Here is a 57,671-nt window from a genome sequence, read left to right on the forward strand (position 1 = left end):
CGGTGGCGCCTTCGAAATTCCTTTGCACGCCAAGCTGCTGGCCCGCAGCGGCCGCTACGCCGGCATCGTTGCCGCAGGCCTGGTGGTTGATGGCGGCCTGTACCGTCATGAGTTCGTGGCCCAATCGGTGATCAGTGGCCTGATGCAGGTGCAACTGGAAACCGAAGTGCCGGTCTTCTCGGCGGTGCTGACCCCGCACCACTTCCATGCTGGCGATGAACACCAGAACTTCTACTTCGAACACTTTCTGGTCAAAGGCGCTGAAGCGGCAAAAACCTGTGCGGACACCCTGCAGAAACTGCGCGCCCTGCGCCGCAATGAGCTGCCACAGAAACGCGTAGGCTAAAACCAGGTGGGAACGGGCTTGCCCCGCGATTGCGCTCTGCCAGGCACAGCGCGATCGCGGGGCAAGCCCGCTCCTACAGGTTCAGGCCAGGTGGTCTGGGGTGGTTGGTACCACCAGAATGCCGGCACGCAAGCCGTTCTTGACTTTGGGGTTGGGGAAAATGATGCGCGCACCCTCCTCCTCGACAATCCAGCGCGTACTGCTCAGGTCTTCTGCTAGCAGATAACCCTTGGACAACTCGGAAAAGTTCTCGATGTCCGCCGGCAGGTGCAGGTGGAAGCTGTCGCTGTGCTTGATGATTTCGCGGGCAACACTGAACAGCTGCAAGCCATCCAATGCGTCAGGCTCGGAAGGCTCATTGCCTTCGATAATCTGCTTGAGCCGGGTTTCCAGGCGATCAAGGTTGACCTGCTCGTTCTGCCCGAACGGCCGTGCCTTGCCCAGCTCCAGGGTAAAGGCTTCAGCTTCCAGCTGCTCATAGGTGAACGCGGTGAAGGTCACCGACACCTTGCTTTGCAACAGCACCGCCTCCATACCAGCGGCGCGCAGGCGTGCCAGCTCGCGACGCGAATGCTGACGCCCCTCCTTGAATGGATACAGGGCGAACTGCTCGATCTTCGAACCACGAATGGCGGTATGCAGGTCGTAGTGCAACCGGTTACGCCCGGGAACACTGAAAAAAGTGGTGGCCAAACGCTCAAGCTCACAGGCGCGCAACGCCTCCGAACCACTGGACAGTTCATGCCGACCATTGAACAGGCGATTGACGTCCTGCTCGATATAGCGCTCCCCCTTGCGAATCGCTTCGGGGTTGCCAAACAGAAACAGAATCCGCGCCCGCGGCTTGATCTCGCCCCGGGCAATGCCATGCAGCAACTCGTCGAGCAACTCGATGGGCGCGGTTTCATTGCCATGGATACCCGCCGACAACAGCAGGTCCATGCCATTGTCACGAGCTTCAGGAGGACGCACTTCAAGTGCGCCCTCACCCAGCCAGCGCATGCGCACGCCGTCGACAGTCAACTGGGTCTTCTCTGCCGGTTCACGACCGGCCAGGGTCAGTTCGAGCAGTTTGCCGAGGGCGAGCATGGGCTATTCCTTAGTGATGGTGGCCGCAGTCAGGACCATGAACGTGATCATCATCGTCGCCGGCGTCGGCCGGTTCCATTTCCAGTTGCAGGCTGACCAGATTGGTGGCCAGCGGACGCAGCAAGAGGTTGGCGTACTCGGTGTCGTCTTCTTCAACGTCGACGCCGATCAACAGCTGACCACGGCCATCCTGCTGAATCCAAACCTCCTTGCCTTGCCAGACCACCGCAAAGCGCGTGCAGGATGTTTCCAGCTGGGTACCATCGTCATCTTCAAGGATCAGCTGCAGGGCGTCGGACATAGTCGAATTCTCTCTCAAGGTTGGAGTTGGAACGGATAGACCGAACCCAGTTTGAGGATCTGGGTCAGTTCATCCAGTGCCGTACGACATTCGAGCAACAGCTGCGGGTCCGCTAGGTCGGATTCGCTCAGGCGGTCGCGGTAGTGCTTGTCGACCCACTGGGTCAGGGTGTCGTACAGCGGCGCCGTCATGATAACCCCTGGATTGACCGCTGCCAGTTCAGTTTCGTTGAGTGCGACGCGCAACCGCAGGCACGCCGGGCCACCGCCGTTCTGCATGCTCTGCTTGAGGTCGAAAACCTTGACCTCGGTAACCGGACCGCCAGAAGCAGTCAGGCTCGACAGGTAAGCCCAGACCCGCTCGTTGTTGCGGCACTCTTCCGGCACGATCAGCAGCATCGAACCATCGGCACGGGACAACAGCTGGCTGTTGAACAGGTAGGAACGCACTGCGTCCTCCACCGTGACAGCCGAGCGCGGTACACAGATCGCCTTGAAGTTACCGCCCCGTTTAGCCAGTTTAGCTTGCAGTTGGCCAAGCATTGCCTCGGTCTCGAGGAAGGCATCTTCGTGATAGAACAGCACCTCGCCGTTGCCCACGGCGATCACATCATTGTGAAACACCCCCTGGTCGATCACGGCAGGGTTCTGCTGAGCATAGACAACGCCCTCTTCGCTCAGCCCATGCAGGCGCGCGACGGCCTGGGAAGCCTCAAGGGTCTGGCGGGCCGGGTACTTCTGCGGGGCCGGGTAACGGGTGTCGAATGCACTGCGGCCATACACGAAAAACTCAACCCCGGCCTCGCCGTAGCTACGGCAAAAACGCGTGTGGTTGGCCGCGCCTTCATCACCGAACTGTGCCACCGCGGGCAACGCGGCGTGATGCGCAAAATGCTTGCTGTCGGCGAACATCGCGCCCAGCACGCGGCTGGTGGTCGGGTGTTCGATGCTGCGGTGGTACTTGCAGTTCAGGTTGGCCGCGGTGAAATGCACACGGCCGTCGGCGGTATCAGCACTCGGGCTGACCGTCGCAGCGTTGGCGACCCACATGCTCGATGCCGAGCAACTGGCGACCAGCAACGGCATCGCCTCTTTGGCGGCACGCTGAATCACCTCGGCGTCGCTACCCGAGAAACCCAGACGGCGCAGTGCAGCCACATCCGGGCGCTCCTGCGGAGCAAGGACGCCTTGCTGGAAGCCCATTTCCATCAGCGCTTTCATCTTCGCCAGGCCCTGACGCGCTGCTTCGCGCGGGTTAGAGCCCTGCTGGCTGTTGCTTTGCGAAGCAACGTTGCCGTAAGACAGCCCGCCGTAGTTATGCGTCGGTCCCACCAGACCATCAAAGTTCACTTCAAACGATTTCATCGGCAAGGCTCCGTGGACCTTTTGTTATAGGGAGACGCCTGGCGTCAGCGTGGCAGGCAGGGTCAGGCTGGCGGTCTCCAGCGAGGCTACCGGGTAAGCGCAATAGTCGGCTGCGTAATAGGCACTGGCACGGTGGTTACCGCTGGCACCCACACCGCCAAAGGGTGCACTGCTGGCCGCACCGGTCAGCTGCTTGTTCCAGTTGACGATGCCGGCACGGCTTTGCAGCCAGAAGTACTGGTAGCGTGCATGAGAGTCGGACAACAAGCCGGCCGCAAGGCCGTACTGGGTGTTGTTGGCCTCGGCGATGGCCGCATCGAAATCGCTGTAGCGGATAACCTGCAGCAGCGGACCAAAGAATTCTTCGTCTGGGCGGTCGGCTACCGCCGTCACATCGACAATACCTGGCGTCAGCAACGCCGCAGAGGCTTGCGGCTGGGTCATTGTCAGCAACGACACCGCACCATTAGCCAGCAACTGCGCCTGAGCATCGAGCAAGGCCTTGGCTGCGGCCAGGGAAACCACCGAGCCCATGAACGGCGCAGGCTGTTGATCGAAGGCACCAACCGAGATGGTTTTGCACACTTCAACCAGACGCGTGAGCAACGAATCGCCCCATGCGCCTTGTGGCACCAACAGGCGACGCGCGCAGGTGCAACGCTGACCGGCGGAAATGAAGGCCGACTGGATGATGGTGTAGACCGCCGCATCGAGGTCTTTGACCTCATCGACGACCAGCGGGTTGTTGCCGCCCATTTCCAGCGCCAGGATCTTGTCCGGGCGACCGGCGAACTGCTGGTGCAACAGGTTGCCGGTACGGCTGGAGCCGGTGAAGAACAGCCCATCGATGCCTGGGTTGGCGGCCAGCGCCACACCGGTTTCACGGGCGCCCTGAACCAGGTTCAGCACGCCCGCCGGCAGGCCGGCCTCAATCCAGCATTTGACGGTCAGCTCGGCGACCTTGGGGGTCAGCTCGCTCGGCTTGAACACCACCGTGTTACCGGCCAGCAACGCCGGAACGATGTGCCCATTGGGCAGGTGGCCGGGGAAGTTGTAAGGGCCGAACACCGCCACCACACCATGCGGTTTGTGGCGCAGCACTGCGGTGGCATCGGCCAGCGGGCCGCTTTTCTCACCGGTACGTTCGCGGTAGCTCTGCACGGAAATGGCAACCTTGTTGACCATGCTGGTCACTTCGGTAGCGGCTTCCCACAGTGGTTTACCGGTTTCTTCACCGATGCAGTGGGCAAGTGCGTCAGCGTTAGCCTTGAGCGCTGCGGCGAAGGCTTCCAGCACGCTGATGCGCGCCTCCAGCGACTGCAACGCCCAGCCTGCAAAGGCCTGGCGCGCGGCCCGAACAGCGCTGTCGACCTGGGCGGCGTTGGCGCCCTGGCCTTGCCAGATAACCTGTTGGCTGACCGGGTTCAGCGACTGCAGCGCCTCGCCCTGCCCTGCCTGCCAATGGCCGGCGATATAGTGAGTCGTCATTACTTGGCCTCCCGGGCGGCAGACAGCGGCACGGCACGCACCTGATCACCGGCGCTCAGGCGCAGGCGTTTTGCAGTCAACGGATCGACCACCAGGGTACCGGCCGCCAGGCGCGCCGGTGCCGCGGTGATGCGGCACTCTTCGCGCTTACGGTTATGAATGATGAACGGCGTGGCGTCGTCGCCTGGCGTGCCGACTGCCAGCACCAGGGCCTGGCTGTCGTGCACCGCACGAATCTTGCTGGTTTCGCATTCCACCGCCGGGCCTGCGTCGAAGATGTCGACATAGCCCTGGTAGCTGAAACCTTCACCCTTGAGCATCGCCAGCGCAGGCTCGGTGTCGGTATGAACACGCCCGATCACGCTGCGCGCATCCTCGGAAAGGAAGCAGGTGTACAGCGGAAACTTGGGCATCAGCTCGGCGATGAACGCCTTGTTGCCAACACCGGTCAGGTAGTCAGCCTGGCTGAACTCCATTTTGAAGAAGTGCCGCCCCAGGCTTTCCCAGAACGGTGAACGCCCCTGCTCATCCGACATGCCACGCATTTCGGCAATGATCTTGTTGCCGAACAGTTCGGCAAACTCGGCAATGAACAGCAAACGCGCCTTGGCCAGCAGGCGGCCATTGAGGCCGGTGCGATAGTCGCTGCGCAGGAACAACGAGCACAGCTCGGAATTGCCGGTCAGGTCGTTGGCCAGAAACAGCGTGGGGATCTCCCGGTAGATGTTCAGTTCCTGGGAGGCACTGACCGTCAGACCGACCCGGTAGTTGTACCAAGGCTCACGCAAGCCGACGGCACCGGCAATGGCGGAAATACCGACCACCACGCCTTCGTCGTTTTCCAGCACGAACAAGTAGTCTGCGTCACCGCGCTCAGCTTCGCCACGGAAGGTCTTCTCAGCCCAGCCGACCCGGTGCGACAGGCGCTCCTCGTTGGCCGGCAAGGTGGTCAGGCCGGTGCCGGTGCTGCGCGCCAACTCGATCAGCGCAGGTAAATCGCTGCTGCGTACGGGACGAACGATCATGCTATCTCCTCGGGCGGCGGCCTTTGGCCTGCCGCAAAACTCGACCTGGGGTGCTCGGTTATCGAACCGCAGGGATCAAACCGCTACCAGACGCACACTGGCGCCCTCACCGACGCCCAGGGCTTCGGCCGCTTCAAGACTCAGGGTCACCGGCTTACCCGGCACCCAATCCAGCTCCAGCAGTACCGCGCGGTAATCCTGCAACTGGCCATTGCAAACCAGGTAAGGCCGCCCGCCTTTGACCACGGTGCTGTCGAGCTTGACCGGCACCACACGGCTCTGGGCGATGGAACGGATGCTCGACACCCGCGCATGCAAGGTCGGGCCGCCGTCGAAAATGTCGATGTAGTGATCGGTCTCGAAGCCTTCGCGCATCAGGATGTCGAAGGTAATCTGCGCGCGCGGATGCACCTGGCCCATGGCCTCTTGCGCGGCGTCCGGCAGCAGCGGTACGTAGATCGGGTAATGCGGCATCAGTTCAGCCAGGAAGGTCCGGCTCTTGAGGCCACACAAGCGCTCGGCCTCGGCATAGTTGAGGTCGAAGAAGTTACGCCCGATGGCGTCCCAGAACGGCGAGTCGCCGCTTTCATCGCTGTAACCGACGATTTCGGTCACCACCGAATCAGCGAAACGCTCCGGGTGCGCCGCCATGAACAGCAGGCGGCCGCGGGAATTGAGCTCCGACCAACCGGTGCCGACCAGCTCTGGCAACACGTAGAAGCTGGTCAACAGGCTGTTGCCGGTGAGGTCATGGCACTGCGAAAGCACGTGGATCTTGTTGTGGATCTTCAACTCGCGCGAAGCATGCACAAAGGTCTCGTTACGAAAGCTGTAGAACGGCTCGGAATAACCGGCCGAAGCGACAATCGCCGAGCAGCCAACCAGCTTGCCGGTATCACTGTCTTCGAGCACGAAGAAGTAACTTTCTTCGCCATTGAAACTGACCTCGGCTGCGAACGACGTCTCCGAGGCGGCGATCTTGTCGCTCAGACGACCGGCATCATCCGGCAAGGACGTGACACCGATGGGGCTGTCCGCTGCCAGACGCTGTACTTCGCCCAGATCAGCCATTTGCGCGGGGCGCATCACCAGCATGGTGTCACTCCTTTCGGGAAAACAGGCCAGCCACTGCCGGCACAGAAAAAAAACAGCAAGCGCCCACCAGGCACGTGCTCTGAAATTCGGATTCACCGGCCCCCCAGGGCCGGCGAAAGGACCGCAGGCGCCTATCAGGCCTGGGTCAGGGTTGCCGCAGCGCGCTCGAAACGATCCAGACCTTCATCGATATCGGCATCTTCAACCACCAGGCTCGGGGCCAAACGCACCACGTCCGGGCCAGCCTGCAGCACCATCAGGCCTTCTTTTTCGGCAGCGTTGAACACGTCTTTGGCCTTGCCTTTCCAGGCATCGGACAACACGCAGCCAATCAGCAGGCCAACACCACGCACTTGGGTGAACAGGCCGTACTTCTCGCCGATCTGCTCCAGGCGAGCCTTGAACTTCTGATGCTTGGCCTTGACGCCCGCCAGCACCTCAGGGGTGTTGACCACGTCCAGCACGGCATTGGCGACAGCACACGCCAGCGGGTTACCGCCGTAGGTAGTGCCGTGGGTGCCAACGGTCAGGTGCTTGGCCAGGGCTTCGGTGGTCAGCATGGCGCCGATCGGGAAGCCGCCGCCCAGGCTCTTGGCGCTGGACAGGATGTCTGGGGTTACGCCGTAGTGCATATAGGCGAACAGCTCACCGGTACGGCCAACACCCGTTTGCACTTCGTCGAAAATCAGCAGCGCGTTGTGCTTGTCGCACAGCTCACGGGCACCTTGCAGGTAGGCGATATCGGCCGGAACTACACCGCTCTCACCCTGGATCGGCTCGATCACCACCGCGCAGGTCTTGTCGGAGATCTGCGCCTTCAGCGCTTCCAGATCGTTGTACGGCACATGGCTGATACCGGTGATCTTCGGGCCGAAACCGTCGGAGTACTTCGGCTGACCGCCGACGCTCACGGTGAACAGGGTACGACCGTGGAAGCTGTTAACGGTGGCGATGATTTCGTGCTTTTCCGGGCCGAAACGGTCGTGGGCGACACGACGGGCCAGCTTGAAGGCAGCCTCGTTGGCTTCAGCGCCGGAGTTGCAGAAGAACGCGCGCTCGGCAAAGGTGGCATCGACCAGCTTGTGCGCCAGGCGCAGGGCCGGTTCGTTGGTGAACACGTTCGACACGTGCCACAGCTTATTGGCCTGTTCGGTCAGTGCGCCGACCAGCGCCGGGTGTGCGTGCCCCAAAACGTTCACGGCGATCCCGCCCGCGAAGTCGATCAGCTCGCGGCCCGACTGATCCCAGACTCGGGAGCCCGCACCACGAACGGGGATAAAAGCCGCCGGTGCGTAATTGGGGACCATTACCTGGTCGAAATCGGCGCGTTGCACCGGAGCTTGCTCAACGGACATCGGAGTCTCCTGAAGAGGAACGCCTGCCTGGAACTGGCGAGCGATGGGGGGATTGTAAGGACAGATTGGCGCCCGACATTGCCGCCAAGCGACAACTTCTTATAGCGCCAAACCCTGTTTTACCAAGGCTTTCGGCAATGCGACAAATAGGGTCGCAAAGGCGCAGTTTAAACGGTGCGGGGAATGAGTGGGAAACTCTGTAGGAGCGGGCTTGCCCCGCGATTGGGATCAATCGGACACACCGCTATCGCGGGGCAAGCCCGCTCCCACAGAGGATGAGCAGGACCGTTGGATCAGCCGCGCTCGGCGGGTACCGAGGACAATTCGAAGGGGCTGCTGCTACGTCGCTGGTTGCGATCTTCCCGTGGCGTTGCACCAAAGAAGTTGCGGTACGCGCTGGAGAAGTGCGGCCCCGACGAAAAGCCGCACGACAAGCCAATCTGAATGATCGACTTGCTGGTTTGCATCAGCATCTGCCGCGCCTTGTTCAGGCGCAGCTCAAGGTAATACTGACTCGGCACGCGATTGAGGTACTGCTTGAAGATCCGCTCCAACTGACGCCGCGACACACAGACATGCTGGGCAATTTCGTCGGTGGTCAACGGTTCTTCAATATTGGCTTCCATCAGCAGCACGGCCTGGGTCAGCTTCGGATGGCTCGAGCCCAGACGATTCTGCAGCGGAATACGTTGACGCTCGCCACCCTCACGAATGCGCTCGACCACCAACTCTTCCGACACCGCTCCGGCCAGCTCTGCGCCATGATCCCGAGCCAATACTGCCAGCAACAAATCGATCACCGACATGCCGCCACACGCCGTCAGACGATCACGATCCCAGTCAAACAGATGGCTGGTGGCGATGACCTTGGGGAAGCGCTCGGCAAAGTCATCCTGCCAACGCCAGTGCACTGCTGCGCGGTAACCATCCAACAAGCCCAACTGAGCCAGCGGATAAACACCCGCCGACAGACCACCGACCACACAACCGGCACGCGCCAGCTGCTTGAGCGAACTGGCCAACCCCGACGCCACCGCCTGTGGCGGCTCATCGGCAAGCAAAAACAGCTTATGGCACCCTTCGAGACGCCCCGCCCACGGCTCACCCGGCAAGCGCCAGGCACCTTCGGCCGCGGGTTCGGCCTGCAGGAACGACAATTCGTAGACCACCTCTGGATGCACGCGCTGAGCTACCCGCAAAACCTCTTCGGCCAGCGCCAGGGTCAGTGCTTTGGTGCTGGGCCAGATGAGAAAACCGATGCGTTGGGTGGTCATGGGGTGCGGTCCGAAACCTGAGAGAGGTCAACAAGATAAAGCCTGGTCAGGCTGCGAATGATTCGCAGCATGACCCATTTTGGTGCAATACGGCAATCTTACTTCAGGCTGCCCGACAGGAACTGCTGCAGACGCTCGGATTGCGGGTTGACCAGGACCTCACGCGGGTTACCGCTCTCCTCCACCAGCCCCTTGTGCAGGAACACCAATTGGTTCGACACCTCGCGGGCAAAGCCCATTTCGTGGGTCACTACCACCATGGTGCGGCCTTCCTGAGCCAGCGACTGCATGACCTTGAGCACGTCACCCACCAGCTCCGGGTCGAGCGCCGAAGTCGGCTCATCAAACAGCATGACTTCCGGCTCCATGGCCAGCGCACGGGCAATCGCCACACGCTGCTGCTCACCACCGGACATGTGCCCAGGGTAGGCGTCCTTGCGATGCGCTACACCAACCTTGGCCAGGTAGTGCTCGGCTTTTTCCAGCGCATCTTTCTTCGACATGCCCAGCACATGCACCGGTGCTTCGATGATGTTTTCCAGTGCAGTCATGTGCGACCACAGGTTGAAGTGCTGGAACACCATCGACAGGCGCGAACGCATGCGCTGCAACTGCTTGGGATCGGCCGCCTTGAGCGCGCCATCCTTGTTCGCCACCAGCTTGAGCTCTTCGTTGTTGAGCAGAATCTTGCCGGCATGCGGCTGCTCAAGCAGGTTGATGCAGCGCAGGAAAGTACTCTTGCCCGAACCGCTGGAGCCGATAATGCTGATCACGTCGCCCGCTTTTGCCGCCAGGGACACGCCCTTGAGCACTTCGTGGCTGCCATAGCGTTTATGCAGGTCTTGGACTTGAAGTTTGTACATGCTGTCGGTTCTCACAAAGCTGTCAGTCTTGAGCTAACGCCCAGGGCAAAAAAGTTACCGCAGGCCTCAGGCCTTGCGCGGCGCCATGTAGCCGAGCCAACGCCGCTCGGCCAGCTTGAACAGGCGCACCAGAATGAACGTCAGGCACAGGTAGAACAGGCCGGCGGTGATGTAGGCTTCGAACGGCAGGTAGTACTGGGCATTGACGGTGCGCGCCGCGCCGGTGATGTCGATCAGGGTAACGATCGACGCCAGGCTGGTGGTCTGCAACATCATGATCACTTCATTGCTGTACTGCGGCAGCGCACGGCGCAGCGCCGAGGGCAGCAGAATGCGGCGGTACATCTTGATCCGCGACATCCCCACCGCCTTGGCCGCTTCAATCTCGCCATGCGGTGTAGCGCGCAGGCTACCGGCGATGATTTCTGCGGTGTAGGCGCTGGTGTTGATGGCAAACGCCAGGCACGCACAGAAGGTGGCGCTCGACAGCCACGGCCACAGGAAGCTCTCGCGTACCGCCTCGAATTGCGCCAAGCCGTAGTAGATCAGGAACAGCTGCACCAGCATCGGCGTGCCACGAATCACATAGGTGTAGAGCCAAGCGATCAGGTTGACCAATGGTTGCTTCGACACCCGCATCAGCCCCAGCGGAATAGCCGTCAACAATCCAAAGAACAGCGATAGCGCCAGCAACTTGAGGGTGGTCAGCAGTCCGCTCAGGTACAGCGGCATTGCTTCCCAGATGACGTTGTAGTCAAAAATCATAGTTCAGCCGCCCTTACGCCAACCGAGTAGCGCTTCTCAAGGTAACGCAGGGCCAGCAGCGAGACGCTGGTAATCACCAGGTACAGGGCTGCGACCGCCAGGTAGAAGGTAAAAGGCTCACGCGTGGCATCCGCCGCCTGCTTAGCCTTGAACATCATGTCCTGCAGGCCGACCACCGAAATCAGTGCCGTGGCCTTGGTCAGGACCAGCCAGTTGTTGGTAAAGCCTGGAATCGCCAGGCGGATCATCTGCGGCACCATGACCCGGAAGAACACTTGAAAGCTGCTCATGCCATACGCCACACCGGCTTCGGCCTGACCCTTGGGAATGGCCATGAACGCGCCACGGAAGGTTTCCGAAAGGTAGGCACCGAAAATAAAGCCCAGGGTACCGACACCCGCCGCCAGCGGATTGAGATCGATGTAATCGTCATAACCGAGCAGCGGCGCCACACGGTTGAGCAGGTCCTGACCGCCGTAGAAAATCAGCAAAATCAGCACCAGATCGGGAATTCCGCGGATCACCGTGGAGTACAGATCGCCCAGCCAGGCCAGCCAGCGCACTGGCGACAGGCGCAGGGCCACACCGATAAGACCGAGTACAATGGCCAGGGCCATGGACGACAAGGCAAGCTGCAGCGTTAGCCACACGCCGTCGAGGATAACTGCCCCGTAGCCTTTCAACATGATGAGGTCCTCGACCTTAGGGATGAAAAAATGGTGCAAACCTCAGAGTCTCTGCTGCTTGCACCATTACACAGGTGAAACGTCGATATTTACTTGGCTTCAGGGCCGTAAATGTCGAAGTTGAAGTACTTGTCCTGAATCTGCTTGTACTTGCCGTTGGCGCGGATGGCCGCGATGGCAGCGTTCAGACGATCCAGGTTGGCTTTGTCGCCCTTGCGTACGGCAATGCCGACGCCGTCACCGAAGTACTTCACGTCAGTGAAGGATGGGCCAACGAAGGCAAAGCCTTTGCCCGCGTCAGTTTTGAGGAAGCCATCTTCAAGCAGCGTAGCATCGGCAACGGTGCCATCCAGGCGACCGGCAGCTACGTCCAGGTAGATTTCGTTCTGAGTGCCGTAAGGAACGATGGTCGCGCCTTGCGGAGCCAGGACTTCCTTGGCGAAACGGTCGTGGATCGAACCGCGCTGCACACCGATTTTCTTGCCCTTGAGCTCAGCCAGGTTGTCGCTGACGGTGGTGCCTTCCTTCATCACCAGACGCGCTGGAGTCAGGTAGTACTTACCGGTGAAGTCCACGGACTTCTTGCGATCTTCAGTGATCGACATGGACGACAGGATGGCGTCGATCTTGCGCACTTTCAGCGCCGGGATCAGGCCATCGAATTCTTGCTCGACCCAGGTGCACTTGACCTTCATCTCTTCGCACAGGGCGTTGCCGATGTCGTAGTCGAAGCCGACGATGCTGCCATCGGGGGCTTTCGAGGCGAACGGTGGGTAGGCGGCCTCGATACCGATTTTCAGCGGTTTCTCATCAGCCAGCGATGCCAGGGAAAACACGGACAGCGCCAGTGCGCCAAGCAGTGCGAGTTTCTTCATCTGGAACTCCATCGGTAAAGGGCAATACCAGGCAACGGATAACAGCCACCTGATTCGCGAATGGGTACAACGCGAGCTGCGAAGCGTAGTCAAAAGGGCTGACAACACCACGAGCGAGTGATCGGCATTTTAGCGACAGCACCGAAGCCGATATTTCTTCAATGCGACAACTAGTTACAGAAGCGCAGGAACGCGGGGGCGGGGATATTGACAGATTTCACGGAATATGCAAAAGCAAAAAGACAAATAACCAATCAACGAAGCAATAAGCGGGCCTATTATTGGCAAAGCCTTCTAATCCGGCAAGCGTAGCGTTTCAGCTTGTTTAAATCGGTGGCGAGGTTGCACTGATTGCGGGCGAAACGTTTCCCTACGCCCCGTTACTGAGCTTAGGCGGTGACAGTTAAGGTTACCGATGATTGTCGAAGTAACAGAATGCACAAAGCCCCGCATTGCGGGGCTCTTTTCGCGGGGCAAGCCCGCTCCTACAGGATCTACTCTGTGGGAGCGGGCTTGCCCCGCGATGCTTGATCAGGCCGAAGCCAGATTCATCGACTTGTGCGTATCGATCAAATGCTGCACCACACTCGGATCAGCCAGGGTCGAGATATCTCCCAGCGCATCGTACTCAGCAGTAGCAATCTTGCGCAGGATACGCCGCATGATTTTGCCTGAACGGGTCTTCGGCAAACCTGGCGCCCACTGGATGACATCCGGCGAGGCAATCGGGCCAATCTCTTTGCGCACCCAGTTCTTCAACTCAAGACGCAGCGCTTCGCTTGGCTCTTCACCACCATTGAGGGTGACGTATACGTAGATGCCCTGCCCTTTGATGTCGTGCGGCACACCCACCACCGCAGCCTCGGCCACTTTCGGGTGGGCAACCATGGCGCTTTCGATTTCGGCGGTACCCATGCGGTGCCCGGAAACGTTAAGCACGTCATCCACACGCCCCGTGATCCAGTAGTAGCCGTCTTCGTCGCGACGCGCGCCGTCACCGGTGAAGTACATGCCACGGAAGGTCTTGAAGTAGGTATCAACGAAACGATCGTGGTCGCCGTACAGCGAACGCGACTGGCCCGGCCAGGAATCGAGAATCACCAGGTTGCCTTCAGCGGGGCCGTCAATCAGGTTACCCAGGTTGTCGACCAGCGCCGGCACCACACCGAAGAATGGACGCGTTGCCGAACCCGGCTTGAGCGCGGTAGCCCCTGGCAGCGGGCTGATCAGCACGCCTCCGGTTTCGGTTTGCCACCAGGTATCCACGATCGGGCAGCGCTGCTTGCCGACGGTCTGGTAGTACCAGTTCCAGGCTTCCGGGTTGATCGGCTCGCCCACCGAGCCCAGCAAGCGCAGGCTGGAGCCATCAGCACCGGCAACTGCCGCCTGACCTTCAGCCATCATTGCGCGAATGGCAGTCGGCGCGGTGTAGAGAATATTGACCTTGTGCTTGTCGATGATCTTCGACACCCGGGTGATGTCCGGGTAGTTCGGCACACCTTCAAACAGCAAGGTGGTCGCACCGTTGGCCAGCGGGCCATAGACAATGTAACTGTGACCGGTAACCCAGCCCACATCCGCGGTGCACCAGTACACCTCGCCCGGACGGTAGTCGAACACCCGCTCGTGGGTCAGCGCGGCGTACACCAGATAGCCACCGGTGGTGTGCAGCACACCCTTGGGCTTGCCGGTAGAGCCGGAGGTATAAAGGATGAACAGCGCTTCTTCGGCACCCATTTCTTTCGGCGCGCAATGGCTGGAAGCAACCTTCATCAGGTCTTCGTACCAGATGTCGCGGTGCTGGTGCCAGGCAATGTCGCCACCGGTGCGCTTGCACACGATGATCTTCTGCACGCTGGCCGTTTCCGGGTTGGTCAGGGCCAGGTCGACGTTGGCCTTGAGTGGCGTACGACGGCCACCGCGCAGGCCTTCATCAGCAGTGATCACCACCTTCGACTTACAGTCAATGATGCGCCCGGCCAATGCCTCAGGAGAGAAACCACCGAACACTACCGAGTGGATCGCACCGATACGGGCACAGGCCAGCATGGCCACAACCGCCTCGGGAATCATCGGCATGTAGATGGTGACCACATCCCCCCGGTGCACATCCTGACCGCGCAGGGCGTTGGCAAACTTGCACACCTGTTCGTGCAGTTCGCGGTAGGTAATGTTGCGGTGTTCGGAAGGGTCATCACCTTCCCAGATGATTGCCAGTTGATCACCACGCTCGGCAAGGTGGCGGTCCAGGCAGTTGTAGGAGACGTTCAGAGTGCCGTCGGCAAACCATTTGATATCGACGTGGTGGTCGTCGAAGGAGGTCTGCTTGACCTTGGTAAAGGGCTTGATCCAGTCCAGGCGCTGCGCCTGCTCACGCCAGAAGCCGTCCGGGTTGATCACCGACTGCTGGTACATGGCCTTGTAGGTCGCCTCATCAGTCAGCGTGGTGGCCGCAACCTCGGGACGAACGGGATACAGGGGAGCCGCACTCATCTTTATCTACCTCGGTGTAATAGTTGTTTTTGTATGACCTCGTTGTAACTGTACCAGACCGCGCCGGCCATTCGACGTTGGTAGTAACACCACGCTCATTTGCGCCCGTGCAATTGACCGCAGGCTCAAGACCGGGCACCCGCAGGAAAAAATATATTTCTGCCGCGCCAAGTAAGCGATTGTTACAGTTTTCGCTAAAAGTGTTTATCAAAACGTCATCTGTTTCAGCTAGACGCCGCCCCCTAAAATTCACTCCGCCAGCAACGGCATCGAGATTAACTTCTTGTAACAGCCCCCACGAAGGCCGTTAATCCCGAGATAACTGTGATAGTTGAACTTTAGTAGTACACGCGGCGCCACAAGTGCCGCGCACCCTCTTACGACCTTAGACAGGTAAAATGAAAATGAAAGCTTTACTGGTATTGGCACTTGGCGGTGTTTGCAGCGTGGCGTTGGCCGACGAAGTTGCAAACGGTGGCGCCGAGCAGATTCCGGTTGAACAGTACAGTTATTCGCAACATCTGGACATCGCCAAAGTCATTTCCATGAGCGAAGTCCCGAACGTCTGCGAAGTGGTGCCTGCGCGCATGACCTATGAAGACTCGCAGGGCCAACGGCATATTCTTGAGTACCGTGTAATGGGCAACGGTTGCTCCAACGGATAATCAAACGATTACCGCTCGCCGCGCCTCGATCACCCTGACCGGGGCGCGCGGTTCAAACACTCAGGACACCTTTGTTATACCCACCCTCAATAATCCTGAAACTTTAATCCCGTTATTCTGCCGACTTGCCGACTCCATGTTCGCGCAACTTGTTGGCTATCGTTGTATGTGAAACACCAAGGCGCTTACCCAACGCCCGGCTGCTTGGAAACTCACTCATCAATTGTTCCAGCACCGCTTTTTCGAAACGTCCGACAATCTCGCCCAAATCACCTTCCAGGGAAAACTCGCCCAGCGGTTGCCGCGCGCCATAGTCGGGCAAACGAATGTGTTCGACTTTGACCACCCCGCCATCACACAGCGATACCGCCTGAAACAGCACGTTCTCCAACTGGCGCACGTTACCCGGCCAGTGATACTGACTCAGACGCTCCATTGCCGCTGGCGCCAGGCGTGGCAACGGGCAACCGATCTGGCGGCTGGCCTGATCGAGAAAGTGCTCGACCAGCGGTGGCAAGCCATCCAGGCATTCGCGCAACGGTGGAATATGCAGGGACAGCACGTTAAGGCGGTGGTAAAGGTCCTGACGGAACTCGCCGCGCGCGCACAGCTCGGACAAGTCGACCTGGGTCGCACAGATCACCCGTACATCCAGGTACACCTCTTCATCGCTGCCTACCCGCCGAAAGCAGCCGTCCTGCAGAAAGCGCAACAACTTGACCTGCAAGCGCGGGCTCATCTCGCCCACGCCGTCGAGAAACAGGGTGCCGCCAGCCGTCAACTCCAGCAGCCCCAGCTTGCCTTCAGCCCGAGCGCCCTCGAAAGCCCCCGGACCGTAGCCGAACAGCTCGGTCTCAGCCATGGACTCAGGCAAACCGGCACAATTGAGCGCCATCAACGGCGCCTGCCCACGCGGGCTGGCCAGGTGACAGGCACGCGCCAGCAACTCTTTGCCGGTGCCGGTCTCCCCCTCAATCAGCAGTGGCGCGTCCAATGGCGCCATACGCCGCGCCTCGCGCACCACCGCCGCCATCACCCGCGAACTTTGGAAGATGCTGTCAAAGCCGCGCAGCTCCTGTTTGCGCACGTTGTAGATGCGCTCACCAATGCGGTCCGCGCGGTGCAGGGTCAACACTGCCCCGGCCAGCGCTTCGCTGTCGTCGTGCTCGGATTGCAGTGGCGCAATATCGGCCAGGAACACATCACCTTTGACCTTGACCCGCAGGCCATTGATACGCGACTTGTTGGCGCGCACCAGCTCAGGCAAATCAAAGTCTTCGGCATAGCGTGACAGCGGGATGCCCGGCACTTCGTCCACCCTCACCCCGAGCAACTGCGCCGCCGCCCGGTTCGCCGCAACGATGGAGCCACCCATGTCGATCGACAGCACCGGAAAATCCAGGGCCCCGAGCAAAGCATTGAGTTCCATGTGCCGCCGCTCGCTCGGCATCAGCCCCACGCGTTTGACCCCGAACACCCCGGCAATCGACTCAAATTTCGGGCGCAAGGCCTGAAACTGCAGATTGATCAGGTTGGGGCAATGCAGGTAGATGGCATTGCCGTGCTCGCCACCCACCTCACCGCGGGCCACGTTGATGCCGTACTCCACCAACAGGTTGAGGATGTCACGCAGGATGCCGATGCGGTTTTGGCAATGCACTTTGATACGCATGAAATGTCCTACAAATAGGTCTGGAACGCGGCGTAACAGCTGCCGGGGAGACAGCTTTTTGCTTATCCGGCAGAATTTCCGTAAAGATTACGTGACAAAACGCGGCGTAGCGACGGTGATTACCCCTCGATATTTCAGCCTTTTGCCCAATTCGTAAAATAATCGTTACAGAAAACACCCCGTTTAGCCAGCCCTACTCCCTGTCGCAGCGATGCAAAACAGCGCGTTGCGGGTTATCTCTTAAGCAACGGCTTGAACACATAACAAGAATGGCCCTCAGCAGGAGAGCAGTATGAAACAGACGCAATACGTGGCTCGCGAGCCCGATGCGCAAGGGTTTATCGACTACCCGCAAGAAGAACATGCGGTGTGGAACACCCTGATTACCCGCCAACTGAAAGTGATCGAGGGCCGTGCATGCCAGGAATACCTGGACGGCATCGAACAACTGGGCTTGCCACACGACCGCATCCCACAGCTGGGCGAAATCAATAAAGTGCTGGGCGCCACCACTGGCTGGCAAGTTGCCCGCGTGCCTGCGCTGATCCCCTTCCAAACCTTTTTCGAACTGCTGGCGAGCAAGCGCTTCCCGGTTGCGACCTTCATTCGTACCGTAGAAGAGCTCGACTACCTGCAGGAACCGGACATTTTTCACGAGATCTTCGGCCACTGCCCGCTGCTGACCAACCCATGGTTCGCCGAGTTCACCCACACCTACGGCAAGCTCGGCCTGCAGGCGACCAAAGAAGAACGTATATACCTGGCCCGTCTTTACTGGATGACCATCGAGTTCGGCCTGGTCGACACGCCACAAGGTCGCAAGATCTACGGTGGCGGCATCTTGTCCTCACCTAAAGAGACTGTGTACAGCTTGTCTGAAGAGCCAGAGCACCAGGCCTTCGACCCGCTGGAAGCCATGCGCACGCCATATCGCATCGACATCCTGCAACCACTGTACTTTGCCCTGCCGAACCTCAAGCGCCTGTTCGACCTGGCCCACGAAGACATCATGGGCATGGTCCACGCGGCGATGAAGATAGGCCTGCACGCACCGAAATTTCCACCTAAGGTTGCTGCCTGAGCCACCTTGCAAACCAATAACAAACCACTTGCGGAAAACCTTATGAACGCCTTGAACCAAGCCCACTGCGAAGCCTGCCGTGCCGATGCTCCACAGGTCAGCGATGAAGAACTGCCGGTACTGATCAAGCAGATCCCGGATTGGAACATCGAAGTCCGCGACGGCATCATGCAGCTGGAAAAAGTCTTCCTGTTCAAGAATTTCAAACACGCCCTGGCCTTCACCAATGCTGTTGGCGAGATCTCTGAAGCCGAAGGCCATCACCCAGGCCTGCTGACCGAGTGGGGCAAAGTCACCGTGACCTGGTGGAGCCACTCGATCAAAGGCCTGCACCGCAACGACTTCATCATGGCCGCGCGCACCGACGAGGTCGCCAAAACCGCCGAAGGTCGCAAGTAATGCACTTCGGCGCGATTGAGCGCGTACCTGGCGATCCGATTCTGGGGCTGATGGAGGCTTACGCCAACGACAGTAACCCGCACAAGTTCGATCTCGGTGTGGGCGTATTCAAGGACGCCCAGGGCCTGACGCCGGTCCCTGCTGCAGTCAAACTCGCCGAACAGCGCCTGCTCGACCAACAGTCCAGCAAAAGCTACGTCGGCGGTCATGGCGATGCCGATTTCGGCCGCCTGATCAGCGAGCTGGTGCTCGGCAGCCAGTCACCAGTACTGGCCGCCAAGCGTGCCGGCGCCACCCAAACCCCGGGTGGCACCGGCGCCCTGCGCCTGGCGGCGGAGTTCATTGCACACTGCCTGCCCGGCCGTGGCATCTGGTTGAGCAATCCGACCTGGCCGATCCATGAAACCATCTTCGCCGGTGCCGGCCTCAAGGTCAGCCACTACCCTTACGTCGGTGCCGATAACCGCCTCGACGTCGGCGGTATGTTGGCCAGCCTGGAAGCTGCACCCAAGGGCGACGTGGTGCTGCTGCATGCCTGCTGCCACAACCCGACTGGTTTCGACCTGTCTCAGGATGACTGGCGTGCAGTGCTGGAAGTGGTTCGCCGTCGCGAGTTGCTGCCACTGATCGACTTCGCCTATCAAGGCTTTGGTGACGGCCTGGAACAGGATGCCTGGGCGGTGCGGTTGTTTGCCGCCGAACTGCCCGAATTGCTGATCACCAGCTCCTGCTCGAAGAACTTCGGTCTGTACCGCGACCGCACCGGCGCGCTGCTGGTGTGCAGCCACGATGCCGAAAAGCTGCTGGATGTACGCAGCCAACTGGCATGGCTGGCACGCAACCTGTGGTCGACGCCGCCGGATCACGGGGCCGCAGTGGTCGCCCTGATTCTTGGCGATGCCGCACTCAAGCAGTTGTGGGTCGAAGAAGTCGAGGCCATGCGCCAGCGCATTGCCGAGCTGCGTATCGGCCTGGTCGAAGCACTGGCGCCGCACGGCTTGAGCGAACGCTTTGCTCACATTGCTGCGCAACGCGGCATGTTCTCCTACACCGGCCTGTCGCCGGAGCAGGTCAAGCAACTGCGTGAACGGCACAGCGTGTACATGGTCGGTACCGGCCGGGCGAACATCGCTGGCGCCGATGCCACCCGCCTGGGTGCACTGGCTGCAGCCATCGCTGACGTCTGCCGCTGAACCACATCCTGTGAGGGCGGGCTTGCCCCGCGATGCGATCTGACTGACAAATCGCTATCGCGGGGCAAGCCCGCTCCTACAGGGTGAGTCCGCCCTCTCACCTGCCACTAAGCAGGAAAATTCATACTGTCATCCAGACTCCTGTATCCTGCACAGGCTTTTTACAAGCCACGCGCGCCTTGCGCAGCCTTTCCACACAACTTGCGAGGAACGACGAGATGCATGAAATCCCGAATCTTCCCTTCCCAAGCCTGAACCCAGAAGAGCAGACACCTGCCACTCACAGCGCCGAAGCAGCCCAGGCTGACCACGACGGCGACGAAAACCCCAGCGCCGACCAGGAATAACCGCGCAACAGTCAGACTGTGTGAAAACGGCTGATGCAGGGACTACCCCGTCTATTCGTTTTCACACCGTCAAGAATCCTCACCGACGAATCCCCGCCCATGCCCCATTCACCGCGCCCCCTTGCGGTCACCCTGCAAGTCGTCTCCATCGTCCTCTTCACCTTTATTGGCTACCTGAACATCGGCATTCCCCTGGCCGTGCTGCCCGGCTATGTGCATAACGACCTGGGCTTCGGCGCGGTGGTCGCCGGCCTGGTCATCAGCGTGCAGTACCTGGCCACCCTGCTCAGCCGCCCCTACGCCAGCCGCATCATCGACAACCTGGGCAGCAAGCGCGCGGTGCTGTATGGCCTGGCCGGATGCGGCCTCAGTGGTGTGTTCATGCTGCTTTCAGCCTGGCTGCAGCATGCGCCGTGGTTGAGCCTGGGCAGCCTGTTGATCGGCCGCCTGGTGCTGGGCAGCGCTGAAAGCCTGGTGGGTTCTGGCTCGATTGGCTGGGGGATCGGTCGGGTGGGCGCCGAGCACACCGCCAAAGTGATTTCCTGGAACGGCATTGCCAGTTATGGCGCATTGGCGATTGGCGCACCGCTGGGCGTGGTACTGGTGCAGCAACTAGGGCTGTGGAGCATGGGCGCCAGTATTATCCTGCTGTGCCTGCTGGGGTTAGCGCTGGCCTGGCCGAAAACCGCCGCACCGATTGTTGCTGGCGTGCGCTTGCCCTTTTTGCATGTGCTCGGGCGGGTTTTCGGCCACGGCGCCGGGCTGGCCCTGGGTTCGATCGGCTTTGGCACCATCGCCACCTTCATCACCCTGTACTACGCCAGCCACACCTGGAACAACGCAGCGCTGTGCCTGAGCCTGTTCGGCGCCTGCTTCATTGGCGCACGCCTGCTGTTCGGCAACCTGATCAACCGCATCGGTGGCTACCGGGTAGCGATCGCCTGCCTGTCGGTCGAGACCGTGGGCCTGCTCCTGCTCTGGCAGGCGCCCACCGCCGAGCTTGCGCTGGCCGGTGCAGCGCTCAGCGGTTTCGGCTTTTCCCTGGTGTTTCCAGCCTTGGGTGTAGAGGCGGTGAACCTGGTCCCAGCCGCCAACCGTGGCGCGGCGGTGGGCGCTTACTCGCTGTTTATCGACCTGTCGCTGGGCATCACCGGGCCGCTGGCTGGCGCCATTGCTGCCGGCTTCGGTTTTGCCTCGATCTTCCTGTTCGCCGCTATCGCTGCCCTGGGCGGCTTGCTGCTGAGCCTTTACCTGTACCGTAAAGCCCGCTTACAACCCGCACACACCTCACAACCGCTTCAGTAATCGACCTTGCCACGCCCGGCCTTGATCGCCCCACGCTTGCCCTTGGAGTCAAGGCGTCGGGTTTTCGAGCCCAGCGTCGGCCGGGTTGGGCGGCGTGCTTTCTCCACCTTGACCGCCGACACAATCAGCTCACGCAGACGCTCCAGCGCATCCGCTCGGTTCTGTTCCTGCGTGCGGTACTGCTGCGCTTTGATCACGATTACCCCATCACGGGTGATGCGACTGTCGCGCAAGGCCAGCAAGCGCTCCTTGTAGAAAGGCGGCAACGACGAGGCCTGGCTATCGAAGCGCAGGTGTACCGCGCTGGAAACCTTGTTGACGTTCTGCCCGCCAGCACCCTGGGCGCGGATGGCATTGAGCTCGATTTCCTGATCGGGAATCTGCACGGTATTGGAAATGATCAACATCGATTCACAGGCCTGACAAGGCCATGAGGATACCGCAAAAGCAAAAGCCCGGCGCTAGGCCGTAATACTGTTCATTTACGTCATTGGCTTTGAGGATGTGAACTTATCCATTCAGTGTGGCGGCTCCACTGGTCCTTTCCGCCTTTACGGCGAAAACGACAAGCGACAAGCCTACAGGTCACACCAACCGAGACAAGCGAAACTAACGCCAGCCCAGGCGCCACCCGTAACTTAGCGACTTCCGGATCGCGGTGGGAGCGGGCTTGCCCCGCGATCTGGTGCGATATTGCAAATCGCGGGGCAAGCCCGCTCCCACCCTGTGTCCGCTCCATACACCAAGAGCAAAGGAGGCCGCCGTAAGGGCGGAAGGGGCCAGCACAGCCGCCACACTGAATGGATAAGCCCACATTCGCAAACACAAAGCCAAAGCCAATCTCCCCGGCAATCCGTGCCCCCTAAAAAAAACGCCACGACCTCATCAGGATCGCGGCGTTTTTCTTAAGTGCGCTTCATTAAGGCGCTAGGCCGGGCTTTTGCTGTTCACTGCAGCTTACTTGGTTGCAGCGTTCGCCTCAGGCAGGCGACGGGCACTGCGATTGTTCTTCAGTGCATAGCAGGCATACATCACCACCAGCCACACCGGAATCGCATACACCGACACCTGGATACCCGGGATCAGCAGCATGATGCCCAGGATCAGCACCACGAAGGCCAGGCAGATGTAGTTGCCATAGGGGTACCACAGCGCCTTGAACAGCGGCTTCTGGCCAGTCTTGTTCATGTGCTGGCGGAACTTGAGGTGCGAGTAGCTGATCATCGCCCAGTTGATCACCAGGGCAGCTACCACCAGCGACATCAGCAGCTCCAGCGCATGCTGCGGGATGAAGTAGTTCAGCAGTACTGCCACCAGCGTCACCGCCGCCGAAGCCAGGATCGAACGCACCGGCACACCACGCTTGTCGATCTTCGCCAGGCCTGCCGGAGCGTCACCCTGCTCGGCCATGCCGTAGAGCATACGGGCGTTGCAATAGGTACCGCTGTTGTACACCGACAGCGCGGCGGTCAGCACCACGAAGTTGAGGATGTGCGCAGCGACATCGCTTCCGAGCAACGAGAACACCTGAACGAACGGGCTGGCGCCATAGGTGCCACCGGAGGCATCGAGGCTGCTCACCAGGCTATCCCACGGGGTCAGCGACAGCAGTACCACCAGGGCACCGATGTAGAAAATCAGGATACGGTAGATCACCTGGTTGATCGCTTTCGGGATCACGGTTTTCGGTTTGTCGGCCTCTGCAGCGGTGAAACCGAGCATTTCCAGGCCACCGAACGAGAACATGATGATCGCCAGCGCCATGACCAGGCCGCTTACGCCATTGGGGAAGAAGCCACCGTGCTCCCACAGGTTGCTCACCGAAGCCTGCGGACCACCGCTACCACTGACCAGCAAGTAGCTACCCAGGGCAATCATGCCAACAATAGCCAGCACCTTGATGATCGCGAACCAGAACTCCGCCTCGCCAAACACTTTGACGTTGGCCAGGTTGATGGCGTTGATCAGGATGAAGAAGGCTGCAGCCGAGGCCCAGGTCGGGATCTCCGGCCACCAGTAGTGCACATACTTACCGACGGCAGTCAGCTCCGACATACCGACCAGAATGTACAGGACCCAGCAGTTCCAGCCGGACAGGAAGCCGGCAAAACCACCCCAGTATTTGTGCGCGAAGTGGCTGAACGAACCGGCCACTGGCTCTTCGACGATCATTTCGCCGAGCTGGCGCATGATCATGAAAGCGATGAAACCACAGATCGCATAGCCGAGAATCATCGACGGGCCCGCCGACTTCATCACGCCAGCCGATCCCAGAAACAGCCCGGTACCAATTGCACCGCCCAGGGCAATCAACTGGATATGGCGATTTTTCAGGCCGCGCTTCAGCTCGCCTGAATGCGTGTTTTGTCCACTCATGAACGGAGTCACCTACATTGTTTTTATCTGTGACGGAATCGGACCCACCGCGCTCGTGGCGCAGCGGAATTATCAAGGGGGTTACCTTGAGGATCTTGGACAACTGCTGCCCTTCCAGGGCAAAAGCCGTGGGCGAATCAGCCGGGTGTCAGCAAGAGTGCGCGGTACGCATTGGGGTCACAGGTAAAACGCGGCGCATTGTATACCCCTGCTGACGCGCAGGGGTCAACACGTTGCGTGATTGTCTGATGACAAAACGCACCGTTCCTGAGGAAAGAATGAAGCCTGGGGAGGTAATCGGCGTGCATGGCGCCTCCATTTGTTCTTATTGAATGCCCGGCTCTCCGGCCTGGCTTTGCACTCGGCAATGCGCACATCTCACCGCCCCGGCGCGTTGCGGGCAAGCACCTGAGGTGTGCGTAAATGCCGCTGGGCGGATTTTTCCGGCAAGTTCTGTTTACAGCTGCGCCGGGCTGCGGAAACACCAATGCACAGCGGGGCAAGTTGTAACGATTTATTTACAAGATGGTGCAAAAAGTTGCCAGGGCGGACGAGCGTGTTCGTAAGGTGATGAAATTACAGGCAAAAAAAAGCCAACCTAACGGTTGGCTTGATCGACGTGGGGGCGGGTTTGCCCCGCGATGCGATGAGACTGACAGATCGCTATCGCGGGGCAAGCCCGCTCCTACACCCGTCAGGGCCGTGGCTTGTTACGGGTGCTGCCTGGGCGCTTTGGCGCTGGCTTGCCACGTTTGTTCATTTCACTTGGGCGTTCAGCCACGGTGCTACGACCACGGCCACCCTCCTTGCGCGGCGCTTCTTCACGCGGCTGGCGAGCCGGACGTTCAGCAGCGGCACCGTCGTGCGCCGGGCGCAGGGTCCGTACGCGCTCACCACGGCCCAATGGACGGGTGGACTTGCGCTGCAGGCGCTCCAGCTTGTCTTTGGTCTTGTGGTTGAGCGCTGGCATCGCTACCGGCGTCAGGCCCACTTCGGCAGCAAGGATGTCGACTTCCTGCTGGCTCATTTCGCGCCAGCGGCCCATCGGCAGGTCGGAGTTGAGGAACACCGGACCAAAACGTACGCGCTTCAGGCGGCTGACCACCACGCCCTGGGATTCCCACAGGCGACGTACTTCACGGTTGCGGCCTTCCATCACCACGCAGTGGTACCAGTGGTTGAATCCTTCACCGCCAGGCGCTACCTGGATGTCGGTAAAGCGCGCCGGGCCGTCTTCAAGCACCACACCGGCCTTGAGGCGTTCGATCATGTCTTCGTCGACTTCACCCCGTACACGCACTGCGTATTCGCGGTCCATCTCGTAGGACGGGTGCATCAGGCGGTTGGCCAGCTCACCATCGGTGGTGAACATCAGCAAACCGGTGGTGTTGATGTCCAGGCGGCCGATGTTGATCCAGCGGCCTTCTTTAGGCCGTGGCAGGCGGTCGAACACGGTCGGACGGCCTTCCGGGTCGTCACGGGTGCAGATTTCGCCATCGGGTTTGTTGTACATGATTACCCGACGCACGGTCTCGGCAGACTCTTCGCGCTTGATCAGGCGGCCATCGACAGAAATGGCATCATGCAGGTCGACGCGCTGGCCCAAGGTGGCGTCTACGCCATTGACCTTGATCCGGCCCTGGCTGATCCAGGCCTCGACGTCACGGCGCGAACCCACGCCGATACGCGCGAGAACCTTTTGCAGTTTCTCGCCTGAGGGTGGCAATGGTTGGGTTTCTTGCAGGTCTTTATCACTCATCTGGGCACCTCCCGGTGTACATATTGAAAGCTGATTCAGGCGAACGAGCGCCAAAAAGGTCGCGAATCATACGCTGATCGCGCCGTAAGCGCACCTGAGACTAGCTGAAATTCTTCAGGTCGGCGGCTGATTCGCCTTCTGCGTCCGAAACCTGGGTTTCTTCAACTGCAGGCTCTTCTTCCAGCAAATCGTCAAAGTCGGTCTTGAGCCCCTCTTCCATCGCATCGAGCTCGACCAGCAGGCTGCGGAAACTGGTTTCCTCAGGCGCTGCCTGCGGCTCGGCGCTTTCATCGGCCAAGGCCTGCAGGTGCTCCGGTACCGGTGCGTCATCAAGCTCCAGCAGCGGTTCAGGCTCCATTTCGCGCAAGTCGGCCAGGGCTGGCAAGTCGTCGAGGTTCTTCAAGTTGAAGTGATCGAGGAAAGCCTTGGTGGTGGCGAACATCGCCGGGCGGCCCGGCACCTCACGGTAGCCGACAATACGAATCCACTCGCGCTCCAGCAGGGTTTTGACGATGTTGCTGTTAACCGCCACGCCGCGCACATCTTCGATTTCGCCGCGGGTAATGGGTTGGCGATAGGCAATCAGGGCCATGGTCTCCAACAGGGCGCGCGAGTATCGCTGTGGCCGCTCTTCCCACAATCGCCCTACCCAGGGGGCGTAGTCTTCGCGAATTTGCAGGCGATAGCCCGACGCCACTTCCTTGAGTTCAAACGCACGGCCATTGCAGGACTTGCGCAGCACTTCCAGGGCTTTCTTGAACACAGCGGGTTCAGGGCGCTCAGCTTCTTCGAAGAGTTCGAACAGGCGCTCCAATGATTGCGGTTTTCCCGAGGCCAGTAAAAAGGCTTCAAGCAGGGGCGCCAGGTCGCGCGGATCGGTCAGGTTCATGGCGTTGCTCGTGGTCACTCAGCCCGGGCGCGGACGTGGATCGGCGCAAAAGGCTCATTTTGCACCAGTTCGATCAAGGATTCCTTCACCAACTCAAGAATTGCCATGAAGGTCACCACAACACCCAGCTTGCCTTCTTCGGCGCTGAACAGCTCGACGAACGGTACAAAGCCACCGCCCTTGAGGCGCTCCAGCACCTCGCTCATGCGTTCACGGGTCGATAACGCCTCACGGCTGATCTGGTGGCTTTCGAACAAGTCACCACGGCGCATGACCTCGGCCATCGACAGCAGCAGCTCTTCCAGGCTGACTTCCGGCAGCAGCTTGCGCACCTTGGCCTGCGGTGCATCCAGGCGCGGCACGATAATCTCGCGGCCTACCCGGCTCAAGCCATCGATGCCTTCGGCGGCGGCCTTGAAGCGCTCGTACTCCTGCAGCCGGCGGATCAACTCGGCACGCGGATCACCCTCTTCCTCCTCGATTTCAGCCGAACGCGGCAACAGCATGCGCGATTTGATCTCCGCCAGCATCGCCGCCATCACCAGGTACTCGGCCGCCAGCTCCAGGCGCACCGACTTCATCAGCTCGACATAGCCCATGTATTGGCGGGTAATTTCCGCCACCGGAATGTCGAGAATGTCGATGTTCTGTTTGCGGATCAGGTAAAGCAAAAGGTCCAGCGGCCCTTCGAAGGCCTCGAGGAAGACCTCCAGGGCATCGGGCGGGATGTACAGGTCGACCGGCATTTCGGTCATGGCTTCGCCATATACCAATACCAGCGGCAGTTCCTGCTGCGCGCCTGCCTGAGGGTCGACGCTCTGCTCGGTAGTGGGGGCCTGGGTCACGCTTCAACCATGAACGGTGCCGGATCGCCGCAACCGACGCGAATGACCTCCGGTTCATCGCCGGTCAGGTCGATCACGGTGGAGGCCTTGAGGTCACCGAAGCCGCCATCGATGATCAGATCGACATGGTGCTCAAGTCGCTCACGGATCTCATAGGGGTCGGTCATAGGTTCTTCATCACCCGGGAGAATCAGGCTGACGCTCATCAAGGGCTCGCCAAGCTCTGCCAACAGCGCCAGCAGGATGGGGTTTTGCGGCACGCGCAAGCCGATGGTGCGGCGTTTTTCATGCAGCAGCAGGCGTGGCACTTCACGCGTGCCGTTGAGGATGAAGGTGTACGGGCCCGGCACATGGGCCTTGAGAATGCGGAAAATACCGGTGTCGATCTTGGCGAACACACCCAGCTGAGACATGTCGCAACACATCAGGGTGAAGTTATGGGTCTTGTCCAGCTGTCGCAGGCGACGAACCCGCTCCACGGCACTCTTGTCACCGATCTGACAGCCTATGGCATAGGCCGAGTCGGTGGGGTACACCACCACACCGCCCTTACGAATGATTTCCACGGCCTGTTTGATCAGGCGCGGCTGCGGATTCTCCGCATGAATCTGGAAAAATTGACTCACATGCTCTTCCTGTTCAGTCGGCCGCGATAGGCTGCTCATGTTTGAATCGACGCCACAAAGGTGGCAGATCCTCTGGCAGTGGCCGGTAGGCACCGATCTCGCCCCAGGTGCCGGGGCCATGGAAGTCACTGCCGGCACTGGCCAGCAGACCGAACTCACGGGTGAGGATGGACATGGTCCCCACCTGCTCGGCCGGCATCATCCCATTGACCACTTCCAGTGCCTGGCCGCCTGCTTGAATATAGTCGGCAATTAGCCGTCGGCGCTTGCTGCGGGTTAATTCGTAGTGCATCGGGTGCGCCAGGCTGACCCAGGCATCGGCATTGCGCAGGGTTTGCACGGTCTCGTCCAGGGTCGGCCAGTGCAGTTTGACGTCACCCAGCTTGCCGGCGCCCAGCCACTTGCGAAACGCCTCGGAACGGTCCTTTACAAAGCCTGCACGCACCAGGAACTCGGCAAAATGCGGGCGCGCTGGGGCGTTTCCGCTGTCACCCAGTTCCTGCTGGATGAGCCGCGCACCGTCGAGCGCACCCGGCATGCCTTTGAGCGCCAACCGTCGGTCGATTTCTTCGGCGCGCAGCCAGCGCCCACGGTGCAGCGATTCAACCGCTTCAAGCAAAGGCGCAGCGTCCAGGGCAAAGTTGTAACCCAACACATGGATGGTCGCGCCACCCCACGTGCACGATAGCTCGATACCGCTGACCCACTGCATGCCCAGAGTCAGGGCTGCGGCGCGGGCCTCCTGCTGGCCTTCAAGGGTGTCGTGGTCGGTCAGCGAGAGCATCCGCACGCCGTGCTCATGGGCCCGGGCGACCAGTGCCGTCGGCGACAAGGCGCCGTCGGAGGCCGTACTGTGGCAGTGCAGATCAACATTCATAGGTGGCGCTTTCGCTGTCATTGATGTTTGTTATTATGCCGTCACATCCTGCTTCTGGCTGCCACTGTGAAACAATTCATCGATTTCATCCCGCTGCTCCTGTTTTTCATCGTCTTCAAACTCGAACCTCGCGCCGTCGAATTCGCCGGACACAGCTTCGAACTTGGAGGCATCTTCAGTGCCACAGCGATGCTGATCATCAGCTCGGTGGTGGTCTACGGCGCGCTGTTCATCCGCCAGCGCAAGCTGGAAAAGGGCCAATGGTTGACGCTGATCGCCTGCCTGGTGTTCGGCGGCCTGACCCTGGCCTTCCACAGCGAAACCTTCCTCAAATGGAAAGCCCCGGTGGTCAACTGGCTGTTTGCCGTGGCGTTTGCCGGTAGCCACTTCATCGGCGACCGCGTGCTGATCAAGCGCATCATGGGCCATGCCATCAGCCTGCCAGACGCCGTCTGGACTCGCCTGAACCTGGCCTGGATCGTGTTCTTCCTGTTCTGCGGCGCCGCCAACCTGTTTGTTGCCTTCACCTTCCAGGACATCTGGGTTGACTTCAAGGTGTTCGGCAGCCTCGGCATGACCGTGCTGTTCCTTGTAGGCCAGGGCTTCTACCTGTCCCGCCACCTGCACGACAGCGACCCGACAACCCCGCCTACCACCCCGAAGCATGAGGACTGAGATGCTCTACGCCATCATTGCCAGTGACGTTGCCGACTCCCTGGAAAAACGCCTGGCCGCCCGTCCGGCGCATATCGAACGCCTGCAACAGCTCAAAGAACAAGGTCGCGTGGTGCTGGCCGGCCCGCATCCGGCCATCGACAGCAATGACCCAGGCGCCGCCGGTTTCTCCGGCAGCCTGATCGTCGCCGAGTTCGAGTCGCTGAGCGCCGCACAAGCGTGGGCCGATGCCGACCCGTACATCGCCGCCGGCGTGTACGACAAGGTAGTGGTCAAGCCGTTCAAGCAAGTCCTGCCGTAACCTGCTGTACGCGGTGCGCCACTGCGCGCACCGCTCCCTGCCTTTTACCGACGCAACTGCTCATTATTCTCGTCTGTCAGCCGACAACCTGCTGAATCGACAAGAATCAGGAGTTCCAATGCGTCAAGGTCCGTTGTCCCTGCTGCTGTGCCTGTTGTTGCTGACCCCGCTCGCCCAGGCCGAAGAGCCCGCTACCTCCAGCACCCCGCTGTCGCTCAGTGCGGGCAGCCAGATCACCGAGTTGCAACAACGCCTGCAGGAAAGCGAACGCCTGCGCGAAGCGCTGAGCCAACAACTGCACAATGCCGACAGCGAGCGCGAAAGCGCCCAGCTCACCCGCCTGCGCCAGGAAAACCAGCGTTTGAAGCTGGCCCTCAAGGAACTCCAGGCCAATGCCCCGCAACGCCTGATCACCGACCAGCAACAATGGTTCGTGATTGGCGGTGCAGTTGCCCTCTTTGCCGCACTCTGCGGTATCTTTGCCAGCGGCGGACACAGAAAGCGTCGGCAATGGTTGAATTGAGTGAGTCATGAGCGAGCTGTTACTGATTGATGATGACCAGGAACTGTGCGAGCTGCTCGGCAGCTGGCTAACCCAGGAAGGTTTTGTCGTGCGCGCCTGCCACGATGGTCAGAGCGCCCGCAAGGCACTGGCCGAGCAGGCGCCGGCAGCAGTGGTACTGGATGTGATGCTGCCCGATGGCAGCGGCCTGGAGCTGCTCAAGCAATTGCGCCATGAGCACACCGAACTCCCGGTGCTGATGTTGTCGGCACGTGGCGAACCGCTCGACCGGATTCTCGGCCTGGAACTGGGCGCCGATGACTACCTGGCCAAACCGTGCGACCCACGTGAACTGACCGCGCGCCTGCGCGCCGTGCTGCGCCGTAGCCATCCCAACGCCACACCCAGCCAGATCGAAGTGGGCGACCTGTCGTTCAGCCCCGCCCGTGGCGTGGTCAGCATCGACGAACATGAGCTGACCCTGACCCTGTCCGAGAGCCGTATTCTTGAAGCCCTGCTCAAACAGCCGGGCGAACCGCTGGAAAAACAGGAGCTGGCGCAAATTGCCCTGGGCCGCAAACTCACCCTGTACGACCGCAGCCTGGACATGCACGTCAGCAACCTGCGCAAGAAAATCGGCCCGCACCCCGATGGCCGCCCGCGCATCGTGGCCCTGCGCAGCCGTGGTTACTATTACAGCCTGTAATGTCAGCAACGCGCCGGGGCATCTTTACCGAAGCTTTACCCTTGCCTGACCGCCGCTGACCTTGATCTCCCTAAACTGGGCTCATCCGGTAATCACCGGCCCTTGAAAGGAGAGACACCATGCGCAAGACCCTTATCGCCCTGATGTTCGCTGCCGCACTGCCGACCGTCGCTATGGCCATGCCAGAAGACGGCCCGCGCCACGGCGATCACCACCGCGGTGGAGCGCCTTTCGCCCAGCTGGACCTGAGCCGCGAACAGCGTCAGCAAATCGGCAAACTGATGGGCGAGCAGATGAAAAGCCGTCAGGAAATCACCAAGCGCTACCTGGAAAAACTCCCGGCAGCCGACCAGAAAGCCCTGAAAGACGAGCTGCAAACCAAGCGCGACAAGACCCAGGCCGATATCCGTGCCCTGCTCAAGCCTGATCAGCAGAAGAAGTTCGATGAGCTGAAGAAAGAGCAAGACCAACGCCGCGCCGAATGGAGCGAGTTCAAAGCCTGGAAAGCTGAAAAAGCTACCAAGGCCCAGTAAGCTGACAACCACCCGCCCGGCCTGCCCCTGCGCAGGCCGGTTTTTTTGCCGTTAAGGAGCCTGCCTTGCGTTCATTGTTCTGGCGCATCCTTGCCAGTTTCTGGCTGGCCATTGCCCTGGTCGCGGGTTTGTCGATCCTGCTCGGGCACATGTTGAACCAGGATGCCTGGATTCTCAGCCGCCACCCGGGCCTCAACACCTTGGCGCCGAAGTGGACCCAGCTCTACGAACAGCAAGGGGTGGAGGCGGCTCAACGCTTTCTGGAACGGCGCAAGCACCGCTACAACATCGACGTACAGGTACTCAACGACAGCGGCGACGCGGTGGTCCCCGGGACCTTTCCACGCCGTGCAGCAGCCTTCGAGGCACGCCGTCACAACGACGATCGACGCTTGCCCTGGCGCCGCCTGACCGAGGAGTACACCAGCCCCGAGAGCGGCGACACCTACCTGTTGATCTACCGCATTCCGCACCCGGAACTCGACGCCTGGCACCGCGAAAGCCTGTTGTGGCCGCTGAGTGCCCTGGGGATTGCGCTGGTGGTACTGACCTTGTTCAGCCTGTTTGTAACGCTTTCGATTACCCGCCCGCTCAGCCGCCTGCGCGGTGCGGTGCATGACCTTGGACAAACCACCTACCAGCAAAACAGCCTGGCGCGCCTGGCCAACCGGCGTGACGAATTTGGCGTGCTGGCCAATGACTTCAACCGCATGGGCTCACGCCTGCAGAGCTTGATCGGCAGCCAGCGCCAGTTGTTGCGCGACGTTTCCCATGAACTGCGCTCACCCTTGGCCCGCCTGCGCATTGCGCTGGCCCTGGCCGAGCGGGCAGAACCGGAACAGCGCCAGGCCTTGTGGCCACGCCTGACCCGCGAGTGCGATCGCCTGGAAGCGTTGATCAGCGAGATTCTGGTACTGGCGCGGGTCGATGCCGAGCAAGCGCGCGCGGAAACGGTGGATGTGGATGCCCTGGTGCAGGCGGTTTACAAGGAAACCCAGTTCAATGCCCCAGACCAACTGATACAGCTGAATTTGCAAAGCGGGCTAACCCTGCAAGGCTGGCCAACCCTGATCGAACGGGCGCTGGACAACCTGCTGCGCAACGCCCTGCGCTTCAACCCGCCGGGGCAGCCGATCGAGGTCACGGTGGTACAAGACGCTGAGCGCATCGTGCTCAGTGTGCGTGATCATGGGCCGGGGGTGGCCGTGGAGCACCTGGCGCAGTTGGGCGAGCCGTTCTTTCGTGCGCCGGGGCAAAGCGCGGCAGGCCACGGCCTGGGGCTGGCCATTGCGCGCAAGGCGGCCGAGCGTCATGGCGGTAGCCTGACACTGGAGAATCATCCGCAGGGTGGCTTTGTGGCTCGGTTGGAGTTGCGTGGTTGATGGGTAAATCGCATCGCGGGGCAAGCCCGCTCCTACAAAACCTGTAGGAGCGGGCTTGCCCCGCGATCAGCCCTCAACCCCAGGCTGTCACAAAGTCCGCAGTAGCCAGCACCGGCGCTGTGCGCGGTTCAGTTTGCGGCGTCCCCACGTACAGGAACGCCACGATTTCTTCCTTTTCACCCAAACCCAAACCCGCAGCAACCTGCTTGTTGTACGCCAAATCACCGGTACGCCAAACCGCCCCAACGCCCTGAGCATGGGCCGCCAGCAGAATGCCGTGAGCGGCACACCCCGCCGCCAGACGCTGCTCCGAGACCGGCACTTTGAAGTGATCCTGCAAGCGCGCAATCACCACCACCAGCAACGGCGCACGCAGTGGCATGGCGCGGGCCTTGTCCAGGTCGGCGGCGCTGGCATCGCCTTTGCTTTTGACGGCGTCGGCAAACAGTTCGCCCAACTTCACCCGCCCCTCACCCTCGACCGTCAGGAAGCGCCAAGGCCGCAATTGGCCGTGGTCCGGCGCCCGCAAGGCGGCCTGAAACAGTGCCTCGCGCTGTGCGGCATTGGGCGCAGGTTCGACCAGGCGTGGTACGGAAACACGGTTGAGCAATGCGTCGAGAGCCTCCATCGGCTACCCCCTAAAGAGAAATGTGCAGCTATTCTAGCGTTTACTTAAAAAGGTCCATAGGTAGAATGGCGCCCTTCCGTTACGAGTCAGAGCAGATCACATGGCGTTGCCGACCTTAAGGATCATTGGTTTCATCATCGGCATCTTCCTGATCACCCTGGCGATCAGCATGGTCGTGCCCATGGCCACCCTGGTGATCTTCGATCGCACAGGCGACCTGCCATCGTTCCTCTGGGCCAGCATGATCACCTTTGTCGCCGGGCTGGCCCTGGTGCTTCAAGGGCGCCCTGAGCACGTCCATCTGCGTCCACGGGACATGTACCTGCTGACAGTCAGCAGTTGGCTGGTGGTGTGCATCTTTGCGGCCCTGCCGTTTCTGCTCACCCAACACATCAGCTACACCGACGCATTCTTCGAAAGCATGTCCGGCATCACCGCCACCGGCGCCACCGTGCTCAGTGGTCTGGACAGCATGTCACCGGGCATTCTGATGTGGCGCTCGCTGCTGCACTGGCTGGGTGGCATCGGCTTTATCGCCATGGCCGTGGCCATTCTGCCGCTGCTGCGCATCGGTGGCATGCGCCTGTTCCAGACCGAATCCTCGGACCGCTCGGAAAAGGTCATGCCACGCTCGCACATGGTCGCCAAGTCGATCGTTGCCGTGTATGTGGGCTTCACCGCCCTGGGCGGGCTGGCGTTCTGGCTGGCGGGGATGAACGTGTTCGACGCCATCAACCACGCTATGTCGGCGATTTCCACCGGCGGGTTTTCCACCTCCGACCAGTCCCTGGCCAAATGGCAGCAGCCCGCCGTGCACTGGGTGGCGGTGGTGGTGATGATCCTCGGCAGCTTGCCGTTTGCGCTGTATGTATCGACCCTGCGCGGCAACCGCAAAGCCTTGATCAAGGACCAACAGGTCCAGGGCCTGCTGCTGATGTTGGTGGTGACCTGGCTGGTGCTCGGCACCTGGTACTGGGCGACGACCAAACTGCACTGGCTCGACGCCTTGCGCCACGTGGCGCTGAACGTCACCTCGGTGGTCACCACCACCGGCTTTGCCCTGGGCGACTACAGCCTGTGGGGTAACTTTTCGCTGATGCTGTTTTTCTACCTGGGCTTCGTCGGCGGTTGCTCCGGCTCGACGGCTGGCGGGATCAAGATTTTCCGTTTCCAGGTGGCCTACATCCTGCTCAAGGCCAACCTCAATCAGCTGATTCACCCGCGCGCGGTGATCAAGCAGAAATACAACGGCCACCGCCTGGACGAAGAAATCGTCCGGTCGATTCTGACCTTCTCGTTTTTCTTCGCCATTACCATTTGCGTGATCGCACTGCTGCTGTCGTTGCTCGGCGTTGACTGGATGACGGCATTGACCGGCGCCGCCAGTACCGTCTCCGGCGTTGGCCCGGGCCTGGGTGAAACCATTGGCCCGGCCGGTAACTTCGCCACCCTGCCCGATGCGGCCAAGTGGATTCTGGCAGGCGGCATGCTGCTGGGCCGCCTGGAGATCATTACGGTGCTGGTGCTGTGTATGCCGGCGTTCTGGCGTCACTGACCACGGCTTCAGCGCCCTGCTCGGGCGCTGGCGCGACACTGCCTTCGCCCATACGCGTGCGATACTCGCTCGGCGTCAGGTCGAACCAGCGGCGAAAGGCGCGGAAGAAGTTGCTTGGGTCGGCAAACCCCAGCAGGTAGGCAGTTTCCAGCAGGGTCATAGTGGGCTGCGCCAGGTACTGTTCCGCCAGCTCACGACGGGTATCGTCGAGCAACGTCTGAAAACTGGTGCCCTCTTCCTGCAGCCGACGTTGCAGGGTGCGCTGCGACAGGTGCAAGGCCTGGGCAACCATCTCGCGCTTGGGTTCGCCTTGTGGCAACACCCGGCACAACACCTGGCGAGCACGATGGGTTACCCGGCTTTCGGAGAAACGCGCCAGGTACTCGCCGGCAAAACGATCATGCAGTATGGCCATGGCTTCGTTAGCGGTCGGCAGCGGCGCCTCCATGTCGGCGCGCTCAAACACCAGCGCATCATGGGCCGCCCCAAACACCAGTGGCGCATGAAAGGCGGTTTTGTAAGGTGTGACATCCAACGGCTGCGGCCCCTGGATCAGCACGCGTCGCAGTTGTATCACCCGCCCACTGAGCCAGCTGCACAGCGACAGCGCACACGCCAATGAGGCTTCGGCGCTGTGGCGGGTGGGCGGCAGATGGTCACCGTGCACGGTAAGGACCAAAACGTAGCCTTCCGGCCCCAGGGTGAAACTCAGATCGGAACTTTCGGCGATGATGCGCTGGTAGCGCACCAGGCGCTCGAACCCTTCAGCCAGGGTGCGGCTGGACATCAACGCGTAACCCACGACATGGAATGAAGCCGGCCGAACCACCCTGGCCATGTTCAGGCCAATGGCCTGATTGCCGGAAAGCTCGACCGCCAACTGCCACAGACGGGTCATGGAGTCCTGGGTAAAGCGAGCGTCGGGGTCATCCAGCGCGGCAAAGTCCAGACCGAGCTGTTTGAACATGGCGCGGCAATCCAGCCCTTCCAGCTCGAGTGCCTTGACGATCCCTGATGCCCAGCTTGCTGACGTGGTTCTCTCGCTCATGGCTGGCTTCTTATGTTCAGGCTGTCCGCTCCTGCGGCGAACGCAAAGGATACTTAATTGGCGCCAATTGTCACTGCCCAACGATTTTACTCACTCTAGACTCAGTTCAGGCTCCACGTCGTGCATCTTCGTCCCTATCGTGAGCCTTGGGAGTTGGGTTATGAGCAGTCCTCAGCAATTTCACAGTTTCGCCGAGTTCTATCCGTATTATTTACAAGAACATAGCAACCCGGCCTGTCGACGCCTGCACTTCGTCGGCACTACCCTGGTCATCGCTTTACTCGCCTTTACCCTGGGAAGCGGCAAGTGGCTGCTACTGCTGGCGGTACCGTTTGCCGGCTACGGTTTCGCCTGGATCGGCCATTTCTTTTTCGAGAAAAACCGCCCCGCCACCTTCACTTATCCGCTGTACAGCCTGATTGGCGACTTCGCCATGTACCGCGACATGCTGCGCGGTAAAGTGTCCTTCTGATTGTGCCCCGCTTCAACGTCGCGCCTGCGACGCGGTACACTGCTGCCACGGTTTGGAGGACAGCCTGATGAGCAACAGCTCGATACTCTCTGTGCGCCATTACAGTGACGCCTTGATTGCCCACAGCCATGCACACCCGCAACTGGTGTTTGGCCTGCGTGGGCAATTGGACTTCGAGCTTGACGGTTGCGGGGCGCGCATCGAACGCCAAGGCCTGATCGTGGTGCCAGGCGGCTCCCACCACACCTGCGCCAGCGTCAGTGGCAGCCAATGCCTGGTGCTTGATGTGCCTGGCGATAGCTGGCTCAGCAACAGCCTCGGTGAACAGGCCTCGGCCAGTCAACGCCTGCTTGAGCGTCGTGGCTCACTGATGCTGAACCACCACCAACAGCAACTGGTCGACTGGTTGGCGGCCGGCCCGGCGGTCGACCCGTTGATGGCGCAGCAAGGTGCCGTGTTGTTATTGGCCAGCCTGAACCGCACATCAGCCCCGGCTGCCGAGCACAAGCAACTGCCCTTTGCCAGTTTCGATGCCTACATCGAGCAAAACGCTGCCTACCCCTTGCAGGTTGCCGACCTGGCCCGTTTGGCTGGGCTGTCCAGCGCTCGCCTGCATGCCCGCTTCAGCGCTGAGGCGTCGATCACGCCGATGGATTACATCCGCCAGCGTCGCTTGCTCAAAGCCCGCCGCCTGCTGCGCGAGACGGCGTTGCCGATCGGCGAGATTGCCGCTCAAGTCGGCTACGCCTCACAAAGCGCTTTCGCTGCCGCCGTACTGCGCACCTTCAACTGCTCGCCCCGGGCGTTGCGGCAAGAGTCTGGCGACAACTGACGCGAGGCGTGCGACAGACACCGGGGCGATGTCCTTTTACACTGCCTGACAATTTCTCGGTGGCAACAACTGTCTTGCACCACCTGTAGGAGCGGGCTTGCCCCGCGATAGCGAAGTAACTGAGCAGACGCGATCGCGGGCCAAGCCCGCTCCTACACAAGGCCGTCAACAAGGATCATCATGAATCACCGCACCGCCCTCGGCGCCCTGCATATCGGCGCACTGTTTTTCGGTCTGACCGGCGTTTTCGGCAAGCTGGCCCAAGCGGCGCCGTCGATCATCGTGTTTGGCCGCGCAGCCTTTGCGGTACTGGCTCTGGGCATCTTCGCCCGCTTCGCACAAAAAGCCTGGCAACCCTTGCACACTCAGGACTGGCGCCGTCTGACGCTGGGCGGCGTGTTACTGGCCGGGCATTGGGTCAGTTTCTTTATTGCGGTGAAAGTCGCGGGGGTAGCGATTGCTACCTTGGGCTTCGCCAGTTTTCCAGCCTTCACGGTCATCCTTGAAGGCCTGCTGTTTCGCGAGCGGGTGCGCAGCAACGAAATCATTCTGGTGGTGCTGGTGAGTATCGGCTTGGTTATGGTCACCCCAGACTTCGACCTGGCCAGCCAGGCCACCGGCGGCCTGCTCTGGTCATTGCTTTCCGGTTTGCTGTTCTCGCTGTTGTCCCTGACCAACCGGGCGTCCAACGGTCGCGTGCCCGCCGTGCAGGCAGCGCTGTGCCAGAACGCGGTAGTCGCGCTCTGCCTGTTGCCGGTTGCGGCCCCTGCGTTATCCGAAGTGCCAGCGCTGGACTGGCTGTGGATCGCCCTGCTCGGAGTATTCTGCACCGGCGTCGCCCACAGCCTGTTCGTCGCCAGCCTGGCGGTGATCAAGGCGCGCACCGCTGCGGTGGTGTTCGCTCTGGAGCCGGTCTACGGCATTGCCCTGGCCTGGCTGATTTTCGCCGAGGCGCCGACCCTGCGCATGCTGTTCGGAGGTGTACTGATCATCCTCGCCATCGTCATCTCCAGCCGCCTGGCCGCCAGCAATCAAAGCACTAAGGCGGCTGCGGCTTGAGGCCGCTGAAGATCACGGGCGGTCGTTGTGGCCCAGGTCACGCTGCGGATCAATCTGGTCACGCACCCGCTGCTTGAGTACTTTGGCTTCAGGGAAGCCGCCATCGGCCTTGCGCTCCCAGATCTGCACGCCATCGCAGGTAATCCGGAAGGCGCCGCCGGTGGCAGGCTCAAGCGATACCCGGGCAAGGTCTTGCCCGAATGTGCTGAGCAGTTCCTGGGCCAGCCAGGCGGCACGCAGCAGCCATTGGCATTGGGTGCAATAGGTGATGACAATTTCGGCTTTGTCGACATTCACAGCGATCAGTCTCCTGACAGGCGGGGATGCTTATACTAGCGGTCTTTAGCCTTTGCTCCGAGAGTGCATGATGCACCGCTTGCTGTTTTGCCTACTGCTGTTGTTCATTTCCTTCCCACTCCTGGCTGCCGAACCACCCCAACCGAAAATCGGCCTGGTGTTGTCTGGCGGTGCGGCCCGTGGCCTTGCCCATATCGGCGTGCTCAAAGCCCTGGAAGAGCAAGGCATCAAGGTCGATGCCATTGCCGGTACCAGCATGGGCGCGGTGGTCGGCGGCTTGTATGCCTCGGGCTACAGCATCGAGGAGCTGGAAAAGCTCGCCTTGGGTATCGACTGGAAGCAGGCCCTTTCCGATGCCCCGCCACGCAAGGACGTACCCTTCAGGCGCAAGCAGGATGACCGCGACTTCCTGGTCAAGCAGAAACTCAGCTTTCGTGACGATGGCAGCCTTGGCTTGCCGCTGGGCGTGATCCAGGGGCAGAACCTGGCGCTGCTGCTGGAAAGCCTGCTGGCCCACACCAGCGACACCCGTGACTTCGACAAGCTGCCCATCCCCTTCCGCGCCGTGGCCACCGATATCGCCAGTGGTGAGAAAGTGGTGTTCAACCGCGGCCACCTGCCGCAAGTCATTCGCGCCAGCATGTCGATTCCGGCGGTATTCGCCCCGGTCGACCTGGATGGCCGGCTGCTGGTCGATGGCGGTATGGTCGACAACATTCCCCTGGACGTTGCCCGCGAAATGGGGGTAGACCTGGCCATCGTCGTTGATATCGGCTCACCACTGCGTGATCGCAAGCAAATGACCACCGTGGTCGATGTGCTCAACCAGTCGATTACCCTGATGACCCGGCGCAACTCCGAGGAGCAACTGGCGCAATTGCATCGCGACGACATCCTCATCCAGCCGCCGATGGCCAGTTTCGGCGTGACCGATTTTGGCCGCGCCCAGGACATGATCGACGCCGGCTACCGTGCGGCCCGCGCCCTGGACGCACGCCTGGCAACACTCAAACGCCCCGACAGTAACGACGCCGAGCTGACGGCTGCGCGCTCACCAAGCCAGCGCACACCCGTCATTACCGCGATCAGGATCGAGAACGACTCGAAAGTCAGTGACGATGTGATCCGTTTCTACATTCGCCAACCCATCGGCGAGCCCCTGGAACTGGGCCGCCTGCAGACCGACATGGGCACCCTCTACGGCCTGGACTATTTCGACCGGGTTCAGTACCGAGTGGTGCACAAGGGCAGCGACAACACCCTGGTGATCAATGCCCGCGGTCGCCGTGGCGGCACCGACTACTTGCGCCTGGGCCTTAATCTGTCGGATGACATGCGCGGTGACAGTGCGTTCAACATAGGTGCCAGCTACCGGGTCAACGGTATCAACCAGCTCGGTGCCGAATGGCTGACCCGCGCCCAGATAGGCGACCAGCAAGAGCTGTACAGCGAGTTCTACCAACCACTGGATGCCGGCTCACGCTACTTCGTCGCCCCGTATATCGACCTTGGCTCACAGAACATCGAGGCCACCCTGGACGACGATCCGATTGCCGAATACCGCCTGGAACGCTACGGCTTCGGCTTGAACCTGGGGCGCCAGATCGGCAACAGCGGCGAAATCCGCTTTGGTGTGGGCCAGGCCTGGGGCAATGCCGAGGTGCGGATTGGCGATCAAGACCTGCCGCATTTCAGCTTCAATGAAGGCTTCTATGAGCTCAAGTATTCGTTCGACACCCTCGACAATGTCTACTTCCCGCACAGCGGTGAGGACATCAGCCTGACCCTGCGCCAGTACGACCCGGACCTTGGCTCTGACCAGCGCTACCGGCAATGGAACTTCAAACTGGACAAGGCGCTGAGCAGCGGCCCCAATACCTGGGTGCTGGGCGGCCAGTACGGTCGCACCATTGATGACGCCGAAGTGGTCACTTCCAGCTTTGTATTGGGTGGCGCGCGGCAGCTGTCTGGCTTTCGTCAGGATTCGGTATCTGGCCAGAACATGAGCCTGATGCGCATGGTCTACTACCGCCGACTGACGCCACGGGCGTACCTGCCACTGGACTTCCCGCTGTACCTGGGTGGGTCATTGGAACGTGGCAGGTTGTGGAACAATGACAACGAATTCGACAGCGGCTACATCAATGCCGCCAGTATTTTCGTTGGCTTTGAAACGCCGCTGGGCCCGTTGAACTTCAGCTATGGTGCCAACAGCGAAAATCAGAAGGCGTTGTACCTGAACCTGGGTCACACCTTCTGAGGCCGGTCAGGACTTTTCCAGGTTTGCCAGGATGCGCGCGTGAACCTTCATGCACACGCGCATGTCCTCTTCGTCAACACCGCTGAATAGCTCGGCGCGCAACGCATTGGCAATGGTTTCGATCTGGTCGATCAGTGGCTTGGCCGGTGGGCACAGGTGAATTTTCTTGGCCCGCCGGTCTTCCAGCACCGCCTGGCGCCGAACCAGGCCCTGAGCTTCCAGGCTGTCGAGCAAACGGGCCAGGGTCGGCCCTTCAACCCCCACACTTTGCGCCAGCTCACGCTGAGTGGGGGCTTCGTCAAATCGGGCCAGATGCAGCAGCACCAGCCAGCGGGCCTGGGAAAGATTGAGCCCGGCCAGGCGGCGGTCCAGTTCGGCGCGCCAGCCTCGTGACATCTGGGCCAGCTGCATTCCGAAACGATGTTGATCGGTCAACGACATAGAGAACTCATCATCAGAACTAATTATTAGTCAGCTAACCATGCTCCTGCGTAACAGGCAAGGCTCAGCAGGGTTGTAGCTGTCTGACAATCGTTTTAAAAGATGACAAAACGCCGCTTACATCTCAAATTCCGCTGCCAACGCCGCCCTTACGCAATACAGCACCCCTTCCGGCACCCGCGCACCAAACTGCTCGGCAACCGCCGATACCGGTGGTAACTCGCCTTCACCGTCGAGGAACGCATCCTGGATTTCTTCGAGCAGATCTTGCGGTAGATCCAGGGCTTGCTCCAGCGACAACTGCTGACGGCCAATGGCTTCGGCCAGCAGGCTGTAAACATTCTTCTCGCTGCAGTTCAGTTGCCCGGCGATCTGCGCCGGGGTCATGCCGGCACGCGCCAGGCTGGTCAGCTCGTGACGCAGGTCGGCCACCTGAGGCGGTGCCTCGGCAGCGCCACCGAGCACTTCGAGGAAGGCCGCGCCGTAGCGTTCCAGCTTGCGCGCACCGACACCACTGACCTGCGCCATTTCGCTGAGGCTGGCGGGCTGGCTGCGGAGCATTTCCAGCAGGGTCGAGTCGGGGAAGATAACGTACGGTGGCACACCATGCTCTTCGGCCAGCTTGCGCCGCAGCGCGCGCAGGGCTTCCCACTGTTCGCGCTCGTCGCCACGCACCAACTGGCTGGCCGGGCTTGCGCCACTGCTGCTGCCTTTGCTGGTGGTCTGCGGCTTGAGGTCACGGCGCAACTCCAGGCTCACCTCACCGCGCAACAAAGGCCGGCAAGTGTCGGACAGGCGCAGGCCACCGTAGCCTTCCAGGTCGATGTCGGCCAGACCACGCGCCACCAACTGGCGGAACAAGGAACGCCATTCGCCCTCGGAGCGGTCTTTGCCAACGCCGTACACCGCGAGTTTTTCATGGCCGAAGTTACGAATTTTTTCGTTGTCGCGGCCCAGCAACACATCCACCAGGTGACCGACACCATAACGCTGGCCGGTGCGGTACACCGCTGACAGGGCCTGGCGTGCAGGTTCGGTGGCATCCCAGGTCTGTACGCCATCGATGCAGTTGTCGCAGTGCCCACACGGCTGCGGCAGTTCTTCGTCGAAGTAGTTGAGCAAGGTCTGACGGCGGCAACGGGTCTCTTCACACAGCGCGAGCATGGCGTCGAGCTTGTGTTGCTCGATGCGCTTGTGACGCTCGTCACCTTCGGAGTTCTGCAGCATCTGCTTGAGCATCACCATGTCTTGCAGCCCGTATGCCATCCAGGCATCAGCTGGCAGGCCATCACGCCCGGCCCGACCGGTTTCCTGGTAGTAGGCTTCCAGCGACTTGGGCAAGTCCAGGTGGGCAACGAAACGTACGTTGGGTTTATCGATACCCATGCCGAAGGCGATGGTGGCGACCATGATCAGGCCTTCCTCGTTGAGGAAGCGGCGCTGGTTCGAGGCTCGGGTCTCGGCAGGCAGGCCCGCGTGGTACGGCAATGCCGGAAAGCCCTGGTCGCACAGGTACGCGGCAACGTCGTCAACCTTCTTGCGCGACAAACAATAGACAATCCCGGCGTTGCCACGCCGATCACCGAGGAACGCCAGCAACTGCTTGCGTGGCTGTTCCTTGGGCACGATACGGTAGAAGATGTTCGGCCGGTCGAAGCTCGACAGGAAGCGCTCGGCATTCTGCAGGTGCAGGCGCGTGACGATCTCTTCACGGGTACGCATGTCCGCAGTGGCGGTCAGGGCGATGCGTGGCACATGGGGAAACAATTCGGCCAACTGCCCCAGTTGCAGATACTCGGGACGGAAGTCATGCCCCCATTGCGAAACGCAGTGGGCCTCGTCGATGGCAAACAGGGCAATGTCCAGGTTGCGCAGAAAATCCAGCATGCGCGGCTGCACCAGACGCTCCGGTGCCAGGTAGAGCATTTTTACCTCGCCACGGCGAATACGCCCGGCCAGGTCACGTTGCTGCTCCGCACTCAGGGTCGAATTCAACGATGCGGCGGCCACCCCCAGTTCGTCGAGGGTTGCCACCTGGTCTTCCATCAGCGCGATCAGCGGCGACACCACCACCGCCAGGCCCGGACGCAACAGTGCCGGCACCTGGAAGCACAGGGATTTACCGCCACCGGTGGGCATCAACACCAGCGCATCGCCACCTTTGGCTACGCATTCGATGATCGCCCCCTGGCGGCCTCGAAAGCTGTCGTAGCCGAAGATGTCCTTGAGGACGCGCTGAGCCTGTTCGAGCATAAAAACTCCATAAATCGCAAAACCATCCTGGCCACAGGCTGGATGAAAACCTTCGCCGCCACAGCTAAAAATGCGTAAGCGGCTTTTACCTGAGCGCCCTGTTGCAGCGCCAAGGTGCAAAAGCCCGGCAGTATACCCGAGCGTCACCTTGCGCAGGGGCCTGCGCGATAGGCGTGATCCTTTGCCTTGCAGGGGCCGCAAGATGCTAGAATTCGATCATCGTTTATTCCCAAGGTAGCCCTGTAATGTCCTTCGCCGAGCAATTGACCCGCCTGCAAGCCTTCCTCGACGCCGATGAGCTGCACGAAGAAGCGCTGGACTACGTTGCCGCCCACGGCTACCTGACCGCTTTGTCGATTGGGACCGAAGCAGTTCCGGAGCGCGAATGGATCGACGCCCTGTTTGCCGAAGAGCCCCGCTACAAGGACGACGCCCAGCGTGAAGAGATCGAAGCCACGCTGATCCAGCTCAAGGCGCACATCGCCCGCCAGCTGGCCAGCGACGAGGAATTCGAGCTGCCGTGCGACCTCGACCTGGGCGACGATCCGGACGATTCCGAACTGCGCGGCTGGTGCATCGGTTTCATGGAAGGCGTGTTCATGCGCGAAGAAGCCTGGTTTGAAACCGCCGAAGAAGAAGTCAGCGAGATGCTCCTGCCGATCATGGTCGGTTCCGGCCTGTTCGACGAACAACCGGAATTCGCCGACATCGCCAGCGACGCCAACCTGATGGACGACATGATCGTGCAGATCCCCGAGGCCCTGACTGCGCTGTACCTGCTGCAGCACGCGCCTGACGAAAAACCTGCACCAGCGTTGCTCAAACCACGCCACCACTGAGTTGGCGTCAGTGCGCTACCTGCTGCTGGCCATCGGCTGGCTCAGTGTTGCGTTGGGAGTGATCGGCATTTTCCTGCCGGTATTGCCGACCACTCCGTTCCTGCTGCTGGCCGCCGCCTGCTTCGCCCGCAGTTCACCGCGCTTTCACCAGTGGCTGGTCAATCATCCGCAGCTGGGGCCGTGGATTCGTGATTACCTCAGTGGTCAGGGCATTCCGCTCAAGGGCAAGGTGTATGCCATTGGTCTGATGTGGTTGAGCATTGGCTTGTCGTGCTACCTGGTGCCGCTGCCATGGGCGCGCGGATTCATGCTGACCAGTGCCGTGCTGGTCAGCATTTACATCCTGCGGCAAAAAACCCTGCGACGGCCCTCCTGAGCCGTCTCCACTGTAGGAGCGGGCTTGCCCCGCGATGCGGTGTGGCTGACCCACCGCAATCGCGGGGCAAGCCCGCTCCTACTTACACCGTGTCCACCTTCAATGAATGATCATTGAGCATGCCGTTGATAATGGTGGCGGTGTCCTGCCCTGCCGCAATCACGCCTCCGGCACCTGCAGTCACGCCGTAATGCTGAGCCAGGTTGACGCCCTCCAGATCAATGATCTGGCTCGGCGCCGCACCCGCCACGGCACTCACTTCGATGGTCGACACCACCCCTGCCCCACTGCCGGTGACTTTGAAGTGCAGATAATCATCCAGTGACGCCGTGGTCGGGTTCTCACCTTGCAACAGTTGCGACAGGTCCAGACGATCCGTGCCCGGGGTGAAATCGGTGACCACATCATGCCCGGTATTACCCTGTTGCCAGAGGAAGGTGTCGGCACCTGTCCCGCCCGTCAAGGTGTTGTTCCCCGGCCCGCCGATCAGCACATCATCACCGCCACCACCCACCAGGGTGTCATTGCCCTTGCCCCCCACCAGCAGGTTGGCAACGCTGTTGCCGGTCAGGCTGTCGTTGTAGTCCGAACCGATCAGGTTTTCGATCGAGCCCAGGGTGTCACTGCCTGCACCCAGGGTATTCTGTGCCCCTGTCAGGTTCAGGTTGACCGTCACGGCACTTGAAGCACTGGCATAGCTGGCGGTGTCGATTCCCGCGCCACCGTCAAGCAGATCATTGCCCAGGCCACCTATCAGCAAGTCGTTGCCATTGCCGCCATGCAAAGTGTCATGGCCGCTACCGCCGACCAGCACATCATTGCCGTCACCACCATTGAGTGTCGTGGCGGTATTGCCGGCCACCAGGACATCGTCGTTGCCGGTTCCGTTGAGGGTATCGCCAGCCTGATAGCTGATGTCCACCGCGCCGGTGCTGCTACCGCCATGTCCATCGCTTACGCTGTAGCTGCCGTTGTGCAGCGGTGTGCTGTCCTGGGCATCTGCGTAGTTGATGCTCATGTTCAACTCGTAGTACTCGGAGCGACCAGTAGTGCTGCCGCTGAGGTTGGTACGGTTGACCAGGTTAATGGTGTAGACCCCGTCATGGCTGGCGGTAAAACTGTCGCCATCGACAATCGTCTGGTAGGCGCCACCGGCATCCTTCCACTGCATCAACAGATTGTCACTGGCCAAGCGGTTGTGATCGAGGGTCAGCTTCTCACCCTGCTTGAGGGTGACGGTGATCAGGTCCTCATCGTTGGCGTTACCGTTGCTGACTGAACCGAGGAAGCCACTAACGATCACCGCCGCAGTCATCGACGCTGCCGGCCCGGTGAACGAACTGCGCGCCACGTTGAGCAATTGGTTGCTGGCATTACCGGCGCTGGTGCCGCTAAAGCCCAGGGTTGGTGCCGTGCTGCCCACTGTGAAGTCGCCACCACGCGCCGCCCAGCCGGTATTGAAGGTTGTTTGCGAAGCGCTCAGTGGATCCTTGTTGGCATCGCTGTCGTTGGCCAGCAAGGCTTCACCTGGCAGGCTGATGCTGTTCGACAGAATGTTGGTGATGACATGGTCGGCACCCGCCACCGGGTCAGCGTTGGAGTACACCTTGACCACCAGCGTGGCGCTGCTGGTGTCGCCGTCATTGTCACTGACCACAAAGCCGATCTGCTCGACCTTGGTGCTGCCGGTGTCTTTGGGCGGTGTGTAGGTAAAGTCTCCCGTGTCCATGTCTACCACAATACTGCCGCCTAGCGCGGTTTTCACGGTGATGCTGTTGGTGGCCGTATCGAAGGTGCCACGATCCGCTGCGCCGCTGGTGGCGTAAGCGCCGGCGCCGCTGTTGCCCTTCGGATCGAAGGTGTACGTGGTGCCATCAATCAGCAACGACTTGATGAAGCCGCCGTCGGCGCCGAAGGTACCGCCACTGATCAGGCTGCCGGTAACCGGCGCGCCCTGCACGGTGCCAGACAACACCGAATTGAGCTGGTTAAGGTCAGTGACGATGTTGGAGTTGGTGTTGGTGTGGGTACTACCGTCATAGGCCAACGGGTTGAGGTTGTCAGCATTGACGCCGTTCCCCAGACCAATGGCATACGACTTGATCCCGTTGGCATCAAGAAATGCCTTCCACGACGCCTCATCCGTTGTATCAATACCTTGCGAAGTGCTGGAAGGCTCGCCGTCCGAGAAGAAGTAGCCGATATTTTGCGCACCGGTGAGCTTGCCACTGGTGGTGAAGGCCGATTTCGCCCCCGCAACCGCCGCGTCGTAGTTGGTACCACCACCTGCACTGAGACCGGCGACAATCGTCTTGGCGTCAGCGACCGACACCCAACTGGTGGTTTTCACCGTTGAGTCGGAACTGAAGGTGACGATTTGCACTTTGACATCGCCCATCTCGTCATATTTGTCGAGCAAGGCGTTGATCGCTTGCTTGGCAAGCCCCAGGCGGCTTAGCCCGGACACACCGGAGCCATCGTTCATGCTGCCGGACACGTCGATGGTCAACAGCAGGTTCGAGTCGATCTGCCCTGGTGTCACCGAGCGCTCAGCGCCCACCGCCGAAGCCACATCATCGACAATATTGACGTCGATGGTGGCCGTCTTGGTGCTGCCATCAGTGTCGGTCACCGTCACCTTGATGGCTTCATTGAGGTTATTGATGCCATTGCCATCGGCATGGCTTTCGCTGTCCTTCAGGGTGTAGGTGTAGCTGACTACTCCGGTGCTCGGGTTGTAGCCGGTAATGGTGATCGAGTTGCCCAGCGGCGTCACACCGGTTTGTGGGACACCGTTGACCACCCCGCCGCTGACCAGGGTAATGCTGCCTACGGTCAGGGTTTGCAGGCCATCAGGCGCCGTCACCGTGAAACTGCCAGAGCGGGTCAACGCCGAAGCATCAGGGCTGCTGCCGTCACTGAGGTTTTTCTCGTAAACCGTCAGCTCACCGCCATTAACGTTCAGGCCGTCGATCGTAACGGGGTGGTCCTGATTGCTGACGTTAAGCGTCAACGTCGCCTTACTGCTGTCACCGTCAGCGTCCTTGAGGGTGTAGGTGAAGGTTTCGACACCGTTGCCACCACCGTGCAGGTTGATGAAATCCGGATCATTGGTGTTCAGGGTGTAGGTGTACGAACCGTCAGCCGCCAGTACCAGAGTGCCGTAAGTGCCTTGGATGGTTTGCGGGGTGATCGGGCCGCTGGTGATGCGGTCGGCGCCCTGCACATCGTTGGTCAGCACGTTGCCGGTCAAAGTCAGCTGATTTTCAGTGGCAGTGATCGGGTTGACGTCGTCCATGGCCTTGGGTACGTCATCAACGATGTTGATGTCCACCGAGGCGGTGGCCGAGCTGCCGTCGGTGTCGATCGCCACCACCTCAATGCTTTCCACGAGGTTGTTGGCGCCATTGCCGCTGGCATGCGCTTCGTTATTGAGCAGCGTGTAGGTGCCGGTCACGATGCCCGTGATCGGGTCGTAGCTATGGATGGTGAAGGTGTTACCCAGCGGCGTCGGTGCATCGATCGGCAAGCCCACGGCGACACCGCCGCTGACGATGCTCACCCCGCCGATGGTCAGGGACTGCAGGCCATCCGGGGCGACCACGGTGAAGGTTCCGCCTTTGGTCAGTGCCCACTGGTCCGGGCTGCTGCCGTCGCTGAGGTTCTTCTCGTAGAAGGTCAGCTCGCCACCGCAAATGTCCAGGCCGTTGATGACCACCGGGTCGTTGATGTTGCTGACGTTGAATTTCAACGACGCGGTGCTGCTATCGCCGTCGGCGTCCTTGAGGGTGTAGGTGAAGGTTTCGACACCGTTGCCACCACCGTGCAGGTTGATGAAATCCGGATCGTTGGTGTTCAGGGTGTAGGTGTACGAGCCGTCAGCCGCCAGTACCAACGTGCCGTAGGTGCCCTGGATGGTTTGTGGGGTGATCGGGCCGCTGGTAATGCGGTCGGCGCCCTGGATATCGTTGGTCAGGACGTTGCCGGTCAGGGTCAGGTGCTGTTCGGTGGCAGTCACCGGGTTGACGTCGTCCATGGCCTTGGGTACGTCATCAACGATGTTGATGTCCACCGAAGCGGTGGCCGAGCTGCCGTCGGTGTCGATCGCCACCACCTCAATGCTTTCCACGAGGTTGTTGGCGCCATTGCCGCTGGCATGCGCTTCGTTATTGAGCAGCGTGTAGGTGCCGGTCACGATGCCCGTGATCGGGTCGTAGCTATGGATGGTGAAGGTGTTACCCAGCGGCGTCGGTGCATCGATCGGCAAGCCCACGGCGACACCGCCGCTGACGATGCTCACGCCGCCGATAGTCAGGGACTGCAGGCCATCCGGGGCGACCACGGTGAAGGTGCCGCCTTTGGTCAGCGCCCACTGGTCCGGGCTGCTGCCGTCGCTGAGGTTCTTCTCGTAGAAGGTCAGCTCGCCACCGCAAATGTCCAGGCCGTTGATCACCACCGGGTCGTTGATGTTGCTGACGTTGAATTTCAACGACGCGGTGCTGCTATCGCCGTCGGCGTCCTTGAGGGTGTAGGTGAAGGTTTCGACACCGTTACCACCACCGTGCAGGTTGATGAAATCCGGATCATTGGTGTTCAGGGTGTAGGTGTACGAACCGTCAGCCGCCAGTACCAGAGTGCCGTAAGTGCCTTGGATGGTTTGCGGGGTGATCGGGCCGCTGGTAATGCGGTCGGCGCCCTGCACATCGTTGGTCAGCACGTTGCCGGTCAAAGTCAGCTGATTTTCAGTGGCAGTGATCGGGTTGAAGTCGTCCATGGCCTTGGGTACGTCATCAACGATGTTGATGTCCACCGAGGCGGTGGCCGAGCTGCCGTCGGTGTCGATCGCCACCACCTCAATGCTTTCCACGAGGTTGTTGGCGCCATTGCCGCTGGCATGCGCTTCGTTATTGAGCAGCGTGTAGGTGCCGGTCACGATGCCCGTGATCGGGTCGTAGCTATGGATGGTGAAGGTGTTACCCAGCGGCGTCGGTGCATCGATCGGCAAGCCCACGGCGACACCGCCGCTGACGATGCTCACGCCGCCGATAGTCAGGGACTGCAGGCCATCCGGGGCGACCACGGTGAAGGTGCCGCCTTTGGTCAGCGCCCACTGGTCCGGGCTGCTGCCGTCGCTGAGGTTCTTCTCGTAGAAGGTCAGCTCGCCACCGCAAATGTCCAGGCCGTTGATCACCACCGGGTCGTTGATGTTGCTGACGTTGAATTTCAACGACGCGGTGCTGCTATCGCCGTCGGCGTCCTTGAGGGTGTAGGTGAAGGTTTCGACACCGTTACCACCACCGTGCAGGTTGATGAAGTCCGGATCGTTGGTGTTCAGGGTGTAGGTGTACGAGCCGTCAGCCGCCAGTACCAGGGTGCCGTAAGTGCCTTGGATGGTTTGCGGGGTGATCGGGCCGCTGGTGATGCGGTCGGCGCCCTGCACATCGTTGGTCAGCACGTTGCCGGTCAAAGTCAGCTGATTTTCAGTGGCAGTGATCGGGTTGAAGTCGTCCATGGCCTTGGGTACGTCATCAACGATGTTGATGTCCACCGAGGCGGTGGCCGAGCTGCCGTCGGTGTCGATCGCCACCACCTCAATGCTTTCCACGAGGTTGTTGGCGCCATTGCCGCTGGCATGCGCTTCGTTATTGAGCAGCGTGTAGGTGCCGGTCACGATGCCCGTGATCGGGTCGTAGCTATGGATGGTGAAGGTGTTACCCAACGGCGTCGGTGCATCGATCGGCAAGCCCACGGCGACGCCGCCGCTGACAATGCTCACACCGCCGATGGTCAGGGACTGCAGGCCATCCGGGGCGACCACGGTGAAGGTGCCGCCCTTGGTCAGTGCCCACTGGTCTGGGCTGCTGCCGTCGCTGAGGTTCTTCTCGTAGAAGGTCAGCTCGCCACCGCAAATGTCCAGGCCGTTGATGACCACCGGGTCGTTGATGTTGCTGACGTTGAATTTCAACGACGCGGTGCTGCTATCGCCGTCGGCGTCCTTGAGGGTGTAGGTGAAGGTTTCGACACCGTTACCACCACCGTGCAGGTTGATGAAGTCCGGGTCGTTGGTGTTCAGGGTGTAGGTGTACGAGCCGTCAGCGGCCAGCACCAAGGTGCCGTAGGTGCCCTGGATGGTTTGTGGGGTGATCGGGCCGCTGGTAATGCGGTCGGCGCCCTGGATGTCGTTGGTCAGGACGTTGCCGGTCAACGTTATCTGCTGCTCGGTAGCGGTGACCGGGTTGGTGTCATCGATGGCTTTGGGTACATCGTCAACGATGTTCACATCGATCGAGCCACTGGCCGTGCTGCCATCCGTGTCGGTGGCCACTACGGTGAAGCTTTCACTCAGGTTGTTGGCGCCATTGCCAGTAGCGTGAGCCTCGTTGTCGAGCAAGGTGTAGGTGTACGTCACCACCCCGGTGCTGGCGTTGTAGCCAGTGATGGTCAGGGTGTTGCCTTCTGGGGTGACCGTCGATTGCGGGAAGCCGACCGCGCTGCCGTTCGACACCACCGTGATGCCACCAACGGTGAGGGTTTGCAAACCATCTGGGGCAGTCACGGTGAAGCTACCGCCTTGGGTCAGCGCACCGGCATTCGGGCTGCTGCCGTCGCCGAGGTTTTTCTCGAAGACCGTCAGTTCACCGCCTTCTACGTTCAGACCATTGAGGGTGACCGGGTCGTTGAGGTTGCTGACGTTCAGCTTCAGGGTCGCGGTGCTGCTGTCACCATCGGCGTCCTTGAGGGTGTAGGTGAAGGTTTCGACACCGTTGCCGCCACCGTGCAGGTTGATGAAATCCGGATCATTGGTGTTCAGGGTGTAGGTGTACGAACCATCAGCCGCCAGTACCAGCGTGCCGTAAGTACCCTGGATGGTTTGCGGGGTGATCGGGCCGCTGGTAATGCGGTCGGCGCCCTGGATGTCGTTGGTCAGGACGTTGCCGGTCAACGTTATCTGCTGCTCGGTAGCGGTGACCGGGTTGGTGTCATCGATGGCTTTGGGTACATCGTCAACGATGTTCACATCGATCGAGCCACTGGCCGTGCTGCCATCCGTGTCGGTGGCCACCACGGTGAAGCTTTCACTCAGGTTGTTGACGCCATTGCCAGTAGCGTGAGCCTCGTTGTCGAGCAAGGTGTAGGTGTACGTCACCACCCCGGTGCTGGCGTTGTAGCCAGTGATGGTCAGGGTGTTGCCTTCTGGGGTGACCGTCGATTGCGGGAAGCCGACCGCGCTGCCGTTCGACACCACCGTGATGCCACCAACGGTGAGGGTTTGCAAACCATCTGGGGCAGTCACGGTGAAGCTGCCACCTTGGGTCAGCGCACCGGCATTCGGGCTGCTGCCATCGCCGAGGTTTTTCTCGAAGACCGTCAGTTCACCGCCTTCTACGTTCAGGCCATTGAGGGTGACCGGGTCGTTGAGGTTGCTGACGTTCAGCTTTAGGGTCGCGGTGCTACTGTCGCCATCGGCGTCCTTGAGGGTGTAGGTGAAGGTTTCGACACCGTTGCCGCCACCGTGCAGGTTTATGAAATCCGGGTCGTTGGTGTTCAGGGTATAGGTGTACGAGCCATCAGCGGCCAACACCAAGGTGCCGTAGGTACCCTGGATGGTTTGTGGGGTGATCGGGCCGCTGGTGATACGGTCAGCACCCTGGGTGTCGTTGGTCAGCACGTTGCCCGTGAGGGTCAGTTGATTCTCGGTGGCCGTCACGAGGTTACTGTCGTCGACCGCAGCAGGCGTGTCGTCAACGATATTCACATCGATCGAGCCACTGGCCGTGCTGCCATCCGTGTCGGTGGCCACTACGGTGAAGCTTTCACTCAGGTTGTTGGCGCCATTGCCACTGGCGTGAGCCTCGTTGTCGAGCAACGTATAGGTGTAAGTCACCACCCCGGTGCTGGCGTTGTAGCCAGTGATGGTCAGGGTATTGCCTTCTGGGGTGACCGTCGATTGCGGGAAACCGACCGCACTGCCGTTCGACACCACGGTGATACCGCCAACAGTCAGGGTTTGCAGACCATCGGGAGCGGTCACGGTGAAGCTGCCACCTTGGGTCAGCGCACCGGCATTCGGGCTGCTGCCGTCGCCGAGGTTTTTCTCGAAGACCGTCAGTTCACCGCCTTCTACGTTCAGACCATTGAGGGTGACCGGGTCGTTGAGGTTGTTGACGTTCAGCTTCAGGGTCGCGGTACTGCTGTCACCATCGGCGTCCTTGAGGGTGTAGGTGAAGGTTTCGACACCGTTGCCACCGCCGTGCAGATTGATGAAATCCGGATCATTGGTGTTCAGGGTGTAGGTGTACGAACCATCAGCCGCCAGTACCAGCGTGCCGTAAGTACCCTGGATGGTTTGCGGGGTGATCGGACCACTAGTGATACGGTCCGCGCCCTGGGTGTCGTTGGTCAGCACGTTGCCGGTGAGGGTCAGTTGATTCTCGGTGGCCGTCACGAGGTTACTGTCGTCGACCGCAGCAGGCGTGTCGTCAACGATATTCACATCGATCGAGCCACTGGCCGTGCTGCCATCCGTGTCGGTGGCCACTACGGTGAAGCTTTCACTCAGGTTGTTGGCGCCATTGCCGCTGGCGTGAGCCTCGTTGTCGAGCAAGGTGTAGGTGTACGTCACCACCCCGGTGCTGGCGTTGTAGCCAGTGATGGTCAGGGTGTTGCCTTGTGGGGTGACCGTCGATTGCGGGAAGCCGACCGCGCTGCCGTTCGACACCACGGTGATACCGCCAACAGTCAGGGTTTGCAGACCATCAGGAGCAGTCACGGTGAAGCTGCCACCTTGGGTCAGCGCACCGGCATTCGGGCTGCTGCCGTCGCCGAGGTTTTTCTCGAAGACCGTCAGTTCACCGCCTTCTACGTTCAGACCATTGAGGGTAACCGGGTCGTTGAGGTTGCTGACGTTCAGCTTCAGGGTCGCGGTACTGCTGTCACCATCGGCGTCCTTGAGGGTGTAGGTGAAGGTTTCGACACCGTTGCCACCGCCGTGCAGATTGATGAAATCCGGATCATTGGTGTTCAGGGTGTAGGTGTACGAACCATCAGCCGCCAGTACCAGCGTGCCATAGGTACCCTGGATGGTTTGTGGGGTGATCGGGCCACTGGTGATGCGGTCGGCGCCCTGCACATCGTTGGTCAGGACGTTGCCGGTCAGGGTCAGCTGGTTTTCAGTGGCGGTGGTGGCGTTGCTGTCGTCAACGGCAGTCGGCGCATCGTCGACAATGTTTACGCCAATGGCGCCACTGGCCGTGCTGCCATCGCTGTCGGTGGCCACCACGGTGAAGTTCTCGCTCACATTACTGGCGCCATGAGCCCCAGTTCCAACAAGCGTGTAGGTGTAACTCACCACCCCGGTGCTGGCGTTGTAGCCAGTGATGGTCAGGGTGTTGCCTTCTGGGGTGACCGCCGATTGCGGAAAGCCGACCGCACTGCCGTTGGACACCACAGTGATGCCAGCAACGGTGAGGGTTTGCAGGCCATCCGGGGCGGTGACAGTGAAGCTGCCGCTCTGGGTCAGGTCGGCGCTGTTCGGGCTGCTGCCAACATCGAGGTTTTTCTCGAAGACCGTCAGCGCGCCGCCTTCGAGATTCAGGCCATTGAGGGTAACCGGGTCGTTGAGGTTGCTGACATTGAGCTTCAAGGTCGCGGTGCTGCTGTCGCCATCGGCGTCCTTGAGGGTGTAGGTGAAGGTTTCGACACCGTTGCCACCGCCGTGCAGGTTGATGAAATCCGGGTCGTTGGTGTTCAGGGTGTAGGTGTACGAGCCATCGGCGGCCAGCACCAGGGTGCCGTAGGTGCCCTGGATGGTTTGCGGGGTGATCGGTCCACTGGCGATGCGGTCGGCGCCCTGGATATCGTTGGTCAGCACATTGCCGGTCAGGGTCAACTGGTTCTCGGTAGCACTCACCGGGTTGCTGTCATCCAGCGCCTTCGGTGCGTCGTCGGTAACGACGATGTTCAATGAACCACTGGCCACATCGCCGTCGGTGTCACTGACCGACACGCTGATGCTTTCACCCAGTCCGCCATTACCGGCCGGATGCGTCTCAGCGCCGGTCAGGGTGTAGCTGTAACTGACCACGCCGGTGGCCGGGTTATACCCGGTTATGGTCAACAGGTTACCCAATGCGGTGGTGATCGACTGCCCCACTCCAGTCACAACGCCAGCGGTGACCACATTGATGCCACCAACATTGAGATTGAACACCCCGTCCGGGGCCAGCACGGTAAAACTTCCGCTTTGGGTCAATGCCGCCGGGTCACTGGCCGAGCCCTGGGCCAGGTTGGCTTCGTTCAGGGTCAAGCCACCGCCTGCCAGATCCAGGCCATCAAGGGTGACGGGGTGATCCACAGGAGGAACTACGGGCGGAATATCGTCGTCATTCGTGATCAGACCGAACTCCCGATCGGCCGGCTCGGCGAAACCATTGAAGCCTGCCGTGGGGAAGCCAATGGTCGGATCGACCCGTCCGGCCACTTCGCTCAGCAACACAAAAGAGTGACCACCACCCAGCGCCCCCGATGACCCGCCACTGCCAGGACCGGCTGCGGTCGGGTCGGCCTCTTGGCTGGGGTCAGCACCGGCAGCGATGGCTTGCTGGAGTTTTTCCACATCGGTGAGCTGCGCCTGGCTGGGTGCCTGGGCTTCAGGTGTATCCACCTGCGGCGCTTGATTGGCCAGTAGCTGCGGCGAGAGCTCCAGACTGCTGTCACGGCCCAAGGTCAATTCGCTGCCATTTTGCAGATGAACGGCAACCGCCCCGACCGCACCGGTCTGCAGCTGCTCGCCAGCAAACAGCCGGTCACCTTCGCTGAGCTGCCGACGTGTGCCGTCATTGGCCACCGCGAAGACCTCGCCGACGACTTTGCTGACAACACCGATTAACTTGGCCATGAGCGCTCTCCTCCGCTGCGGAACGTTTTTTCGCAGAAAAGCGCTGTGAATCTCGCGTGGTCAGCCCGCTGCACCTGCACTGAGCCAACACTCGGAAAGTGCCGCAGGCGTAGGTGGACTTCAATGAAATCAACACCTTCGCCAGGCAGTCACTCAATGAACGTGGAAATCAATCTGGCACTTTGGCATCTGCCAAAAAATTGTCGCCAATGACTGACCTTCCTCCATCCCCTCCGCTACATCCGTGCCCTTTGCCGCAAAAACTTCTGATTATTGTTTGACGCCTGAAAAACGCACCCTCGCGCAGAATTGAGAGGGCGCCTGATATGAACAATGTCTTGCTTTCCTTAGACCGCATAAGTTTTTTTTCGCATAACCCTTATGAAAAATTCTTCTTAGCTCGCCTTATAAATGTTCTTAGCTTTCCTGTTACAAGCCTGAAACGGTTTGCACTTAAATTTGCGTCAACTTTATGACGCCAGCTGCACAAAAAATTAGAAATCAGGGAGTAGTACCCCATGCGCGTTTTGACCCCCATCACCGGCGCAATTCTTTTGGCTATGGCATGTGCCAATGCTCAGGCGATGTCACTTACGGAGGCTGTACAAAGCGCCGTGGACCAACATCCGGAAATCAACGCCAGCCGTAACAGCCGCTTGTCAGCAGATGAAGACGTCAACGTCGCCAAAGGCGGCTGGTACCCACGCGTCGATCTGGTGGCGGGTTACGGCCGGCAGAAGTCAGACAACACCAACACCCGCAGGACCAACCCCGACGGCAGCACCGATCACAACAAGGAAACCCTGAACTACACCCAATCTGACCTGCGCCTGCGGCAGATGCTGTTCGACGGTTTCAACACCCCGAACGAGGTCGGCCGCACCGAAGCGGTGGTCAACTCCCGTGCCTACTTCACCCAGGCCACTGCACAGAGCGTTGCCCTGCGCGCTATCGAGGTGTACCTGGAGGTGCTCAAGCGCCGCGAGCTGGTGACCCTGGCCACCAACAACCTGCAGGCGCACCTGCGCGTCAACGACCAGATCGGCTTGCGCAGCGAGCGTGGCGTCGGCAGCACCGCTGACCTTGACCAGTCCACCGCCCGTCGCGCCCTGGCGGAAAACAACCTGTACACCGCCGAAGTCGACCTGGCCGATGCCGAAGCCAACTTCTACAGCGTAATCGGCCGCGTCCCGGACGAGCTGGAAACCCCGGTCACCATCAAAGGGGAAATGCCCGCCAGCCTACTCGACGCACGTCAGGACATGCTTGAGCACAACCCCTATCTGAAGTCGGCCCAGGCCGACGTACAAGCTGCCGAGCAGCAGTACGAGGTCGCCAAGTCGCCGTTCTATCCACGCCTGGATGCAGTGTTGGCCACCGGTGCCAACAACAACACCGCTGGCCAGGTCGGCCATGACAACAACGACTGGCAAGCCGGTGTCGAACTCAGTTACAACCTGTTCCGCGGCGGCAGCGACAAGGCCCGCCTGCAGTCGGATGCCCACAAGATCAACCAGGCCATGGACATCCGCAACAATGCCTTGCGCACCCTCAACGAGGAT

48 protein-coding genes (2 of these 48 running past the window's edge) are annotated in these 57,671 nt (G+C 60.6%); 21 read left to right on the top strand and 27 right to left on the bottom strand.

Annotation, left to right across the window (positions count from 1 at the left end; genetic code table 11):
• Positions 1-346, top strand: partial view of a 6,7-dimethyl-8-ribityllumazine synthase gene (locus ACP6KB_RS19890; RefSeq protein WP_442109000.1) — the 3' portion only. It extends 161 nt beyond the left edge of the window; the window shows 346 of its 507 coding nt (coding positions 162-507); the start codon falls outside the window, past its left edge; it ends in the stop codon at positions 344-346.
• Positions 347-427: 81 nt separating this feature from the next.
• Here the strand turns inward: ACP6KB_RS19890 and astE are convergent, their stop codons facing one another.
• The 13 genes from astE to acs form a co-directional block, all read right to left on the bottom strand.
• Positions 428-1,435 (bottom strand): succinylglutamate desuccinylase, encoded by a 1,008-nt coding sequence (astE, locus tag ACP6KB_RS19895; protein ID WP_442109001.1) that lies wholly within the window; start codon positions 1,433-1,435, stop codon positions 428-430.
• Between the two features lie 10 nt (positions 1,436-1,445).
• Positions 1,446-1,736: a topoisomerase II gene (locus ACP6KB_RS19900; RefSeq protein ID WP_010226660.1), complete on the bottom strand. Its 291-nt coding sequence runs from the start codon at positions 1,734-1,736 to the stop codon at positions 1,446-1,448.
• A 14-nt stretch (positions 1,737-1,750) separates the two neighbouring features.
• Complete coding sequence (astB, locus tag ACP6KB_RS19905) at positions 1,751-3,100, bottom strand: N-succinylarginine dihydrolase (protein ID WP_442109002.1); 1,350 nt, start codon at positions 3,098-3,100, stop codon at positions 1,751-1,753.
• A gap of 24 nt (positions 3,101-3,124) precedes the next feature.
• Positions 3,125-4,588, bottom strand: a complete 1,464-nt coding sequence (gene astD, locus ACP6KB_RS19910) for a succinylglutamate-semialdehyde dehydrogenase (RefSeq protein WP_442109003.1) — start codon at positions 4,586-4,588, stop codon at positions 3,125-3,127.
• On the bottom strand, positions 4,588-5,613 hold the full coding sequence (astA, locus tag ACP6KB_RS19915; RefSeq protein WP_442109004.1) for an arginine N-succinyltransferase: 1,026 nt from the start codon (positions 5,611-5,613) through the stop codon (positions 4,588-4,590). Before astA ends, astD begins: the two co-directional genes overlap by 1 nt.
• 75 nt (positions 5,614-5,688) lie before the next feature.
• A complete protein-coding gene (gene aruF, locus ACP6KB_RS19920) occupies positions 5,689-6,708 on the bottom strand; it encodes an arginine/ornithine succinyltransferase subunit alpha (protein WP_133217357.1) in 1,020 nt (339 codons plus the stop codon).
• A 134-nt stretch (positions 6,709-6,842) separates the two neighbouring features.
• A complete protein-coding gene (locus ACP6KB_RS19925; protein ID WP_442109005.1) occupies positions 6,843-8,063 on the bottom strand; it encodes an aspartate aminotransferase family protein in 1,221 nt (406 codons plus the stop codon).
• Positions 8,064-8,356: 293 nt separating this feature from the next.
• On the bottom strand, positions 8,357-9,337 hold the full coding sequence (gene argR, locus ACP6KB_RS19930) for a transcriptional regulator ArgR (protein WP_442109006.1): 981 nt from the start codon (positions 9,335-9,337) through the stop codon (positions 8,357-8,359).
• A 98-nt stretch (positions 9,338-9,435) separates the two neighbouring features.
• On the bottom strand, positions 9,436-10,200 hold the full coding sequence (locus ACP6KB_RS19935) for an ABC transporter ATP-binding protein (RefSeq protein ID WP_133217360.1): 765 nt from the start codon (positions 10,198-10,200) through the stop codon (positions 9,436-9,438).
• A gap of 66 nt (positions 10,201-10,266) precedes the next feature.
• Positions 10,267-10,965 carry an ABC transporter permease gene (locus tag ACP6KB_RS19940; RefSeq protein WP_442109007.1) on the bottom strand — a complete coding sequence of 233 codons (699 nt, stop codon included), beginning with the start codon at positions 10,963-10,965 and terminating at the stop codon, positions 10,267-10,269.
• Positions 10,962-11,651, bottom strand: coding sequence for an ABC transporter permease (locus tag ACP6KB_RS19945; protein ID WP_442109008.1), 690 nt, complete (start codon positions 11,649-11,651; stop codon positions 10,962-10,964). Before ACP6KB_RS19945 ends, ACP6KB_RS19940 begins: the two co-directional genes overlap by 4 nt.
• An 89-nt stretch (positions 11,652-11,740) precedes the next feature.
• On the bottom strand, positions 11,741-12,526 hold the full coding sequence (locus ACP6KB_RS19950) for an ABC transporter substrate-binding protein (protein WP_442109009.1): 786 nt from the start codon (positions 12,524-12,526) through the stop codon (positions 11,741-11,743).
• A 531-nt stretch (positions 12,527-13,057) separates the two neighbouring features.
• Positions 13,058-15,019 carry an acetate--CoA ligase gene (gene acs / locus ACP6KB_RS19955; RefSeq protein ID WP_442109010.1) on the bottom strand — a complete coding sequence of 654 codons (1,962 nt, stop codon included), beginning with the start codon at positions 15,017-15,019 and terminating at the stop codon, positions 13,058-13,060.
• Positions 15,020-15,423: 404 nt separating this feature from the next.
• On the opposite strand from acs, the gene ACP6KB_RS19960 reads away from it, so the two are divergent.
• Entirely contained in the window at positions 15,424-15,684 is a 261-nt protein-coding gene (locus tag ACP6KB_RS19960) for a DUF2790 domain-containing protein (RefSeq protein ID WP_442109011.1), read from the top strand.
• 112 nt (positions 15,685-15,796) lie between these two features.
• Here ACP6KB_RS19960 and ACP6KB_RS19965 read toward each other — a convergent pair whose 3' ends face one another.
• Positions 15,797-17,356, bottom strand: a complete 1,560-nt coding sequence (locus ACP6KB_RS19965) for a sigma-54-dependent transcriptional regulator (protein WP_442109012.1) — start codon at positions 17,354-17,356, stop codon at positions 15,797-15,799.
• A 292-nt stretch (positions 17,357-17,648) separates the two neighbouring features.
• Between ACP6KB_RS19965 and phhA the strand changes: the two genes are divergently transcribed.
• From phhA to ACP6KB_RS19990, 5 genes are all read left to right on the top strand, one after another.
• Entirely contained in the window at positions 17,649-18,437 is a 789-nt protein-coding gene (phhA, locus tag ACP6KB_RS19970; RefSeq protein ID WP_442109013.1) for a phenylalanine 4-monooxygenase, read from the top strand.
• Between the two features lie 42 nt (positions 18,438-18,479).
• Positions 18,480-18,836, top strand: a complete 357-nt coding sequence (locus ACP6KB_RS19975) for a 4a-hydroxytetrahydrobiopterin dehydratase (RefSeq protein ID WP_038613492.1) — start codon at positions 18,480-18,482, stop codon at positions 18,834-18,836.
• Complete coding sequence (locus ACP6KB_RS19980; RefSeq protein WP_442109014.1) at positions 18,836-20,029, top strand: amino acid aminotransferase; 1,194 nt, start codon at positions 18,836-18,838, stop codon at positions 20,027-20,029. The genes ACP6KB_RS19975 and ACP6KB_RS19980 overlap by 1 nt, the downstream gene beginning before the upstream one ends.
• Positions 20,030-20,247: 218 nt before the next feature.
• Complete coding sequence (locus tag ACP6KB_RS19985) at positions 20,248-20,376, top strand: hypothetical protein (protein WP_442109015.1); 129 nt, start codon at positions 20,248-20,250, stop codon at positions 20,374-20,376.
• 99 nt (positions 20,377-20,475) lie between these two features.
• Positions 20,476-21,681, top strand: coding sequence for an MFS transporter (locus tag ACP6KB_RS19990; RefSeq protein ID WP_442109016.1), 1,206 nt, complete (start codon positions 20,476-20,478; stop codon positions 21,679-21,681).
• Here ACP6KB_RS19990 and arfB read toward each other — a convergent pair.
• From arfB to ACP6KB_RS20025, 7 genes are all read right to left on the bottom strand, one after another.
• The gene (arfB, locus tag ACP6KB_RS19995) at positions 21,675-22,088 is read right to left on the bottom strand and encodes an alternative ribosome rescue aminoacyl-tRNA hydrolase ArfB (RefSeq protein WP_442109017.1); all 414 of its coding nucleotides are present in this window, start codon (positions 22,086-22,088) and stop codon (positions 21,675-21,677) included. The genes ACP6KB_RS19990 and arfB overlap by 7 nt on opposite strands.
• A gap of 550 nt (positions 22,089-22,638) precedes the next feature.
• The gene (locus ACP6KB_RS20000; protein WP_442109018.1) at positions 22,639-24,057 is read right to left on the bottom strand and encodes an amino acid permease; all 1,419 of its coding nucleotides are present in this window, start codon (positions 24,055-24,057) and stop codon (positions 22,639-22,641) included.
• Between the two features lie 694 nt (positions 24,058-24,751).
• Positions 24,752-25,816, bottom strand: coding sequence for a 23S rRNA pseudouridine(2605) synthase RluB (rluB, locus tag ACP6KB_RS20005; protein ID WP_442109019.1), 1,065 nt, complete (start codon positions 25,814-25,816; stop codon positions 24,752-24,754).
• Between the two features lie 100 nt (positions 25,817-25,916).
• Positions 25,917-26,705: an SMC-Scp complex subunit ScpB gene (gene scpB / locus ACP6KB_RS20010; RefSeq protein WP_442109020.1), complete on the bottom strand. Its 789-nt coding sequence runs from the start codon at positions 26,703-26,705 to the stop codon at positions 25,917-25,919.
• 14 nt (positions 26,706-26,719) lie between these two features.
• Complete coding sequence (locus ACP6KB_RS20015; RefSeq protein WP_442114347.1) at positions 26,720-27,418, bottom strand: segregation and condensation protein A; 699 nt, start codon at positions 27,416-27,418, stop codon at positions 26,720-26,722.
• 128 nt (positions 27,419-27,546) lie between these two features.
• Positions 27,547-28,176, bottom strand: a complete 630-nt coding sequence (locus ACP6KB_RS20020; RefSeq protein WP_442109021.1) for an L-threonylcarbamoyladenylate synthase — start codon at positions 28,174-28,176, stop codon at positions 27,547-27,549.
• A 13-nt stretch (positions 28,177-28,189) separates the two neighbouring features.
• Positions 28,190-29,053, bottom strand: coding sequence for a PHP domain-containing protein (locus ACP6KB_RS20025; RefSeq protein ID WP_442109022.1), 864 nt, complete (start codon positions 29,051-29,053; stop codon positions 28,190-28,192).
• A gap of 66 nt (positions 29,054-29,119) precedes the next feature.
• On the opposite strand from ACP6KB_RS20025, the gene ACP6KB_RS20030 reads away from it, so the two are divergent.
• The 6 genes from ACP6KB_RS20030 (at position 29,120) to ACP6KB_RS20055 (ending at position 33,152) form a co-directional block, all read left to right on the top strand.
• Positions 29,120-29,728 (top strand): septation protein A, encoded by a 609-nt coding sequence (locus ACP6KB_RS20030; RefSeq protein ID WP_442109023.1) that lies wholly within the window; start codon positions 29,120-29,122, stop codon positions 29,726-29,728.
• 1 nt (position 29,729) lies between these two features.
• Complete coding sequence (locus tag ACP6KB_RS20035; protein WP_442109024.1) at positions 29,730-30,029, top strand: YciI family protein; 300 nt, start codon at positions 29,730-29,732, stop codon at positions 30,027-30,029.
• A gap of 118 nt (positions 30,030-30,147) precedes the next feature.
• Complete coding sequence (locus ACP6KB_RS20040; protein ID WP_442109025.1) at positions 30,148-30,552, top strand: translation initiation factor 2; 405 nt, start codon at positions 30,148-30,150, stop codon at positions 30,550-30,552.
• Between the two features lie 7 nt (positions 30,553-30,559).
• Positions 30,560-31,237 carry a response regulator transcription factor gene (locus ACP6KB_RS20045; protein ID WP_442109026.1) on the top strand — a complete coding sequence of 226 codons (678 nt, stop codon included), beginning with the start codon at positions 30,560-30,562 and terminating at the stop codon, positions 31,235-31,237.
• A 119-nt stretch (positions 31,238-31,356) separates the two neighbouring features.
• Positions 31,357-31,770, top strand: coding sequence for a Spy/CpxP family protein refolding chaperone (locus tag ACP6KB_RS20050; RefSeq protein WP_442109027.1), 414 nt, complete (start codon positions 31,357-31,359; stop codon positions 31,768-31,770).
• A 65-nt stretch (positions 31,771-31,835) separates the two neighbouring features.
• Positions 31,836-33,152, top strand: a complete 1,317-nt coding sequence (locus tag ACP6KB_RS20055) for an ATP-binding protein (protein ID WP_442109028.1) — start codon at positions 31,836-31,838, stop codon at positions 33,150-33,152.
• A gap of 73 nt (positions 33,153-33,225) precedes the next feature.
• Here the strand turns inward: ACP6KB_RS20055 and ACP6KB_RS20060 are convergent, their stop codons facing one another.
• Positions 33,226-33,780 carry a nitroreductase family protein gene (locus ACP6KB_RS20060; protein ID WP_442109029.1) on the bottom strand — a complete coding sequence of 185 codons (555 nt, stop codon included), beginning with the start codon at positions 33,778-33,780 and terminating at the stop codon, positions 33,226-33,228.
• 100 nt (positions 33,781-33,880) lie between these two features.
• Here ACP6KB_RS20060 and ACP6KB_RS20065 point away from each other — a divergent pair, with 100 nt between their 5' ends.
• Positions 33,881-35,335 carry a TrkH family potassium uptake protein gene (locus tag ACP6KB_RS20065; protein WP_442109030.1) on the top strand — a complete coding sequence of 485 codons (1,455 nt, stop codon included), beginning with the start codon at positions 33,881-33,883 and terminating at the stop codon, positions 35,333-35,335.
• Here the strand turns inward: ACP6KB_RS20065 and ACP6KB_RS20070 are convergent.
• Entirely contained in the window at positions 35,292-36,383 is a 1,092-nt protein-coding gene (locus ACP6KB_RS20070) for an AraC family transcriptional regulator (protein ID WP_442109031.1), read from the bottom strand. The two genes, ACP6KB_RS20065 and ACP6KB_RS20070, sit on opposite strands and share 44 nt — an antisense overlap.
• Positions 36,384-36,543: 160 nt before the next feature.
• Between ACP6KB_RS20070 and ACP6KB_RS20075 the strand changes: the two genes are divergently transcribed.
• The 3 genes from ACP6KB_RS20075 to ACP6KB_RS20085 all read left to right on the top strand — a co-directional run bounded on the left by ACP6KB_RS20075 (position 36,544) and on the right by ACP6KB_RS20085 (position 38,746).
• The gene (locus tag ACP6KB_RS20075; RefSeq protein WP_442109032.1) at positions 36,544-36,855 is read left to right on the top strand and encodes an Mpo1-like protein; all 312 of its coding nucleotides are present in this window, start codon (positions 36,544-36,546) and stop codon (positions 36,853-36,855) included.
• Between the two features lie 67 nt (positions 36,856-36,922).
• Entirely contained in the window at positions 36,923-37,687 is a 765-nt protein-coding gene (locus tag ACP6KB_RS20080; protein ID WP_442109033.1) for an AraC family transcriptional regulator, read from the top strand.
• A 180-nt stretch (positions 37,688-37,867) separates the two neighbouring features.
• Positions 37,868-38,746 carry a DMT family transporter gene (locus ACP6KB_RS20085; RefSeq protein ID WP_442109034.1) on the top strand — a complete coding sequence of 293 codons (879 nt, stop codon included), beginning with the start codon at positions 37,868-37,870 and terminating at the stop codon, positions 38,744-38,746.
• Positions 38,747-38,758: 12 nt separating this feature from the next.
• On the opposite strand, the gene ACP6KB_RS20090 is transcribed toward ACP6KB_RS20085, so the two are convergent.
• Positions 38,759-39,043, bottom strand: coding sequence for a SelT/SelW/SelH family protein (locus ACP6KB_RS20090; RefSeq protein WP_442109035.1), 285 nt, complete (start codon positions 39,041-39,043; stop codon positions 38,759-38,761).
• A gap of 70 nt (positions 39,044-39,113) precedes the next feature.
• Between ACP6KB_RS20090 and ACP6KB_RS20095 the strand changes: the two genes are divergently transcribed.
• On the top strand, positions 39,114-41,303 hold the full coding sequence (locus tag ACP6KB_RS20095) for a patatin-like phospholipase family protein (RefSeq protein ID WP_442114348.1): 2,190 nt from the start codon (positions 39,114-39,116) through the stop codon (positions 41,301-41,303).
• A 6-nt stretch (positions 41,304-41,309) separates the two neighbouring features.
• On the opposite strand, the gene ACP6KB_RS20100 is transcribed toward ACP6KB_RS20095, so the two are convergent.
• Together ACP6KB_RS20100 and recQ are read right to left on the bottom strand one after the other, a co-directional pair.
• Complete coding sequence (locus ACP6KB_RS20100) at positions 41,310-41,744, bottom strand: MarR family transcriptional regulator (RefSeq protein WP_442109036.1); 435 nt, start codon at positions 41,742-41,744, stop codon at positions 41,310-41,312.
• Positions 41,745-41,861: 117 nt separating this feature from the next.
• The gene (gene recQ, locus ACP6KB_RS20105) at positions 41,862-43,997 is read right to left on the bottom strand and encodes a DNA helicase RecQ (RefSeq protein ID WP_442109037.1); all 2,136 of its coding nucleotides are present in this window, start codon (positions 43,995-43,997) and stop codon (positions 41,862-41,864) included.
• 245 nt (positions 43,998-44,242) lie between these two features.
• Here recQ and ACP6KB_RS20110 point away from each other — a divergent pair, with 245 nt between their 5' ends.
• Both ACP6KB_RS20110 and ACP6KB_RS20115 read left to right on the top strand, forming a co-directional pair.
• Positions 44,243-44,836: a UPF0149 family protein gene (locus ACP6KB_RS20110; protein ID WP_442109038.1), complete on the top strand. Its 594-nt coding sequence runs from the start codon at positions 44,243-44,245 to the stop codon at positions 44,834-44,836.
• A gap of 1 nt (position 44,837) precedes the next feature.
• Positions 44,838-45,212: a YbaN family protein gene (locus tag ACP6KB_RS20115; protein ID WP_442109039.1), complete on the top strand. Its 375-nt coding sequence runs from the start codon at positions 44,838-44,840 to the stop codon at positions 45,210-45,212.
• Between the two features lie 82 nt (positions 45,213-45,294).
• Here ACP6KB_RS20115 and ACP6KB_RS20120 read toward each other — a convergent pair whose 3' ends face one another.
• Positions 45,295-56,109, bottom strand: coding sequence for a retention module-containing protein (locus ACP6KB_RS20120; RefSeq protein ID WP_442109040.1), 10,815 nt, complete (start codon positions 56,107-56,109; stop codon positions 45,295-45,297).
• A gap of 518 nt (positions 56,110-56,627) precedes the next feature.
• Here ACP6KB_RS20120 and ACP6KB_RS20125 point away from each other — a divergent pair.
• A protein-coding gene (locus tag ACP6KB_RS20125) for a TolC family outer membrane protein (protein WP_442109041.1) crosses the window boundary here: on the top strand, positions 56,628-57,671 show its 5' portion. Its footprint extends 330 nt past the window's final position; the window shows 1,044 of its 1,374 coding nt (coding positions 1-1,044); the start codon lies at positions 56,628-56,630; its stop codon lies beyond the right edge, outside the window.

The sequence above is a fragment of the Pseudomonas sp. NUPR-001 genome (assembly GCF_052147955.1).
In the GTDB taxonomy this organism is placed as follows: domain Bacteria; phylum Pseudomonadota; class Gammaproteobacteria; order Pseudomonadales; family Pseudomonadaceae; genus Aquipseudomonas.

Coding starts and splice junctions, on each gene's coding strand:
- astE (WP_442109001.1), bottom strand. CDS start 1,435: ATGCTCGCCCTCGGCAAACTGCTCGAACTGACCCTGGCCGGTCGTGAA.
- ACP6KB_RS19900 (WP_010226660.1), bottom strand. CDS start 1,736: ATGTCCGACGCCCTGCAGCTGATCCTTGAAGATGACGATGGTACCCAG.
- astB (WP_442109002.1), bottom strand. CDS start 3,100: ATGAAATCGTTTGAAGTGAACTTTGATGGTCTGGTGGGACCGACGCAT.
- astD (WP_442109003.1), bottom strand. CDS start 4,588: ATGACGACTCACTATATCGCCGGCCATTGGCAGGCAGGGCAGGGCGAG.
- astA (WP_442109004.1), bottom strand. CDS start 5,613: ATGATCGTTCGTCCCGTACGCAGCAGCGATTTACCTGCGCTGATCGAG.
- aruF (WP_133217357.1), bottom strand. CDS start 6,708: ATGCTGGTGATGCGCCCCGCGCAAATGGCTGATCTGGGCGAAGTACAG.
- ACP6KB_RS19925 (WP_442109005.1), bottom strand. CDS start 8,063: ATGTCCGTTGAGCAAGCTCCGGTGCAACGCGCCGATTTCGACCAGGTA.
- argR (WP_442109006.1), bottom strand. CDS start 9,337: ATGACCACCCAACGCATCGGTTTTCTCATCTGGCCCAGCACCAAAGCA.
- ACP6KB_RS19935 (WP_133217360.1), bottom strand. CDS start 10,200: ATGTACAAACTTCAAGTCCAAGACCTGCATAAACGCTATGGCAGCCAC.
- ACP6KB_RS19940 (WP_442109007.1), bottom strand. CDS start 10,965: ATGATTTTTGACTACAACGTCATCTGGGAAGCAATGCCGCTGTACCTG.
- ACP6KB_RS19945 (WP_442109008.1), bottom strand. CDS start 11,651: ATGTTGAAAGGCTACGGGGCAGTTATCCTCGACGGCGTGTGGCTAACG.
- ACP6KB_RS19950 (WP_442109009.1), bottom strand. CDS start 12,526: ATGAAGAAACTCGCACTGCTTGGCGCACTGGCGCTGTCCGTGTTTTCC.
- acs (WP_442109010.1), bottom strand. CDS start 15,019: ATGAGTGCGGCTCCCCTGTATCCCGTTCGTCCCGAGGTTGCGGCCACC.
- ACP6KB_RS19960 (WP_442109011.1), top strand. CDS start 15,424: ATGAAAGCTTTACTGGTATTGGCACTTGGCGGTGTTTGCAGCGTGGCG.
- ACP6KB_RS19965 (WP_442109012.1), bottom strand. CDS start 17,356: ATGCGTATCAAAGTGCATTGCCAAAACCGCATCGGCATCCTGCGTGAC.
- phhA (WP_442109013.1), top strand. CDS start 17,649: ATGAAACAGACGCAATACGTGGCTCGCGAGCCCGATGCGCAAGGGTTT.
- ACP6KB_RS19975 (WP_038613492.1), top strand. CDS start 18,480: ATGAACGCCTTGAACCAAGCCCACTGCGAAGCCTGCCGTGCCGATGCT.
- ACP6KB_RS19980 (WP_442109014.1), top strand. CDS start 18,836: ATGCACTTCGGCGCGATTGAGCGCGTACCTGGCGATCCGATTCTGGGG.
- ACP6KB_RS19985 (WP_442109015.1), top strand. CDS start 20,248: ATGCATGAAATCCCGAATCTTCCCTTCCCAAGCCTGAACCCAGAAGAG.
- ACP6KB_RS19990 (WP_442109016.1), top strand. CDS start 20,476: ATGCCCCATTCACCGCGCCCCCTTGCGGTCACCCTGCAAGTCGTCTCC.
- arfB (WP_442109017.1), bottom strand. CDS start 22,088: ATGTTGATCATTTCCAATACCGTGCAGATTCCCGATCAGGAAATCGAG.
- ACP6KB_RS20000 (WP_442109018.1), bottom strand. CDS start 24,057: ATGAGTGGACAAAACACGCATTCAGGCGAGCTGAAGCGCGGCCTGAAA.
- rluB (WP_442109019.1), bottom strand. CDS start 25,816: ATGAGTGATAAAGACCTGCAAGAAACCCAACCATTGCCACCCTCAGGC.
- scpB (WP_442109020.1), bottom strand. CDS start 26,705: ATGAACCTGACCGATCCGCGCGACCTGGCGCCCCTGCTTGAAGCCTTT.
- ACP6KB_RS20025 (WP_442109022.1), bottom strand. CDS start 29,053: ATGAATGTTGATCTGCACTGCCACAGTACGGCCTCCGACGGCGCCTTG.
- ACP6KB_RS20035 (WP_442109024.1), top strand. CDS start 29,730: ATGCTCTACGCCATCATTGCCAGTGACGTTGCCGACTCCCTGGAAAAA.
- ACP6KB_RS20040 (WP_442109025.1), top strand. CDS start 30,148: ATGCGTCAAGGTCCGTTGTCCCTGCTGCTGTGCCTGTTGTTGCTGACC.
- ACP6KB_RS20045 (WP_442109026.1), top strand. CDS start 30,560: ATGAGCGAGCTGTTACTGATTGATGATGACCAGGAACTGTGCGAGCTG.
- ACP6KB_RS20050 (WP_442109027.1), top strand. CDS start 31,357: ATGCGCAAGACCCTTATCGCCCTGATGTTCGCTGCCGCACTGCCGACC.
- ACP6KB_RS20060 (WP_442109029.1), bottom strand. CDS start 33,780: ATGGAGGCTCTCGACGCATTGCTCAACCGTGTTTCCGTACCACGCCTG.
- ACP6KB_RS20065 (WP_442109030.1), top strand. CDS start 33,881: ATGGCGTTGCCGACCTTAAGGATCATTGGTTTCATCATCGGCATCTTC.
- ACP6KB_RS20070 (WP_442109031.1), bottom strand. CDS start 36,383: ATGAGCGAGAGAACCACGTCAGCAAGCTGGGCATCAGGGATCGTCAAG.
- ACP6KB_RS20075 (WP_442109032.1), top strand. CDS start 36,544: ATGAGCAGTCCTCAGCAATTTCACAGTTTCGCCGAGTTCTATCCGTAT.
- ACP6KB_RS20080 (WP_442109033.1), top strand. CDS start 36,923: ATGAGCAACAGCTCGATACTCTCTGTGCGCCATTACAGTGACGCCTTG.
- ACP6KB_RS20085 (WP_442109034.1), top strand. CDS start 37,868: ATGAATCACCGCACCGCCCTCGGCGCCCTGCATATCGGCGCACTGTTT.
- ACP6KB_RS20095 (WP_442114348.1), top strand. CDS start 39,114: ATGCACCGCTTGCTGTTTTGCCTACTGCTGTTGTTCATTTCCTTCCCA.
- ACP6KB_RS20100 (WP_442109036.1), bottom strand. CDS start 41,744: ATGTCGTTGACCGATCAACATCGTTTCGGAATGCAGCTGGCCCAGATG.
- recQ (WP_442109037.1), bottom strand. CDS start 43,997: ATGCTCGAACAGGCTCAGCGCGTCCTCAAGGACATCTTCGGCTACGAC.
- ACP6KB_RS20110 (WP_442109038.1), top strand. CDS start 44,243: ATGTCCTTCGCCGAGCAATTGACCCGCCTGCAAGCCTTCCTCGACGCC.
- ACP6KB_RS20120 (WP_442109040.1), bottom strand. CDS start 56,109: ATGGCCAAGTTAATCGGTGTTGTCAGCAAAGTCGTCGGCGAGGTCTTC.